The sequence below is a fragment of the Lysinibacillus telephonicus genome (assembly GCF_003966145.1).
Classification (GTDB): domain Bacteria; phylum Bacillota; class Bacilli; order Bacillales_A; family Planococcaceae; genus Ureibacillus; species Ureibacillus telephonicus.
This window is the reverse complement of the sequence record NZ_RXNR01000009.1, coordinates 1-57671: the sequence shown is the minus strand read 5'-3', so window position 1 is coordinate 57671 and position 57671 is coordinate 1. Positions and strand designations below refer to the sequence as shown.

Below are 57671 nucleotides of genomic sequence, written 5' to 3'. Positions count from 1 at the left end.
GGGTCGCAATCTCGGTAATCCCCCATTCGCTACACGAGAATCTTTGCCGGAAATTCGCCGCAAAGAATTACAAGCCGCGTGTGAGTTTATGGGTATTGAAGATTTACGAATGATGGGACTGCGCGATAAAACAGTTGAATTTGAAGATGATGAAAAAATGGTCAAACTGGTAAAAGACTTAATTGATGAGTTAAATCCATCATTAATAATTACCTTCCTGCCGGGATATGCTGTCCACCCAGATCATGAAGCAACTGCACGCGCAGTAGTTGAAGCTGTACGACGCATGCCAAAAACGATTCGCCCTACAGTTTACGCTGTCGGCTTTGCAAACAATACATTAGCAGACAAAGGTGCTCCCCCTGTTGAAATTGATGTAAGCAGCGTAAAACAAGATAAATTAAAAGCCCTCCAAGCACACGCTTCCCAAACTGCTTGGATGATTGAAGAAAACACAAAACGTGTTGATGAAGGTCAGCCAATGAGTGATAGTTGGCTGCATTATGAAAGATTTTACATTGTAGATTTTGAAGATTAACCATTATACTTCATAACATTGGTATTTTTTCTAATTATTGAAGTCGTCTCAGTTAATATGAGGCGGCTTCTTTTTTATTAATTTTGGGCATAAATATACATATATAATCAGCAATTTTTTGTAAATTAAGACGTTTTCCAATCCTTCAAATACCATTTTATTCATTTTCCATACAAATGAAAGTTTCTGAATACTTTTTCTTTATCAAAACATATTTACATTTGCATATACTCCCTTTATATTGTATAAATATTCAACGAATAATTTTAGAAGAGGTTATGACAATGAAAAAGTTCACTTCATATACATGGGTCCTCTTTATCCTACTTTCAGTAATTGGTGTCTTCCTATTTATTACACCAATTGGTACTGATGATGGTTTAAAGGTCCCGATAACAATTTTGGCTAACTTATTGGCAGGTAAAGTTGTTTCATTTATTCATTGGTTCGCATACATCATATTTATTGTTGCTGCGGTAGGGTCTGTCATGTTTCAATTCATTCCAGAAAAAAATGAACGTACTTTAGCTGACTCTTTATTCCGAGTAAACTGGTTTTGGACGGTAATGCGCATTTTAGCCGTAGTTTTCGCTACTATGTATTTGTTCCAAGTAGGTCCAGAAAGCTTCACTAGTGAAAATACAGCAGGCTTGTTATTAGCACCAGATGGCGGATTAGTTACAATGATGTTTACGTTATTCTTATTTGCTGGTCTATTACTTCCATTATTAACTGATTTCGGATTACTAGAGTTTTTCGGGTCTATGATGGTAAAAATAATGCGTCCTGTTTTTAAAATTCCTGGTCGTGCGGCAATTGACTGTTTGGCTTCTTGGGTTGGAGATGGAACAATCGGTGTTCTTCTTACGAATAAGCAATATGAAGACGGAAACTATACTGCTCGTGAAGCTGCTACAATTGCAACAACATTCTCAGTTGTATCAATTACGTTCTGTTTAGTTGTTGTAGAAACAATCGGCATTCAAGACTATTTCTTCGAGTTTTATGGAACTGTTATTGTTGTAGGGTTAATTTTAGCATTTATCATGCCTCGTATCTTCCCGCTAAAACATAAACCAGATGTATTATTTGATGGCTCAAAGCCTAATGAAAAGCAGGAAGATATTCCAGAGAACTTTAATGCAATTACATTCGGCTTGCACAACGCGTTAACAAAAGCGGAAAGCAATAAAAACTTAGGCCAAGTTTTGCTATCAGGGTTTAAAAATGTGCTGGAAATGTGGTTTGCCGTAACACCTATTATTATGGCGTTCGGTACGATTGCACTTGTGCTCGCCGAGTTTACAAGCTTCTTTGAAATTTTAGGTATGCCATTTGAGCCTATTTTAGCACTGCTGCAAATTCCAGAAGCAGGGCAAGCTGCACAAACGATGATTGTTGGCTTCGCTGATATGTTATTGCCTTCTATTTTAGGAGCCGATATCGAATCAGAATTAACTCGTTTCTTTATTGCAACAATTTCCGTTACACAATTGATTTACATGTCTGAAGTTGGTGGATTAATTTTAGGTACGAAACTCCCATTAAAACTTTGGGATTTATTTATGATTTTCTTAGTCCGTACATTAATTTCAATTCCACTAATTGCATTGATTGCACATATTTTATTCTAATTTCTCAAGGGACTGGCAGCTGTCAGTCCCTTTTTTATTCCACCATTATGTAATGTTAAAAGAGTTTTCACAATAAAACGTTTTCATTTTATAAATTTTTTGAATTCAATAAAAATTTGTGAAAAAGCGCGATTTTTTATGTTAAAATGAATAAATGTTTTAAATAACGGAGGTTACCAAACGATGGAAGTTGCAGACACTAGATCCCTTGCAGTGGAAAATATTTTAATTGCACATCATCTATTGAAAGATGTCGTTTTACATACACCACTTCAAAAGAATGACTATTTATCTGAAAAATACGGTGCGAACATTTATATTAAACGTGAAGATTTACAACATGTTCGTTCATTCAAATTGCGTGGTGCATATTATAAAATCAAAAAAATTGAGGATGCTGCTCGTACTAGCGGCGTTGTCTGTGCAAGTGCTGGCAACCACGCTCAAGGTGTTGCTTTTGCTTGCGCTCATTTAAATATTAAAGGTGCTATTTTCATGCCTTTAACAACTCCAAAACAAAAAGTCGACCAAGTTCGTATGTTTGGTCGAAACAATATTGAAATTATTTTAGCCGGGGATACTTTTGATGATTCTGCCGCTGCTGCAATGGAATATTGCGAAGAGCATAACATGATTTTCATCCACCCGTTTAATGATATAGACATTATCGCAGGTCAAGGTACTGTTGCTGTCGAAGTATTAAACGACATCGAAGAGCCGCTTGACTTCATTTTTGCAGGAATTGGCGGCGGTGGTCTCATGGCCGGCATTTCAGCTTACGTAAAACATATCTCACCCAATAGTAAGGTTATCGGTGTTGAGCCAGCAGGTGCTGCTAGTATGAAAGCTGCATTCGAAAATGAAGGTCCAATAACTTTGGATAAAATCGATAAATTTTGTGATGGCACAGCCGTACAATGTGTTGGATCTACAACTTATGAAATATGCAGAAATTATTTGGATGACATCGTGCTTGTTCCTGAGGGCAAAGTAAGTACAACGATTCTAGATTTATATAATAAGCATGCCATCGTTGCTGAGCCATCTGGAGCGCTTCCAGTTGCAGCACTCGATTTATACGCTGATCAAATTAAAGGAAAAAGTGTTGTCGTTGTCATTACTGGTGGAAATAATGACATCAGTCGTATGCAGGAAATTAGAGAGAAGTCTTTACTATATGAAGGCTTGCTTTATTACTTCATCGTAAGCTTCCCACAACGTGCTGGAGCATTACGTCAATTCCTAACAGTTGTGCTCGGTCCAAACGACGACATTACTACATTCGAGTATACAAAGAAAAATAACAAAGAAAGCGGCCCTGCACTAGTAGGAATCGAAGTAAGCAAACCAGAAGACTACCAAGCCCTAGTCGATCGCATGAGAATCAATGGCTTCGAGTTTAAAGAAGTAAATAAGGATAGCACATTATTCGGATTGCTAGTGTAAAATGAATTTAGTTACGCACTCGATTTTTGGATCGGGTGCGTGTTTTTGTTTTGGCATTAGGTTTATGTGCGAGTTCCTGGACTTTATGTGCGAATTCTCGAACTTTATGTGCGATTTTTCGAGATTTATGAGCGGTTTTAGAGAATTTATGTGCGGTTCCTCATTATTTATGTGCGTTTTTCTATAAACGTTAGAATATTGTCCGGTATCCGGTACTTTCGGTCTTTTCTTATACCTTCATATTCTAGATTTAAATTAGAAACTAAACGCTTAACAGCAAATCGCGATCCAATATTTAAGTAATTTCTAAGATCATAATTCGTTATCCATTCACTATGTAGATGCCTGTAGTCATATAACGCCTCATATAATGCGTCTTTATTTTTCGCTTTACACATAGGGCAAATAAAATTGCCGTGCTCAAATCTCATAACTGATTTATAATTACAAGCTTTACATAAAACTCCCTTGCGCAGCTTATTTTTATCAATCTTCGGGTCCCATATTTTCCGCTTTCTAATTGCCAGCAAATGGTTTTTTAATATCTCCAATTTATGTGGCGAGATTTGATTCTTTTGATACTTTGCAAATAAATTATATACATACGTTTGCAATCCACTCACATGAAATATAGCTGCATTATTAGGGGTATCTCCTATAACCGTAGAAGGCTGTGTTAGAATAATTGCGTACTCAATTGGTAATGCTATTTCCCATTTCATGAAAATACGTTTGAAAAATCTAACATGACGCTCGATTTGATCAACCGGATTCGAATACCCATCTTTTGTACCATCTAACCGAGTTCTCATAAACTGATGCTTTTTTTGATCAAAATCAATTCTTCCACCAATATTTTTTATTTCCAATAATAAAATAAAATTCTGACTAGCAAAGATCGTATCAATTTGATGTGAATGTTTCACTTCATTCTCAGTTTCAAAATTATGGAACAAATAATATTTTGATGGGATTATAATTTCTTCCCATTCGCGGTCTACATGCATCTCACCTTCATAGCCATACTTTATGGTTTTATACTGATTTCTGAAATATTCATAATCCATATCCTCTTCATCCAACCGACGCATTAATATTTCTAACATAATCATTTTATTGGAACTCTCTCGCTCTAAAACTATCATCTATCCCCCTCCTTGCCCCCCTATTTTATTACCCTAAAACTATTTGAGACAAATCTCATAAATATTAATTTCACCTTCATTTACTAAGATGAAAATTAAATTTTCAACAACTTCAAATTATCTTCTTTCTTATAAAAAACAAGTAAGAACACAATTTACTTGCAGTTCCTACTTGTTTATGAAAATCAAATTTCATAACCTACAAAAAAAATTGACCCCAATTGTTAAATTGGAGTCAATTTTATATTTGTTTACTTTTATTATCCCAACAACGCTCTATCAGAGTTCATTTTTTCTCCGCGGATTTTTTCGAATTCTGACATTAAGTCTGGGATAGTTAGGTTTGGTTTTTTGTCTTCATCAATCGATAAAATGATTTGGCCTTTATCCATCATGATAAGGCGGTTTCCTAAGTCAATTGCTTGTTGCATGTTATGGGTAACCATCAATGTCGTTAAGTTCCCCTCTTCAACAAGCTGCTTCGTTAAATTCGTAATGAGTTCTGCTCGAGATGGGTCAAGTGCTGCTGTATGTTCATCCAACAGCAATATTGCGGGTTTTGTAAATGTTGCCATTAGTAACGACAACGCTTGTCGTTCCCCACCTGAGAGCATCCCTACTTTTGCATTTAAACGATTTTCTAAGTTTAAATGTAGCTTTTCCAATGACGTTCTGAAAAAGTCACGGCGTTCGCGATTCACTCCACCACGGAAGCGGCGCTTTGCATTTCTTGAGTAAGCTATCGCCAAATTTTCCTCAATCGTCATAGATGGTGCCGTTCCTGCCATTGGATCCTGGAACACACGACCAATAAATTGAGAACGCTTATACTCTGGTAGCTTTGTCACTTCTTTGTCATCAATTGTTACTGCACCGAAGTCAGGAGTAAGTGCTCCTGAAATCATGTTCATCATTGTAGACTTACCGGCACCGTTACTTCCGATAATTGTAACGAAATCACCAGGTGCCAAGTGAAGATTAATATTATCTAAGGCAATTTTTTCATCTGGTGTACCTTCATTAAAAATTTTGTTAATGCCTTCTAATCTAAGCAAGGTGATTCCCCCCTTGCGCTACGTTTTGTTGACTAAGACGTTCAGCACGCCGTTTTTCTTTACGCTTTTTCTCGCGGCGTTTTTCAATCATTTGTGGAATAACTAAAGCTAAAATAACAATAACTGCCGTAATTAACTTCATATCAGAAGTATCCAACCATTCGATACGAAGCGCAACCGCATATATGATACGATAAATAATTGCACCTGCTACTACAGCAATTGTTGTACGGAAGATTGTCTTTGTTCCAAAAATCGCTTCCCCGATAATAACAGAAGCAAGACCAATCACAATCATCCCAATCCCCATATTTACATCTGCAAATTTCGAATATTGAGCGATTAAAGCTCCAGAAAATGCAACTAAGGCGTTTGAAAGCCCAAGTCCTAATACAATTAAAGAATCCGTGTTTGCTGAGAAGCTTCGAATCATTCGTTTATTATCACCTGTTGCACGGATCGCAAGCCCAACTTCTGTTTTTAAGAACCAATCGGCAATTAATTTAATAATTAGAGTGATAATTAATACTACTAATGCTATTCCCCATGTAGATGGAGCTGATTGGAAGCCTAATGTATTTTTCACGAAGTTTGTCATTACGTCATCAATGCCTAAAGTACTCCAAAAAGCATTGAATTGCGAAAAGATTGTCTCTGAATTCATAAGTGGAATATTTGGGCGAACAATTGCATTTTCTGCAGATAACCCCATGATTCGAAGATTGATTGAATACAATGCAATCATCATTAAAATCCCTGAAAGAAGTGGATTTATTTTTCCTTTTGTGTGTAATAGTCCTGTCATACATCCTGCAATAAATCCAGCAACAATTGCTAATAACGTAGCTAGTATTGGGTTGTAGCCAAGTGCAATCATTGTTGCCGCAGTAGCTGCCCCTGTTACAAAGCTGCCGTCAACCGTTAAATCCGGAAAATCTAACACTCGGAATGTTAAATACACTCCGAGCGCCATAATTGCATAGATGATTCCTTGCTCGACCGAACCGAACAATGCTGCAAACATAATGAATCATCTCCTAACTAACTTCAATATTATTCGTAAACTTCTGCATTCCAAGTATCTTTAATTTCAAGACCTAGGTTATCTGCAGCTGATTTATTAATAAGTAATTTTAAGTTTGCTGGGTAAGCTGCTGGAATTTCTGCAGGTGTTGCTTCACCATTTAAAATTTTCACAGCCATTTGTCCCGCTTCATAACCGATATCATAATATTCAAAACCGTAAGCACCTAATCCACCGCGTTTTACTGAATCAAGTTCTCCAACCATTAAAGGAAGTTGGTTTGCATTTGCAACGTCAATTACTGACTCTAATGCAGATACTACCGTGTTATCCGTAATGATATATAAAGAATCTACTTGACCAATTAAAGATTCAGTCGCTTGTTTTACTTCTGCTGAAGTTGAAACTGGTGCTTCAACTAGTTCTAGGCCAGATTCTTCTAATAAGGCTTTTACTTGTTCAATTTGTGCAACAGAGTTTTGCTCACCAGTGTTGTAAACAGTACCAACTTTTTTCGCGCCTAATTCATCTTTAAGGAATGCTACAGTATTTGCAATTGTATCAGGATGTAAGTCTACAGTCCCTGTTACGTTGCCTCCAGGAGCTTCCATTGATTCTACTAATTCTGCTCCTACAGCATCTGTTACAGATGTGAAAATGATTGGAATATCAGATGTTGCACCTTTAACTGCTTGAGCGGATGGAGTTGAGTTAGCAAAAATTAAATCAACACCTTGATTTACTAAGTCTTGTGCAATTGTCGTATTCATACTTTGATCATTTTGAGCGTTTTTATCAACGAACTCTATGTTTAAACCAGATTCTTCAAGAGCTGCTTTAAAACCTTCTGTTGCAGCATCTAACGATGGATGCTCAACAATTTGTGTAATCCCGACTTTAAATGACTTTGCATCAGTTGGCTGTTCTGTATCTGTGTTTGTACCTGAGTTGCCTTCTGTTGATTCAGTAGATGTTTCATTACCGCCGCCACATGCAGCTAGTAAAAGTACTAAACCAAATAGTAAGAACGAAAGCTTTGCCATACTATTTTTCATGTAAACTTCCCCCTTATTTCTCTCAAATAAGATTTATAGACTCGTTTTTGAATAAATTTCTTTACCTATTTAATAATTCAAAAAAGTTTGAGTTTATCGATATATTACATTGCTGCAACATGATAGTCAACAACATTAAGAATGTTCTGAATATAGTAAATTCAAATTACTACATTAAAAATATTAATTTGGCGCTTTAAACCGTTAAAACATTGAATTCCTGTAAAGAAATTATTATGTTAATAAAATTTTAAAATTTTGTCTATTTTTCGACATTTTTCGCATCTTTGTAAAACTTCTAGCCTATACCTCTTACCTTTTAATAACAATTTGACATAGTAAAAGAATTATTATAGTATATTATTTTGTGTTCAGTCACCGTGGTTCGAAACCATCCCACGAAAAAAAACTAAGGAGAAATGAATATGAAAGTGAAGTTTTTAGCGACTACCGGGATTATTGCTGCGCTTTATATAGCGGTTACCCTTTTAGTTGCACCATTTGGTTTTACAGAGATCCAATTTCGGGTTTCGGAGATGTTTAATCACTTAGTGGCATTTAATCCACGCTTTATGCTAGGCATTGTTATTGGTGTATTTATTTCAAATTTATTTTCACCATTGGGCGTATACGATTTAGTGTTTGGTGTTAGCCACTCTATTATCACTCTTACAATCTTTATTTTGATTTGTAAGTTTGTGAAAAACACATTATTGCGCATGATCATTAATACGTTTTTATTTACTGTTACAATGTTCATCATTGCCTTCGAATTAAACTTAGCACTAGAATTGCCATTCTTATTGACATGGTTTACATGTGCAGTAGGCGAATTCGTTGTATTAGCTGTTGGGGTGCCAATTATGCATCTTTTAAATAAACGTTTAAACTTCAAAGATTTAGTTTAATTTGTATTTTGCCGGGAGCTTTATGTTCTCGGCTTTTTATTTTAGAGCTTTATAAGACGTTGAAACCAAATCCCACTACAATTTTTCAGAAAACATTGACAACAAGAAAAATTAAGTCTACAATTCTAGTTAACAAAAATTGTTCGTATACGGTAGCAGGTTGCGGGAGCGCGACCACCGTTTGAGCAAAGCAGAGTTTAGAAATTAGATGAGTATAGCTGAGAAAAATTGATGAATAAGAATAGTAGCAATATAGTGTTCTTAAGAGAGCTAGTGGTTGGTGTGAACTAGTGCACACATATTGTGAATGGGCCTTATGAGAGCAACTAGCGGCAGTTAGTTGACGTCTTTCCTACGTTATAAGGAAGTGTTTTTCGTTTACTTAAATTCGGGTGTTAATTCACCTATTCGTAAAGAAAAACACACCAAGGTGGAAGTAAACAATGCTTCAACAGAGGTGGCAACGCGGTCTATTATCGTCCTCTACAAAAGGGATTTCCTTTTGTAGAGGACTTTTTTATTTTCCGCAAAAGCCCCCCTCACCTAAAGTTTCATTTATCTAACCTGCTAATTTATGATTTTGGGAGGATGAGTTTAGATGAGTATTCAATTATTTACAAAAACTGTGAAGCAAAATGAAAGTTTATCGTATGATGACATGATTCAAGCTGCCGAGCTCGTATTTAATGAGGAAACACCACAAGAAGATATTGCAGCTTTTTTAGTTGCCTTAAGTGAAAAAGGCGAAACAACTGAGGAGATTGCAGCCCTTGCAACTGTTATGAAAGCTAATGCCACTTCAGTACCCGTCCCTAATGGTGCTTATATTGACAATTGCGGAACTGGCGGCGACGGACTAAAAAGCTTCAACATTAGTACAACAGCAGCATTCGTTCTTGCTGCAAATAATGTTTCCGTTGCAAAACATGGCAACCGCAAAATTTCAAGTGCTTCAGGCAGTGCAGACGTGTTGCAAGCATTGGGCATCCATACAAACTTTACTATTAATGATTCTGTTGATTTGTTAAAACAAGAAGGTATTACCTTCCTGTATGCTCTAAATGTTCATCCGAAATTAAAACGCATCGGTGAAGTTCGCAGGGCGATTGGAAAACCAACTATTTTTAATATGGTTGGTCCTCTTACAAATCCAGTTAATTTAACAACTCAGCTTGTCGGCATTAATCGCCCTGAGTTTGTCAGCGAATATGCCGAAGTTCTTCGTATTTTAGGTCGTGAACGTGCAGTTGTTGTTTCTGGCACACAAGGTATGGATGAAGCATCACTCGATGGCGAAAACAAGCTTGCTCTCCTTGAAAATGGAGAGATTAAAGCTTTCACCTTAAATGCTGAGGACTACGGATTATCTGCTGTCTCTGTTAGCGCACTTATTGGTGGAACTCCAGAAGAAAATGCTGTTATCTTGCGTGATTTACTAAAAGGAAAACAAAGTCCTTACTTTGATGCTGTTTTATTAAATGCTGCAATTGGTTTCTTTGCCTACGGTTCAGCTGCATCTATCAATGAAGGTATTGATATGGCCCGTGACAGCATTATGTCTGGCCGTGCATTATCAAAACTAGACGCAGTGGTGGAATACAGCCAATCCATTTTAAAGGAGCGCATACGATAATGACCATTTTACAAACGATTTTAGATCATAAGGAAACTCTACTCCCTACTTTAATGGCAAATGAACCTATGTTTAACGTTATACAAAAGTCACGTCCATCCCTATATGATGTGCTGCGAAAATCCGATACGCTGCAAATTATTTCAGAAATGAAACGGGCTTCCCCTTCTAAAGGCTTGATTGCAGAAGGCGCCAACCCTGTAGAGCAAGCAAGGAAGTATGCAGATGCAGGTGCTGCCTGCATTTCTGTTTTAACGGAAGAAAAATTTTTCAAAGGATCTTTTCAAGATTTAGTGGATATTGGAAACTATGTTGAAATTCCAATTTTAAATAAAGATTTCATCATTCATGAGGTGCAAATAGATTACGCAAAAGCCGCTGGTGCATCTGTCATCTTACTTATTGTTGCTGCACTTTCAGACAAAAAATTAAAAACTTTTTATGATTATGCGAATAATTTAGGGCTTGATGTTTTAGTAGAAGTTCATAACGAAGAGGAGCTGGATCGCGCATTAGCTATTCATCCTAAAATTATTGGTGTAAACAATCGCGACTTAAAAACATTTAATGTTGATTTAGCTCAAACCGAAAAATTAGCACAAAAAATTACCGCTTATGAAGATATAGCATTCATTAGTGAAAGTGGCATTTGGAATGTAGAGGATGCAAAGAGAGTTGTCAATGTCGGGGCACGTGGTGTACTAGTTGGTGAATCACTAATGCGCAGTGGGGATGTAGAAAAAGCTTTAAAATCATTGCAAATTCCCTTACCTGTAAATGTGAAGGACGTGTAGTAATGGTAAAAGTAAAAATATGTGGACTTATGGAAGAAGAACATGTTCAAGCTGCTGTTGATGCTGGTGCCACTTGGATTGGCTTTATGTTTGCTCCTAGTAAACGCAAAATTTCCATTGAACGTGCTGCACAACTTGCAAAGTTAGTCCCTTCCCATATCAAAAAAGTTGGTGTTTTCGTTAACCCAACTGAACTACAAGTTCGAGAAGCGGTAGAAGAAGTTGGTCTTGATTATGTCCAATACCATGGCACGGAAGATGCTCAGTTTATAAAATACTTAGGCTACCCTTCTATTAAGGCGTTCTCTGTTAGAAGCTATGAAGATGTTGAAAGAGCAAGTAAATATGACGTTGACTACTATCTATTTGATGCACCAGGCACAGACTTTTCTGGTGGCAGCGGCCATGTTTTTGATTGGTCATTGCTTGATCAGCTTTCTATCCCGAAAGACCGCCTCATTCTAGCTGGTGGACTTAAGTCTGATAACGTTGAACGGGCCATCGCTCAAGTAGAGCCCTTTGGTGTCGATGTATCAAGCGGTGTTGAACGAAATGGCTCTAAAGATAGCGAGTTAATAAAACAATTTATCGAATTGGCAACAAATGTTCAGCTGTTGCCTTAAACATAACCAATGAAATCTACGACAATCTACACGAAAGTCGTAAAGGAGTGAATGAAAATGACAACAAATAATTACACCGACCAAAGCTCAGTAGAAATAAAAGGCAGGTTTGGACGTTTTGGTGGACAATTCGTACCGGAAACATTAATGACCGCGCTGCAAGAACTAGATGAAGTGTATGACAAAGTTAAAAATGATGAATCGTTCCAGAAAGAGCTTCGTTACTATTTAAAAAATTATGTTGGGCGCGAAACTCCCCTTTATTTCGCAGAACGTTTAACTAATACTATCGGCGGCGCAAAGATTTATTTAAAGCGTGAGGATTTAAACCATACAGGGGCTCACAAAATTAATAATGCTCTTGGGCAAGCACTTCTTGCAAAACGCATGGGTAAGAAAAAAATTGTTGCCGAAACAGGTGCAGGTCAGCATGGAGTAGCAACGGCTACCGCATGTGCGTTACTTAACCTTGAATGTATCGTTTACATGGGAGCGGAAGATGTAAAACGCCAAGCATTAAACGTATTCCGTATGGAGCTGCTTGGAACAAAGGTTGTTGCAGTAGATAAAGGCTCTGCAACGTTAAAGGATGCAGTGAATGAAGCATTGCGCCACTGGGTAACAAATATTGAAGATACACATTATATTTTAGGTTCTGCAATGGGGCCCCATCCATTCCCTACAATTGTTCGAGATTTCCAACGCGTCATTGGAGATGAAACGAGATCCCAAATATTAGAGATTGAAAATCGTCTGCCAAATGCAGTAGTTGCATGTGTTGGAGGAGGAAGCAACTCCATTGGAATGTTCTATCCATTCATAAAAGATAAAGAGGTTGCACTATACGGTGTAGAAGCAGCTGGTAAAGGAATCGAAACTGGTCAGCATGCCGCAGCTATTCAAGGAGGGCAAACTGGTGTTTTACACGGTGCATTTATGTACCTATTACAGGATGAAAACGGCTTTGTTCAAGAAGCACATTCGATATCAGCTGGCCTTGATTATCCAGGTGTAGGTCCAGAGCATTGCCTCCTTCATGAAAGTGGCCGTGCAACCTATGGCACTGTCACAGATGATGAAGCGTTGGAAGGTGTAAAATTACTTAGTCGTACAGAGGGTATTCTTCCTGCCCTCGAAAGTGCACATGCCATCCATTTCGCGGCAAACCTTGCCAAAACAATGGCGTCTGATGATATTCTAGTAATTTGTTTATCTGGACGTGGGGATAAAGACGTGCATACAATTTCAGCTGCACTTGGAGGTGACCTAGCATGAGTCAATTAAAACAAGCCATTTTATCAGTTACTGCTGCTGGTGATAAAGCGTTCGTTCCTTATATCATGGCCGGTGATGGCGGCTTAGACAAATTACAGCCTACAATTTTAAAGCTTCAAGAACTCGGCGTAACGGCCATTGAAGTCGGCATCCCATTTACTGATCCTGTTGCAGATGGCCCAACGATTGAAAGAGCTGGAGAGCGAGCATTAGCAAATGGTACGACTTTACGTAAAGTGCTTGAAACATTAACCGGTTTTGCTGATCAAATTACCATTCCACTTGTTGCAATGACATATCTAAATCCAATTTTAGCTTATGGTGTGGAGAAATTTGCTCATGATGCAAAGCAGGCAGGCATTCGCGGTGTCATCATTCCTGATATGCCGCTTGAAGAAAGTGGCATCGTCCACCCAGCCTTAAAGAATGCCGAAATCGCCTTGATACAGCTCGTTTCATTAACAAGTACTCCCGAGCGAATTGAACGTTTGACTAAAGCTAGTGAAGGTTTTATTTATGCAGTTACTGTTAACGGTATTACAGGTGCTCGTTCTAGTTTTGCAGGCTCGCTTGATGACCATTTTAAACGAATTCAAACTTATACAGACACACCTGTTCTAGCTGGGTTCGGAATTTCTGCACCAGAGCATGTTAAAAATTTCGGCTCGTTCTGCAGCGGCGTTATTGTTGGCAGTAAAATCGTCGATAGCTTAGCAAATGGTGATTGGGATATCATTGAGGAGCTCGTGAAGGCTTCAAAGGCTTCTGCTGTAAAGTAAGTTGAATAGTTGAATTGTTTCCGGAACATCGTTAAATTTCTTATCGATGTTCCCTTTTTATTGTGGAACCCCTTTAATAATGGAAATTTCAAAAAAGGAGCTCTAATACTTCTGGAGCTCCTTCACTGCTATTATGAAATTGACTTTCTCTCTAATTTTCTTCTTAATTTATTTAACATATCCACTGTCATTTTCTCTAAATCATATTGCGCCTTAAATCCCCATTGCTCTGCTGCTTCAGACGAATCAATGGAATTTGGCCAGCTATCCGCAATCGCTTGGCGCACTGGGTCTACATTGTAATTTATTTTAAATGATGGAATATGCTTTTTAATTTCAGCCGCGACTTGTGACGGCTCAAAACTCATTGCAGAAATATTAAAGGCATTACGGTGTTTTAATTTTGAACCGTCCGCCTCCATTAAATCAACAATCGCTTGCAGTGCATCTGGCATATACATCATATCCATATACGTACCTTCTGCAATATATGAAGTATAATGACCCTGTTCTATCGCTTTGTAATATATATCCACTGCATAATCAGTTGTACCCCCACCAGGAGGCGTTGCATACGAAATTAAACCCGGGAATCGAACACCGCGCGTATCTACCCCAAATCTTGTGAAATAATAATCACATAAAAGTTCCCCCGCTACTTTATTTACTCCATACATCGTTGTAGGTCTCTGCAACGTATCTTGAGGTGTATTGTCCTTGGGTGTAGATGGACCAAAGGCACCGATTGAACTTGGGGTAAAAAATTGCATCTTTAATTCTTTTGCAACCTCAAGTGCATTCATTAAGCCCCCCATATTTAAATTCCAGGCAAACAGTGGATTCTTCTCAGCTGTTGCAGAAAGCAAGGCAGCCATATGAATCATCGTATCTGCACCAAATTGATTGGCAAGCTCATACATGCGCTTCCCATCTGTTACATCGAGCACTTCAAATGGTCCATAGGAATATTCTTCTCTAATATCTGTAGCTAACACATTGTCTTCTCCATATATATCTCGTAATTTTCCGACTAATTCCGAACCAATTTGGCCTAACGCACCCGTTACAAGTATCCTTTTCATTTTGCTCCCTCCTCTGATGAAAAACAAATGTACATCTGAAAAGTACATTAAAACATTATCAAATCAACGTTTCAAGTGGATTTCATTATAACTCGTTCACCATAAAAAGACAATATAAAATTCACTTTGCCTGTTCCTCTTACTATCATATGCAATCTGTTTTTTGAGGTAAAAAGGGTTCCTTAACAAAATAAAACAGATGGAGAAAACGGAATCGTTTCTCTCACCTGTTTTGTTTTAGTCAGTTTATTCAATTAGTGACACACCAAAGATGGACTGAAAAGGAAACTTCCGACCATCTTCCAAATAAAGTGTTTCATTGTTTATATTTAATTTTGCGATTTTTCCGGTGGCTTTGAAAAGTCGTTTTTCCTCCCAAATGTTTAATTCTACTTCTAGTTTATTCGTAAAGGCCCTTTGCAATTGCTCGCTAAGTTCCTGTAATGTCCATTCATCCAACTGCGGCTTTGCAACATATTGATCTTTTTCATGCCATTCACGCAGCAGCTTCACGTGCTCTGGAAGCATCATCGTGTTCCATTTAATATTTCCACGGTCTCGAATCATATTCATCACCTCTTCTCCAAAAATGGAGTACCGTCTTTTCAATGGAGTTTACCTTTTCGCTCAAAGATGGTCTTAATCCATTTAAAAAGTAGTTTGGCTCATTTATATGGTAGAAGCTACTTTTTATGTCCCCCTACTAGCTGAGCTCGAGCAATTGCCGTCCCTGCCTCTGTATAGGAAACAGCGCGCAAAATAGCAGTAGAACCATGCTTTGAGCGCAAATAATCCATCGTCGCACCAAGCTTTCGCCTTTTCCATTTTTTACAATCGAATAAACTGAGTTGTATGGAGCGTTCTGATTCTAACTTTGAAAGACTGATTGTAATCTTTCTTACAGGGCGCTCTGCATAGTATTGGTCTAGTAATTGCTCGCACACTTTGTAAACTTTCATTGTGTCATTAGTCGGTTCATCGATTGTGTGAGTTCGTTGAAAACCACCTCCAAATGCGTCTTTACTGTAGCTGACACCAAGTGAAATCGTCCTTCCAACTTGATAGGCCTCTCTTGCTCTTCTTGCAACGTCTTCACACATTTCAAGTATCACCGTGAGAATCTCACTGCGATTTCGATAATCTCGCATAAGCATTTGACCTTTGCCAAAACTAATTTGTCCTTCTGCAAGCGGTGCTCCAAGCGGCGACAAATCGATTCCCCATGCATGATAATAAAGTTGATTACCCATAATACCAAAGTGATCTTCCAGCATACTTAGGTCGGCATGTGCTAAATCGCCAATTTTAAAAATCCCCATATTGTTTAACGTGCGCTCTGTTCGACGTCCAATTCCCCACATTTCAGAAAGTGTCGATACAGGCCAAAGTTTTTCCGGGATATCAGCATAGGTCCATTTTGCGAATTCAGTCTTTTTCGCCTCTAAATCAAGTGCGAGCTTTGCCATAAGCATGTTTGGCCCCATTCCTACTGCACTTGGAATTTGAAATTGACTATAAATGCTTTGTTGAATATATTTTGCCGTTTCTTCTGGCGGTCCCCAAAGCTTCTCAGTACCCGTTAAGTCTACAAAGCTTTCATCAACACTATAGACATGAATTGCTTCTTTTGGGACAAATTGATTGATCAAATTCGTAATTTCCATCGACATTTGAACGAAAAATTCCATTTTTGGTTCGTATAATTTAATGTCAGGATGTTTCGGAATCTCATAAAGTCTTGAGCCTGTTTTGATACCAAATCGTTTCTTCATTGGCGGTGATGCAGCAAGCACTACACTGCCCTTTTGCTTGAAGTTTCCAACAACTGCAATAGGCACCTTAAAAGGATTAAGGTTTTCAATCATAGCCATACAGCTCGCATAAAAACATCGCATATCAATGCACATAATCGATCGATTTGGCGCGTGGGTATATACTTCAAATAAATTTGCTGAATCTGCCTCACTGTATTTTAATGCATGCATCACTACACCTCCAATTTCACATTTAGTATATGCGAACGCTTGTTCCTTCATTCATTTTAACAATGAGACAATTGAGACGGCAAGTGGTAATAGTTGGGGGTTCTAATGAGTAATTGGAACATGCACCCCACTAATTTTTTATCTATCGCATAAAAATCTAGAAACAACTGAATAATGACACTGATAAATAATTTTCAAGAGACTTGAAGGAGTGTTGATATTGAGCAGATTTGACAATAAAGTAATCATTATCACCGGGGCAAGTGGAGGAATCGGGTCAGCTACAGCAAAAAAACTATATAGTGAAGGTGCTTCATTAGTTTTAGTTGATTTAAAACAAGAGGGGCTGGATAAGTTAATTGCAGAAAATCAATTTTCAAGAGAGCGCATCCTCTCATTGACAGGCGATGTTTCGAAAAAGGAAGACGTCAGAGCCTATGTTCAAGCGACAGTGGACCGATTCGGTAAAATTGACGGATTTTTCAATAATGCAGGTGTCGAAGGTCCTTCTAAACCTTTTGAAGAGTATACAAAAGAGGACTTTGATTTTGTATTTGGCATAAACGTATATGGCGTGCTTTATGGCATGCAAGAAGTTTATAAAGTAATGAAGAAACAGGGCTATGGCTCAGTCGTCAACACAAGCAGCTTAGCCGGTTTAATGGGTTCACCAGGTACGACTGTTTACAACACTTCGAAGCATGCCGTATTAGGGCTAACTAGATGTGCTGCCCTCGAAGCTGCTGAAATTGGCGTCCGTTTCAACTCTGTACACCCTGGCGTTATTGCAACGGGAATGATGACGCGTATTGAAGAGAATGTGGCACCAGGCAATGCAGAACAAATGCATGAAGCATATACAGCTTCCGTCCCAATGAAACGCTTCGGACAACCTGAAGAAGTAGCAAATGTTGCGGCATTCCTGCTATCTGATGAATCATCATACGTAACAGGCTCAATTTATACAGTTGATGGCGGTATGATTAATCAATAAAATTTGTTTAGGGATGCCCCAAAATATCGAAGGCATCCCTTTTCTAATTAAATAACTTCCGTAAAGAAACATGTTTTCATATGTTGGATAAAGGTGTCACCTAAATCGGTAAATGTGGCCACACCTTTTTGGTGAATCGCTGTTTTAAATCCTTCCGCATCAGCTCCTGCAACTGTTAGAAAATCACATATATCTGTACATACACCTACAACATGAACCTTTTCTACATTGAGAGCTCTTAATTTTTCTGCTAAATCCGTTTTAAAAAACGCATTGTAATTAGTTTTAGGCTGCATAATGACATTCGGATTTGATTCATTTTCTTTAAACCAAACCGCTAAATCACCGTAAAGCTGCTGTCCTTTAGTACCAATTACATTATGTACTGACCATAAATCAAAATGTGGATCATTTTCTTGATGAGCATCCATTGCAACGACTACAATCTGGTCACCATTTAAAAACTCGTTTGCTTTCTCAATAATATATGGCACAATTTCTTGTGCTGCTTTACCAGCCGTTAAACTTCCATCATCTGCAACAAAATCGTTGCTCATATCGACAATAATTAAAGCTTCTTTTGCCATAATTGAATATCCTCCTTCTAGTAATTCTATAGTATTTTAATTTCGACACACCTACTATAAATTCCTATATATTAAATACGATCCAAAGAGGTTGAGGATTTTAAATAGTACGAACATTCAAGTTGTCTAATTGCTTTTGATTGCTATATGCAATCGTTCTTAAAAATAGATAGTATTAATGAACATGTAAACATTCGGAAATATGGAAAAGACCCCCCAAAGCTGATAGCCCCAAGGAGTCTTATTTTTAGTCTATGTGAAATATTGAATTTGTTGCTGTAAGAAAAGTTAAAAATTTGTAAATTTAATATAGAGTTGAAGATTGGCGTAAGAAATACCGAAATCCCCGGCTTACAAAAACGTGACCATTCTCTATTAAGACTTATATAAGGTAATATTATTCCTCCACTACCCCAGCATAAAGTCCTGGACGACGGTCATCGTATACTGGAATTCGGCCGCGCACTTCTTCTACTTTTGAAAAGTCAACGTCGACAATTGCGAGTTCCTCATCTTCTCCACCTGTCCATAGCACTTCACCCCATGGTTCGATTACCATTGATTGGCCATTAAAGTTTTCGACTTTACGGGAGATGCGGTTTACTGCAATAACGAAGCATTGATTTTCAATAGCACGGGCTTGTAGCAATGTTTTCCAATGATCGATGCGAGGAGTTGGCCATTGTGCAGAAACGAATAACACATTTGCGCCAGCTAATGCATGTGCACGCAGCCACTCTGGGAAGCGAATGTCGTAGCAAATGACACCACCGGCCTCAATGTCTCCTAACGTAAAACGATTCATTTCGTTGCCAGCTTCTAAATATTTTTCTTCGTTCATTAAGCGGAATAAATGTACTTTACTATACTCGCTAACCAACTCGCCATCACGGTTATAAACATACATTGTGTTATAAAATTTGCCATCACGTTCTGTTGCAACTGAGCCGCCTACAATATGTAGCGAAAGCTCCTCTGCCAAGCCCTTTAAAAATGCCTTAGTTCGTGCCCCTTCTGAATCAGCTAGTTCTTCTAATTTCTCAAGTGCATAGCCAGTATTCCACATTTCAGGTAAGACAACAATTTCTGCTCCCTTGCCTGCCGCCTCTCGAATTAAATGCTCTGCACGCTCAAAATTCTCATCGACTTTCCCAAATCCTACATTCATTTGAATACACCCGATTTTCATTCAATAACCCCCTAGAATTAAAAATTCTATTATTCTTAACTATCAAACTACTAAGTAAACCATATCAAAAAACATTTGAACATGCCATATATAGCAATGTTTTCAACAACCCTCACTACTATGACAACTTTAATGAACGATCTTTAAAAAGGAAAAAATGAAACTTAGTAACGTTAGTAATCGTAAAAACGAACGAGGAGAGTGTTTAAAATGAGCATATCGAATGAAGTCAGCAATTTTGAAAAGAGATTTACAGACGATGTAATCGAAATAGCAGCAGTTACAGGTGCATCAGGTGTTGGCGCAGGGAGAGCAGCAGGAAATACATTATGGCAAGCATCCATCCCTTTAATTGGGTGGAAAAAGTTAAATAGCAATGATCCTGTCATCAAGGAAAATTTGCGTTTGCAATGGCTCGCTAATGATAAGGAATTTGAGGAATCAAGAGATTTATTGGACATGAACTCCATCGTAAGGTTACAAATTCGAAAGGGAGAAGGTTCTATGATGCTTGTTAAGGTTTTAGAAACTTCCTATCAAGACGATGATTTGGAAGTGGTACTTCAAGAATCTTTAAAACCTGTTTTTTACAATGATGAAATACTAGGTCAGTTTGAATTGATTAAAAGCGTTAATACTTTTGAAAAAAAGATAATATGGGCAAATGATGAAGGGCTGTTGTCTTTTGATTGGTTTGAAGACAATGATAAGATGAAATCAGCATTGAAAACCGCCTATGTACTTTTCGAGCAACAGGATGAATGGAGCCAGAGAGTAAAAGAATATGCTGCAGAAGAACTAACTGAGTTGGCAAATGATTGGCTACAGGATGATGAGGAAACAGAAATCCAAGAAATCACTAAGGAAATGTTTATGGGGTTAATGAAATTAAGCACGATATGCGTTTATCCAGAAGGTGATTTTGAAATCTTCTATTCTGATGGAGATATGTTCTGGGGACATTCCATCATTGTATGCGGAAATATAGATGGAAAATTTGATTCAGCAGAAATAGCCGGTTAAACAGGTTAAAGTATCTTTGTATCTATAATTAAGAAAGAAGTTAGTCTGATTTTGGATCCACGAATTTTTCATCCCCCTTAGAAGATTCATATTCGAAATGAATATCTACATCAATGAAATAAGAAACTTTATTTGTATCCATGTCTACAGCATAATCAATCATTTCAACTGGTTTCGTTCCAGTTGGTCTCCAACCATTACGAAGGGAGATTCTAATTTCTTTCTCTTGATCTAGTTCTTGTAGTGCTTGAATTAGGTTTTTTACTAACATGTACAACACTCCTTTTCAAATGGGGTAACTAATATTTCACCATAGTATCTTCCCCAATATTAAAATGGGAAGATACGTGGAATTTACAAAGTGCAAAGATTAGGTAGATACCCCATTTAAATACAATTAAATTATATTCCGTAAACAACTGGAATTTATTTCAAGAGTGGTTTATGACACAATAGAAATTAACTAGGAATAAATATGATCATTTCAAGCTCTGCTTGAGGTGAGTTCCCGTTAAATTCTAATTGATATGTCCCTATATCTGTTACTATTTCACTCGAATAAAAAGTACCACTATCATCAATCATATTTTCTGTCTCAATAATATCTATTGATTGATTAAAGAACCTAGATAAATCCTCCACAGTTACCATATTAGTAGGTGTAATATAATAAGCATAAATTAAACCTTGATGATCAGAATTACAAATAAAGAACGAGGAATAAAATGAACAAAGCCCACCTTCATAGTAGGTTTCCTGTTCTAACGGCTCCGTAATTTTCTCTTGTGCCGTGTAATACGAGTCGCCATATGTAATAAAATAATTATTAATAGTCGTACCTATTAATTTCGCTAATTCATCATCGATAATTAAGCCAATTCGTTTACCTTCATCATCTACTAATTCACCATTTTTAAAATTATATTTTAATGTATCACTTTCTCCTATAACATTAAATTTATTATTACCCAAACTTAAATTTAAAGTATCAGTAGATTGTAATTTGATATTGGCTAGTTCTTCAAAGGCTGCAGTTTCGTTATTGTAGTTTAGGATGACTACACTTGAACTCATCGTATTGGCATATGCTTCTACAGTTTCAAAGGCAAATGCCTCTTTTACCGAATCATCGTATGTGAATTTCACATTTTGTTCCAGCCGAATCGCTAAACTAGTATCGTATGTAAAACTTGAAGCCTTTTCCCAAACTTCATTTTGTAATTTGAAAATCAAAACTTCTGATTGTATTACATCACTATTAACACCTAATACGATCTCAGGAAGTTCATCACCCTCAAAATCTACTACCTCGTTAAATGCTATATCTTCACTTTTAATTTCTTGATATTCAGTAGTTTTCTTAAATTCTTCTAAATACTCCTCTGGCGTTTTCTTTTCTATTTGTTGCACTTCTTTTTGTGATTCTTGCGTATTTTTATTTGCTACTTCACCACTACCGTTTTTTGTGTTGGCATCCTCATTTGAACACCCAACCATTAGAATTATTAAAGTAAGTAAATATAAAAACTTCTTCATCTTTCAATCTCCATTCAAGCAGGTGCCCAAAACGCACCTTATTTACCATTTATTATATAATTATATCAAACTACTTTTAATAATTGTCTAAGGATTCTATTATTTTTCCATACCTCTATAATGCTTCTAAACACTAACAGGAAAAGAAACGATAGCTGCAACAGTTAAATCGAAAAAGATTTTTATAGTAATTACTATATTAATAAATTGATTTTCCACTTGAAATCCATGGTTTACGAAGCACTCAAACAATTATATTATTAAAGAAAGAATTTCCGGAATTTATTTTCCGAATATTTCGGTTATAACTATTTGATTTTTCATAGGTTTGGAATTTCCCGTATACCTATGCAAATAAATTTATTGAAAAAGAGGAACTGACATGGAATTTTCAAATAAACTTCAAAAGCTCCCAACGCAGTTTTTTGCTGCGCTTGTGCAAAAAGTAAATGCAGCGATTGCAGAAGGACGAGATGTCATTAATCTCGGCCAAGGGAACCCCGATAGACCAACGCCTGCTCATATTATAAAAGCTCTTCAGCAAGCGTCGGAAAACCCACAAACACATAAATATTCCCCGTTTCGTGGTATTCAGGAGTTAAAAGAAGCAGCAGCAAACTTTTATAAAAGAGAATATAATGTGGACATTGATCCAAATACGGAAGTGGCGATTCTAGGCGGTTCAAAAATTGGCTTAGTTGAGCTGCCAATGGCCATTTTAAATCCTGGTGATTATATGCTTTTGCCTGATCCGGGTTATCCTGATTACTTATCAGGTGTAGCGCTTGGCGATGTTCACTTTGATACGATGCCTCTACGTGAAGAAAATGAATTTTTGCCAGATTACAATGCATTATCAGATGAAGTTAAGCAACGAGCTAAATTAATGTATTTAAACTATCCAAACAACCCAACTGGTGGTACAGCGGATCTTGAATTCTTCAATAAAACAGTTGAATTTTCTAAGGAAAGTGAAATAGCAGTTGTACATGATTTCGCTTACGGTGCAATCGGGTTCGATGGGCAGCGTCCTGTAAGCTTCCTTCAAGCTGATGGAGCAAAAGAAGTCGGTGTGGAACTTTATACGTTATCTAAAACGTACAATATGGCGGGATGGCGTGTTGGCTTCGCAGTTGGAAATGCAGATATTATTGAGGCTATCAACTTGATTCAAGACCATCTGTTTTGCAGCATCTTCCCTGGAATCCAATATGCCGCAATAGCAGCACTTGATGGAGAACAAGATTGTGTAGACGAACAATGCGTAATTTATGAAAATCGACGAAATGCACTCATAAGAGAAGCAAAACGAATTGGCTGGGATGTAAAAGCTCCAAAAGGTTCATTCTTTGCATGGCTCCCCGTCCCTGATGGATATACAAGCGAACAATTTGCTGATTTATTATTAGACAAAGCAGATGTTGCGGTTGCAGCAGGAAACGGCTTTGGGGAGTACGGTGAAGGTTATATTCGAGTTGGCCTATTGGTAAGTGAGGATCGTTTGACAGAAGCAATTAGCAGAATTGAAAAGTTAAATATTTTTAAAGTGAAAAACGTTTTAATATCAAATTAACTCGAATCTTTCATTGAAAATGGACGTCCCCAAAAATTAATGGGCGTCCATTTTTACTTTATTCTTCAAAATTCAGTTTTTCCTTTGCTGTATAAAAAAGCTAACAATTAATAATAAAATCCACAAACGAGACTCCATGTATTGGTTTGGTTTGGATATTCTTTTACAGCAACCCATATAAAAAATGCGGACAAAGGAAAATGGTAAATGGCATACGGTAACGTCTTCTGTCTCTACTTTATTATCTTCACTTACTTCATCACTTCAGTATTCTTAAATATCGCCATGAAGATACTCTACAGCCCTACAAATTGCCTCTAAAGTAGAACATCAGAAGTTTATTAGTTATCTAAATAAAAAAGACCCTTTTAGAAAGTCCTTCATTAAAGGGATGTCCTTATATTAACCTATCAAGTATTTATCAGAAAATGTTTTTAGAAAAAACTTACAAATAAGTTACGCAATATTCAGAATCCTTATTGTTTTATTGTGCATTAAAGATTATTATAATTTTATAAATTTTAAGGAGGATCACAAATGTTCGATTTTCATTTAATTGATTATTCGCTCTTACCTGCATTTATTCTAGCTGCATTTATTATATGTGTGGCACCTGGACCAGATATGGCGTTTGTAATAAGTCGAAGTATTTCTCAAGGAAGAAAGCATGGAATTGCAACAGCCATTGGCATCCAGATAGGGACAATCATTCATATTTTATTAGCTGTATTAGGTTTATCTGCAATCCTAATGACATCTGTGTGGGCCTTTCTTATATTAAAATATATAGGTGCAGCATATTTAATATATTTAGGAATACAAACACTCAAAAATAGAAATAGTTTTAGCATTTCAACAGATAAGAAGAAAGTTAGCATTCGTAAAGCGTTTTGGGAAGGTGCACTTACAGATATATTCAATCCAAAAGTAGCTTTATTCTTCTTAACATTTATTCCTCAATTTATTGACCCTAGTTTATCGAATACAGCGATTCAATTTATAATTTTAGGTTTAATTTTAGGTATATTAGGTTTAATTGTTGATATTACAGTAGCTTTAATAGCAAGTTTATTTGGTAATTTCCTAGCAAAAAGTAAAATAGCACTTTGGTGGCAACAGACTATAAGTGGAGTAACATTGCTCGGTCTTGGTGCCTGGTTGGCGTTGGAAGGAAAAGCAAAAAATTAAACCAAAGTATTGTTCTCCATAGTAAAGGCCTCGAATAGAGCACTTTTTAAGTGTTCATTATTCGGGGTTTAGTTTTTATCCTGATCGAAATACTCTCTTTCTTAGAAATATTTATGATCAATCAGCTTAATGTACTATAGCATTTATTTAATTCGTGCTTCAGTTTTTAAACATTTCATAATCCAAGATACCGTTTCTTCAGGAGACATTGTTTAGGAATCAATCCACAATCCGATTTTAGGATTTTCATTGATTAGTACTTCATAAAGAGGTTCAACTTGCCAAGTAGTATACCCTGTCTTATTTCGTTTTTGCTCTCTATTAATTATTGATTCAACACTCGGATTTAACGTAATAAAGTAAACTGGCTTAGATTCGAATTCATTTAGAAAAGAAATTACTTCTTTTCCTAAATACGTATCTTGTATAACTACAGAAAACCCTGCATTGTAATACATTTCAGCCACCTTTGCAGCCATCTTATAACGTAGTTTCAATTGCTCGACGGCACTTTGAGAATAATCTGGAGTCATATCAATATTCCCTTTTACGATCATTTTTCGGAAAATATCTCCACGCACGTGAACACCTTTTTCAAATTGCTCTGCTAACATTTGTGCAATTGTAGATTTACCGGAGGCCATTATCCCCGTTATAATATAAATTCCTCTTTCAAAAGTCATAGTTTATTTCCTCCTGGAATATCATTGGCTATCCTTATTCCGAAATGGAATTGTCGAATAAATATCAAATAAATCACTGATAGTTTATTTAATAACTTCATCGCTACCTGTTCCATTTATTGCTGTATCGAGCCTTGCATACATTATTAGCAAAAGACTTTTGGCTTCTAATTCTTCTAGCTGTTGTATTCTTTCCTTTACTTTATCAATCTCTAACAATATATTTTCCTCCTTAATTTTTAGGATTCAATTAAGTCCAGCCTGATCTCTCTTCCTCTGATAATTCATTACAACCAACTAGCATAAAAAAGGGATAGAACTCCCAATAATATTTCTCTCCCCTAGCAGCTAAGTTCCCACCCATATTAGCATAAATATCTACTTCACTTTAAATTATTTTCCATAATAAAAGTACCTAAGTTCGAAGGTGAAATTTATTACTAGCACGAGGCATCTTGTATTACCTGTAACTTTCAAGTCGTGGATATCTTCCTCAAAGTCATATAAAAAACCAAATAAAAAGCTTAAGGTATTCGCTATTAACAAACACCTTAAGCTCTTTTTACTAAAGTTATTAAATTAACGATTTGTCATCCATTCCGGTTTACCGAAACCTTGGAATTCAGCGTCAATTACTTCTTCAAATTTAGCTGATTCTACGATTTCAATAATGTCTTTTGCAAGTTGGCTATCTTTATTTTTAGCTTTTACTGCTACAACATTGCGGTATTTGTCTGGCATGTTTTCTAAGAACATTGCATCCATTAGATCTAAGCCAGCTGCTAAAGCGAAGTTACCTGGCACTGCTGCGATGTCAACGCTTTGGATTTGGCGTGGTAGTGAAGCAGCTTCAACTGGCTGGAACACTAAGTTTTTATCGTTTTTCACAACATCTTTTTCTGATGCAGTTAAAGTATCAACGTTAGGGTCGATTTCAATTAAACCTTGTTCTTGTAAAGATGAAAGCGCACGTGCTGCATTTGATGGGTCGTTTGGAAGTGCAACTGTTGCACCGTCAGCAATTTCTTCTACAGAAGTAAATTTATCTGAGAAAAAGCCCATTGGAGCAGTTGGTACGATAATTAACGGCTCTAAATCCATATTGTTTTGCTGTTCGAAAGTTTCTAAATAAATTGTATGTTGGAACAAGTTTGCATCAATGTCGCCATTGTTTAATGCAATGTTGGGTTGAATGTAGTCACCAAATTCTTTAAGTTCTACTGTATACCCTTTTTCCTCTAATTGAGGGATGATTGCTTTCTTTAACATATCACTATATGGGCCTGCAGTAGCTCCTAAAATAATCTCTTTGTCTTCAGTAGTGTCAGCTGTGCTGTTGCTGCCATTAGTTGTTGTAGCAGCTTCATCCTTACCGCCACATGCCGCTAAAACTACAGCTAATGCAAGTGTAAGGAATACTAGTAAATACTTCTTCATTTTTTATTCTCCTTTTATCTTTTATCGATTGATTTTGCAACTAGTTCTCCAGTTAATTGAATTAGTTGTACTAAAATAACTAAGATAGCTACTGTTGCGATCATAATTGTATCGTCATAACGATAATAGCCGAATCGTATCGCTAAATCCCCGATACCTCCGCCGCCTACTACCCCTGCCATCGCAGAGTAAGCAACCAAACTAATAATCGTTAATGTGACCCCTCGAATAATACTTGATCTTGCTTCTGGAATTAGGACATCCTTTATAATCATCCATGGTGTAGCGCCAACAGCAATTGTAGCTTCAACAACACCTTTATCAATTTCTCTCATCGATGATTCTACGAGTCTTGCAAAATATGGGATAGCTGCCACAGAAAGAGAAACACTTGCTGCAACTGGTCCAATCGTTGAACCAATGAGTAAATTCGTTAGCGGGAATAATGCAACTAACAAAATAATGTAAGGGATGGAACGTACTAAGTTCACCGCAAATCCAAATACATTTTTAATAAATCGATTTTCCCAAAACATTCCTTTATCTGATACGAATAATAAAATACCTAGCGGCAACCCAATAACTAGTGAGATTGAAACCGAAATCGCAATCATAATGATTGTTTCTTTGAAGGCTTTCCAAATATCTGGCAGCATACTTATAAAATACGGAAAATCGAACACCTAGACCACCTCCACTATTGCGCCACGTTGTTCCATATAATGCTTGGCCTCATTTACTGCGGCAATTTCACCTTGTAATTCCATGATGAAAATCCCAAGTGGACGTTCTTGTATGTATTCAATCGTGCCATGTAGAAAGTTTCCTTTTACATTAAAGCGTTGCATTGTATCAGAAATAACACCTTCGCCTGCCACTTCGCCTTTAAATAAAATTTTAATAATTTGTCCTTTTACATCCTTTAAAATTTCATTTGGAATATCAAAAGATACGACACTTTTAATAAACTCTTGTGTTAGAGGCTCTTTCGGCTCAGCGAATATATCATAAACTTCGCCCGTTTCAACTACACGGCCATCTTGCATAATCGCCATTCGATTACAAATTTCTTTTACAACATCCATTTCATGTGTAATTAGAACAATTGTAATTCCTAGCTTTTCATTAATTTCTTTCAATAATCTCAAGATGGAAAGTGTTGTTTTTGGATCGAGTGCTGATGTTGCTTCGTCACAAAGTAGAATAGAAGGATTGTTTGCTAGTGCTCTTGCAATCCCAACACGTTGTTTTTGCCCGCCACTGAGCTGTCCAGGATAAACATCCCGCTTATCGGTTAGACCTACCATTTCAAGCAGTTCATTAACACGTTGTTCAATTCTGTTTTTTGGTGTTTTTGCAGCCCGTAATGCAAAGGCAATATTTTCACCAACTGTCTTTTGGCTAATAAGATAAAAATGCTGGAATATCATCCCGATTTTTAAACGAGCGATACGCAATTCACTACTAGAAAGTTGTGTTAAATCTACACCATCAACAAGAACTTTCCCACTTGTCGGCCTTTCTAGTAAATTTACACAACGAAGTAATGAACTTTTCCCTGCACCAGAGTAGCCAACGATTCCAAAAATGTCGCCTTTGTTAATCGTTAGAGAGACGTTATCTACACCGACTATTTGTTTCTTTTTAGATTCATAGATTTTCGTAATATTTTGAAACTCTAGCATGTACTTCTCCTCACTGGTCAGTATTAGTTAATACCAACTAAACATCTATATTTTATCAAAATACATTGAAATCTCTGTTATGTCAATAAATACAGAGAAATTGTTTGACTAATAAAATAATAAACTATTTTTATAATTTTAACTCAAAATAAAAAAATTGCTACCCATATAGTAAAAAAGCAGCAAAGTGGTTATTCTAAAAGGAATTTTGAATTTCTTTTCTTGCGATGAAGTTGCGTAGTACTGCAGGAGTAAAAAAAAAAGGAGGCTGGGCCGTCCAGTAACTTTTATTTTTTGGACGCCCCTGCTTTAGATATCATTAATCCCCATATTATTTAAGTAGAAAACAAATTACTTTCTTATATAAATAATCCCTCTGTCCGTTTATCAAATTCTTCTGAATTGACTGCTTGATCTATTATTTCGCGTACCTTTCTCTCTTCCTGAGCATACAAATTGGCATTGATTGTCGCATCATAAATAGCAGATTTATATTCTGCAACAATCTTTTGTATATTGCTCTCTTCAACCTTTGTTGGATGGCAATGCTGAGCAATGTCAAAGATTTCATCTCCAGCTCGACTTTCATCCGGGAAGTAAACATGTGGTTCAGTGCTGTCAAAAATACAAAACTTTAGCTCTGGTAAAATAACCATATCTACTGAATTTGAATCAAGACCACACCATACCATTTGCACATCATATCCTCTTGAAGCAGCTTCGTCGGCAAGTTTTTTCATCATAGATGACTTTCCAGTGCCTGGGTAACCTTTTATAAACAGCCTTCTTTCAAGATTTTCTGTGATGCTTTTAACCGTATCCCGCGCCCCTTTTGGAGTTAATGTTCCAAGCAGACGGTGTGTTCTTTTTGCAATTTTAGCTAGTTTTGCGTCCCCAAAAAGATCGCTCTTTAGTTCATCAAATTGTTCATCTAGTCCTTGCCAGTTCATATATCTTCTTGTTTCAACTTCCCAATCATCATGAATTTTAATCGCATTAGCTAAAGCAGAAAAGCAATTTTGATAGTATTCTGCTTTTGTTTCATATAATTGTTCAAGTTGCTCACCATGTAAAGTAAGCTTTTGCTCATCTAGACAATCATATAATGAAATGACTTTATCTCTTTTTCCTAATACGATAGGTTCAACAGATGGATTGGTAGCTTGGAGGTAAAGAATGTTGTAAGGATTTTTTACGAATATAGCTTCGAGGGTATTTTCAAAAAGCGGGTCAAGGAAGTATTCAACGTCTACTCCTTTATTGCTGTAGTGATTTGCAAGTTTTCCAAGCAGATCAGATATTTTAAAACTATGTGCTCCTTTTAAAAGATATACTGTGTTTGCTTCCGTGCTCATTAATTCTTTATATAAATGTTTCATGCCTTGCCCAGTCATTGCTTGCCCGAAAAAGTATGTTATTGTCCCAGTCAAAATTTCATCCTTCCATAGATTCGTTAACTTATTTTTATGTCAACAGCCTAAAAAAGGTACCTAGTTTTAGTTCACTAGGTACCTCATCTTTAGATTACTCCTAATTCACGACCTACTTTTTCATAGATTGCAAGAGCGTTATCGAGCATTTCTTTTGTGTGGGCTGCTGTTGGCATATTGCGCACACGCCCTGTTCCTTTTGGTACTGTAGGGAAGACGATCGCTTTTGCGTAAACCCCTTCTTCTACAAGGCGTTTAGAAAACTGTTGCGTTAGCTTTTCATCCCCAATTATACATGGAGTGATTGGCGTTTCTGACGCACCAATGTTAAATCCTAACTTTTTCAAACCTGCTTTTAAGTAGTCGCCATTTTCCCAAAGTTTGTCGTGCAATTCGGTTGAGTCCATAATCAATTGTACTGCACGTGTAATGGCAGCAACATCTCCCGGAGTTACAGCTGTTGAGAATAAAAATGGACGAGAGCGAACTTTTAACCAATCGATTAAATTTTTCTTCCCTGCCACATAACCACCTACTACCCCAATCGCTTTCGATAGGGTACCGATTTGGAAGTCGATTTCTTTTTCTAGTCCAAAATGTTTTACAGTTCCTTTTCCTTTACCTGTTACACCTGAACCATGAGCATCATCTACATAAGTGATTAAGTCAAACTCTTTTGCAATTCCCACAATTTCAGGAAGCTTTGCAATATCGCCATCCATCGAGAAAACTCCGTCTGTAATAACCATAATTTTATTGTATAAGCCTGACTCTTTTGCTTCTTTTGCTTTTGCACGTAAATCTTCCATATCAGAATGATTGTATGCAATAATTTTAGCCTTTGATAAACGACAGCCGTCAATAATAGAAGCATGGTTTAATTGATCTGACAGAATCGCATCATTTTTATCCATGACTGCAGAGATGGCAGCCATATTACAGTTAAAGCCAGATTGATAAGAAATCGCCGCTTCTGTACCTTTAAATTCTGCAAGCTTTTCCTCTAATTTCACATGAAGGTCTAGTGTTCCATTAATTGTACGGACTGCCCCTGAACCAACACCATACTTATCAATTGCTTCCTTGGCAACTTGCTTTAGTTCCCCATTGGTTGCCAATCCTAAATAGTTGTTTGAAGATAGGTTAATTAGTTGCTTTCCGTTCACTTGAATAATCGGACCATTAGCGCCTTCTACAGCATCGATTTCATTGTATAAACCTTGATCTCGCAGAATCTGTAAGTTTTCATTTAAAAATGTATCTAAAATTTTAGCCATACCTTCAACATCTCCCATTCAAAAAATTCTATGTTCATTTTAGCATAACAACTATCAAAGAATCCCCTCTATTTCATACACTCACTATGTGAAAACAATAATTGGCAAAATTATTTTATTTAGTTTGTACTTTTATAGCTTAAAGGAAAATTTAAAACACTCGCAAAAGCTATGATTCTTTTGCGAGTGTTTTAGATTGATGTTTGGAAACAAGTTTTTCGGCCTCTGGTTCTGAAATTTGCTTCTCCAGCAGCTTTCTAAAAAATGACAAGGCCGGTTGAATGATGGAACCTGTAGATAACACGATAATAATCGTTCCAATTCCAACAGGTCCTCCAAGCAGCCATCCTAAAACTACTGCCGATAACTCCATTATGAAACGTGCTCTACGGATTGAACCACCAAATTTCTCCACAATTAAAATCATAAGTGTATCACGCGGCCCTGCGCCTAAATTAGGCGAAATATACATAGCACATCCTAAACACATAACGACTAGACCAAAAATAAAATATAGGACTTCAAAAATAAAAATATCCGTATTAGGTAGCAGCCAGCTAAAACCATCAATGAATACACCACAAAGAATCATATTCAACCATGTTGCTACTTTCGGCCATTGTTTTAAATAGATAGATGCGCCTGTAACAATAACTAAACCGGTAATAATCGACCATGAACCGATTGAAAAGCCGATTTGCTTAAATAAACCGATATGCAGCACATCCCACGGGCTCACTCCTAACACTTTCCCCTTAATTATCATCGAAATGCCAAGTGACATAATAGCAATTCCCCCAAAAAAGAATAGCCATTTCCACTTTAACTCTCTTCGCATTATAAAGCCTTCTTTCTCTTTATAGAAAAGCGTAAGCTCCCTTTAACTGCTGGATGTGGGTAGCCCTAATTCGATAAGCCTACCCACTCTCAATCAAGGGCAGACAGCGACCTAAAGGAATCGGATAGCTTACGCTAGACATTCTTTTAAACTTTCTTTAGAAGTTGACACCCACAACTATATTGTTAAACTTGCAAACTTCCCTTGGGTTACTTTAATTAAATCACTGGGATTTAATTGAATTTGCATCCCAATCTTACCCGCACTTACTAGAATATACTCAAGATTTTTAGCTGATTCGTCAATAAAGGTTGGAAACAGCTTCTTCATTCCTACTGGCGAACATCCACCACGGATATACCCTGTAGTAGCCAATAAATCTTTTACATGGAGCATTTCAATTTTCTTTTCACCAGCTGCTTTTGCACATGCCTTCAAATTTAATTCCTCTGCTACAGGAATAACAAAAACAAAAAATTTACCTGCACCTGCTGTTGTCACTAGTGTTTTAAATACATGAGAAGCCGGATGCCCCACCTTTTGTGCAACTGTCACCCCATCAAGTCGATTGTCCTCAATTGTATACTCCATTAAGTTGTAGGCGATTTTTTTTTGATCTAATAAACGAACCGCATTTGTCTTTGCCAGTTTTTGTTTTGCCATCTATAACACTACTCCTATATATAGAAAAATTCCATACCTAAATCATATCAAATTTGTAAAGATTTCATTGATATTTTGTTTTATTATAAAAAAACAAAAATGCCCATTTTAGCTTTCGAAGCTTGAAATAGACATTTTTTAATCATTATAGAACTTTTTGTAAATGTCGAACCAATTGATCATAATGCCCTACAACATGTTGAACAATTAAGTGATCAATTAAGAAGGACAATGGCTTACCGTCAAAGTTTGGATTATAACTTGGAGCAGTTTTTGTCAGATCCTCTTCTTTTACCTTTCCGAATGTTTTTTCTACTCTTGGAACAACTGTCATTATGTTTGCCAAGTCTTTAAGTATTCTTTATTGTTTTATGCAGTTAAAAAATATTGTGGTTGATCAATGTTATATCCGTTCTGTGCTAGTTGCATATGATAAGTGTATGTTGAAACAGCCTTGTTGTAAGTTCTTTCAAATATTATATTTTCTAACTGCTTTCCTCCCACTTGCTCAAAATTTCGATTGAAGCTTTGCATAAAACGTTCAGGGATTACGAATTCGAATTGCTCGTCTGAAAATGATTCAAAGCCATCATCTCCACTACTGGCAATCTCATTTTTGACAGGTGATAAATAATTTTCAATTGTATCTTCTTGGACACTTTCCAAATCTTTATTTAAAGTAACATTATCATTTTCGAAGAGTTCTTTTTCGGTTTTACCGGTAATTAGATTCTCAAGAATTTCTAGCATTGTGCTAGTATTCTTTTGAGTGTAACTGGCATTCTTTTTATAGGCATCATTCATTTCTTTGCGCTGCATTAAACGTTTGCGCTCATCCATATTAATGTTGCCTTCATTTAAAAGACTCGCAATTCTCATCCGCATCACCTTTTTTTAACATAAATTTTCATATATTTTACATAATATAGTAATTTTCTTAAACTAAATTTACAAATATTTTGATTTAAATAACGAAAAAAGCAACACATTATTTATACGGAAAATTAAAAAGCTGTGCAAAGAAATAATCTTCGCACAGCCTTTAATTAAATTGCTCCAAACGGATGATTTTCTTCTAATATTGTCTCAGCAATATTTACTGCATGATCACCGATACGCTCTAAGTTACTTATAATATCAGCGTAAATAATGCCTGCTGAGCCTGAACATTCTCCATTATTTAAGCGATAAATATGGCGTTTGCGCAATACACGTTCCAATTCATCAATTCGATCTTCCTTGCTAATAACTTCTCTTGCAAATTCTTTGCTTTGTTTATCTAAAGCAAGGACTGATAGGCTTACTGTATCTAAAACGAATTCGTACATTTCCTTTAGCTCTTCATAAGCTTCTTCGCTGAATTTAACACGATTCATTTCTTTAGATTGAATTAATTCGACAAGGTTTTCGAAATGATCCCCTACCCGCTCAATATCACGAATATTTTGGAATAGCGAGTGATGCAATTTAGAATCTGTTTCAGAAAGTGATTCTTTTGATAGCTCTACTAAATAATCTGTCGTTACTCGATCTAAATTATTAATCGCATCCTCTAATTGTACTGTCATTGTTACATGTTTCTTGTCACCAGTAAATAAGAAATCCATCGATTCTTGAAGACCTTTTACTGCAAATTCACCCATTCTTACTACTTCCTGTTTTGCTTGTCCCAATGCAATTGATGGGGATTGCTCAATTAGCGATAAGTCTAAGTGCTTCGGTGCATACTCAATCGATTCGTCCTCACCAGGGACAATTTTAGTCACAATATATGCTAAAACACCTACGAACGGTAGCTGAATGATTGTATTAACTACATTAAACGTACCATGAGCAAAAGCAATTTGCATTTTCTCTTCAAGATTTAGTGCACCAGAAATCCACTCAACATAATTAGTGAATAATGGTAGTATTAATAAGAATATAATTGATCCAATGATGTTAAATAATACGTGTGAAGCCGCTGCACGACGAGCTGTAATAGAAGCACCTAAAGAAGCTAGTACAGCTGTAATCGTTGTTCCTATATTGTCACCAAATAGAACTGGTAGAGCTCCACCTAAAGGAATTAGCCCTTCCGAATATAGTCCTTGTAAAATACCTACTGTTGCAGAGGATGATTGTACAACTACTGTAAACAATGTTCCTGCAATAACCCCTAAGATAGGATGGTCACTAAAGTTAACTGTTAAATCAATAAATGCATCCCAGTCTCGCAGGGGCTTCATGCCATCCCCCATCATTTCTAACCCGATAAATAAACCTGCAAAACCGAATAAAATTTGTCCGATATTCTGAATTGTATTCTTTTTAAAGAAGAATAAAAGGACAGCACCAAGTGCCATAATTGGGTATGAATAAGCCCCGACATCAAAACCGATAATAAATGCCGTAACCGTCGTACCAATATTGGCACCCATAATAACGCCAATTGCCTGACGCAATGTCATAAATCCTGCACTAACAAGTCCAACAGTAATAACCGTTGTCCCTGAACTAGACTGAATTAATACGGTAACAACAATCCCGACTAAAACGCCCATTAAAGGATTTGTTGTAAATCTATCTAATATTTCTCGAAGCCGATCTCCTGCTGCTTTTTGCAGACCGTCTCCCATAAACTTAATTGCAAATAAAAATAAACCTAAACCGCCCAGGAACTGGAAAATCATCGTCTGCCAATCCATTTTTTTATATTTTCACCCTTTCGATTGTTTCGACACCTATTATTTATAATTTACGCAGCAATGTAAATGTTTTTACAAATTTGAAATATAACATTTACAATCCCTTTACAATTGGTTAATAAAATGTTCATAATTTTGATGTTTACATAATAATTCACCTTTATAATAGAAGGTTATGGAAATTTTTCATTTATATTTTCTTTTAAAAAGTATTCCCGAATCAGCTTAAATAACTCAAATTGAATTTTTAAAACCTTTTTTCTATATGAATAATTTCCTCCCTAACTGAAACTGCAAGGAGCATATGCTATAATCGTATGGAAATTAGAAAGGATGTTTATCATGGCAAAAAGCTTAGTGCTAGCTGAAAAACCATCTGTAGCGCGTGATATCGCTAGAGTATTAAAATGCAGTAAAAAAGGCAACGGTTATCTTGAAGGTGATCAATATATTGTTACTTGGGCTTTGGGGCATTTAGTTACATTAGCCGATCCCGAAAGCTACGATGTGAAATATAAAACGTGGAATTTAGAGGATTTGCCGATGCTGCCAGACCGTTTAAAATTAACGGTTATTAAGCAATCCGGCAAACAATTTAATGCAGTAAAATCACAATTATTACGCAACGACGTATCGGATATTATTATTGCAACGGATGCTGGTCGTGAGGGTGAATTAGTTGCCCGTTGGATCATTGAAAAAGCAAAAGTAAAGAAACCGATTAAACGTTTATGGATTTCATCTGTTACCGACAAAGCGATTAAAGATGGCTTCAAAAATTTAAAACCAGGGAAAGCATATGAAAACTTATATGCTTCCGCTGTTGCTCGATCAGAAGCAGATTGGTATATCGGTTTAAATGCAACCCGCGCACTCACTACCCGTTTTAATGCGCAACTGAACTGTGGCCGCGTGCAAACTCCTACTGTCGCAATTATTGCCCAGCGTGAAGAGGAAATTAAAAACTTTAAGCCGCAAACCTATTATGGAATTGAAGCTCAAACAACAGACGATTTAAAACTAACGTGGCAAGATAAAAACGGAAATATCCGTAGCTTTGATAAAGAAAAAATAGATGGGCTGGTTAAAAAGCTTGGCCGTCAAAATGCAGTTGTGTCAGACATTGAAAGCAAATCGAAAAAATCATTTGCACCTGGTCTTTATGATTTAACAGAGCTTCAACGTGATGCCAACAAAATTTTTGGATATTCAGCAAAAGAAACATTAAATATTATGCAGAAATTGTATGAGCAGCATAAGGTGTTGACATACCCCCGAACTGATTCACGCTATTTATCAAGTGACATAGTGGCGACACTTCCTGAAAGATTAAAAGCATGTGGTGTTGGAGAATATCGTCAACTGACAAATAAGGTGCTTTCTAAACCTATAAAATCAAATAAATCCTTTGTCGATGACAGTAAAGTAAGTGACCACCATGCAATCATTCCGACTGAAGGATACGTTAACTTCTCTGCATTTAATGATAAAGAGCGAAAAATTTATGATTTAGTCGTAAAGCGTTTCTTGGCAGTATTATTCCCTGCATTTGAATATGAACAGCTGACTCTTCGTGCAAAAATTGGGGATGAAAGTTTTATTGCTCATGGAAAAACGATTCTTTCGAGTGGTTGGAAAGAGGTATATGAGAATCGTTTCGATGATGAAGAAAATACCGATGATGTAAAAGAACAAATTTTGCCTCGCATTGAAAAAGGTCAAACCTTAAATGTGAAATTGATTGCCCAGACTTCTGGCCAGACAAAGCCACCAGCGCGTTTTACCGAGGCAACCTTACTTTCAGCAATGGAAAACCCAGTGAAATATATGGGTACTCAAAATAAACAATTAGCTGAAACATTGAAGTCAACTGGTGGTCTCGGAACAGTTGCGACACGTGCTGATATTATTGATAAATTATTTAATTCATTTTTAATTGAAAAACGCGGCGGCAAAGAAATTTACATTACTTCTAAAGGTCGTCAATTACTTGATTTAGTTCCGGAAGAATTAAAATCCCCTGCCCTTACCGCAGAATGGGAAATGAAACTTGAGCAAATTGCAAATGGAAAATTGAAAAAAGAAGTATTTATTTCTGAAATGAAAAATTATACAAAAGAAATCGTTTCGGAAATAAAGGCATGCGATAAAAAATATAAACATGATAACATTTCCACAAAATCTTGCCCTGACTGTGGAAAACCGATGCTTGAAGTAAACGGTAAAAAAGGCAAAATGCTTGTTTGCCAGGATCGAGAGTGTGGACATCGCAAAAATGTATCCCGCGTTACAAACGCTCGTTGTCCACAATGTCATAAAAAGCTGGAGTTGCGTGGTGAAGGCGAAGGACAAATTTTTGTGTGTAAATGTGGATATCGCGAAAAGTTATCCACTTTCCAACAACGCCGCAACAAAGAATCGAAAGGAAAAGTAGATAAACGCACTGTACAAAAGTATTTAAAACAGCAAAATCAAGAAGAGCCTGTGAATAACGCATTAGCAGAAGCATTAAAAGGTCTGAAATTAGATTAAGCTAAATTATTTTTCTGTATAGAAAATTTGTACCTGTCGCTTCGCTTTCGGTACAGAAAAGTGGCCCTCTCATCCTTTTATGAGAGGGCCACTTTTTGCTTGCTATTTTCTTATAAATCCTTTATCTATAAAATTCGGGATTTCCTTAAAAGGTATCGGCTTACTGAAAAGATAACCTTGAATATTATAACAGCCAAGTTTTTCTAGATATAATAACTGATATTCTTCCTCTACTCCTTCAGCAATTATCCCTTTATCTAAACTATTTGCCATTGAAATAATAGTATGTACAATCGCTTCCTGACCTGAAGCATTTATATTTTGTATAAATGATCGGTCAATTTTGAGTGTATTAATAGGAAGCAACCCTAAATAATTTAGTGATGAATAGCCTGTACCAAAGTCATCAAGAAAGACTTCAATCCCCAGTTCCTTCAATTGATGAAGCTTTGCAATAGTTCTCTCTATATTCTTCATCATAATACTTTCAGTTAATTCTATTTTGAGTAATTTTGGGTCAAAGTTAGTCTCATTTAATATTTTTATAAGTTTACTAAGAAACAGTTCATCTTCAAATTGCTTTGTTGATACATTCACTGATAAATAAGCCGAAACATCACAGTTCCTATATAATTCATTAAACTCTATACAAGCCTTATGAAAAACCCACTCACCTAATGGGATGATAAGCCCCGATTCCTCTGCTATTGGAATAAACTCAGATGGGGAAATCATTCCTAATGTTGGATCATTCCATCTTAAAAGAGCTTCAAACCCTACAATACTTTTATCTCTAATATCTATAATAGGTTGATAGTGTAATGTCATGGAATCTTTGTATAAAGCTTGACGCAAAGCTTGTAATACATCTAATTTCCTACATAATTCTTCTGAAAAGTCAGCTTTATAGAATTTATATGTGTTTTTACTATCTCTTTTAGCTGCATTTAGCGCTTGATCTGCGTAAATAATGAGCCGTTCCGTCACAGTGGTATGATCTGGAAAAATGCTAATTCCAATACTCGCTGTAAGGACATAACACCTTTCTCCTAAATAGATTGGATTTAGTATCGCATCAATAAGCTTTCGAGCTTCTGTTTCAACTTCTTTAATATCGTCTATATTTTGCAATAAGATAATAAACTCATCTCCACCTAGCCTTGAAACAATATCTCCCTTTTTTAAAATATCTTTTAAACGTTTTGCCACAATCGTCAATACTTTGTCTCCTACAGTATGGCCAAGTGTGTCGTTTATCCACTTGAATTCGTCAAGATCAAAGAAAAGAATAGCAATTTTTTTGTTTTCCTTCTTTGCATTTAAAATTGCTTTATCTAAAAGCTGTTCAAATAGTCTGCGATTTGGTAAATCGGTTAGTTCATCATGAAACGCCATAAATTCTAATTTTTCTTCTGCCAATCGTCGTTGATGAATGTCTACAACAACCCCATTAAGTTTAACTAAATCTCCTGATTCATTAAATATTGGTGTTGTATAATTAGATACCCATTTTATATTTTGATTAGCATCAATAATTCGATATTCCAACTTTAATGTCTGCCTGTCAGCTGCTAATTTAGGCTGCATGTTTTCAACGTAAGCAACATCATCAGGATGGATAACCTCTTTCCATAAATTAGGATTTTCCGTAAACTCTTCTTGAGAATATCCATAAATTTTCTTACAAGCAGAAGAAATTTGATAAACCACTTCATGTTCAAAATCTGTTGACCACACACATACGTCGATATTATTAAAAATACTTTCTAAGTCTATTTTTGTCCTTTCAAGCTCACCTTGCATAAAGTTTTTTTCTGTTATATCTTTAACAATACCCGCAACACCTAAAACCTGATTCCCCACAATTATAGGTACTGAAGTTCCGTATAATTCGATAACAGTACCTGTTTTATGTTTAATTGAAACTTCGAAGCTTTTTACTTTTTCATTTGTTAGTACATCTATAAATAACTCGTTCATAGACTCTTTGAATTCATCAACTATTAAATCAAGAAAAGAAAGTTTAGAAAACTCCTCCTTCGAATACCCCGTCAAGTCCTTTGCCATTTGATTAATTAGAATAAATTTTCCGTTTCTGTCTATTGCGTAACATGGATCTGGATTAAATTTGAAAAGGGATTTATAAATTGCGAATAAGGTATTTGGATCATCAAAAATAGAGTTCATCTATGCTGCCTCACTTTAATTTAATAGTATTAAATCAGTATTTCAAACCATACAAAAAATCATATAAAGGTAGGTCTTTTGATACAAATTGTATTTTATATTATCTTAAAATTCAATAAGTTTTTACTATTAATAAGGTAATTATTTTAAATATTTTATAAATCAATCAATAATCTGATAATATTTTAAAGGAGAAGTTAAATAATAAAATTTCCACCCCTACCCAACCGCCATAAAAATCGCTTTCCCCTTCCCTCGGTCTAATAAAATATCATATTGAAACTAATAGCATACTTTAAAACTATTAAATACAGTATGGAATCAAAGAATAAACAACTTAATGTAAAAATTTACTTGTTCTTACACTACTAGGTTGACTCTCTATAAATTCATGTTATCCTTGTTACTAAATTAGCATCCCCTCTATGAGGATTAAAGGAAGCTTATCTATGTATTTCTTAAACATATAATTTTAATTGAGGGGTAAAATCATGAACAAAAAAATTAGATTAGAGCTTTTAATGATTATAGTAGGCTCTTTTATTTTTTCGGTAGCTATCAATATATTTGTAATTCCAAATAATTTCGGAGAAGGAGGAATAACGGGCACTACCATTATTTTGTACTACTTATACGAATGGTCCCCTGGTCTAGTTAGTTTCATTTTAAATGGACTATTAATAGCGGTTGGATATAAGTTTTTAGATAAAAAAACAACTATTTATACAATTATTGCAGTTATAGCAATATCTTTATTTTTGCATTTCACTGAGAACTGGACAATTCAATCAAACCAAGATATACTTAACGCTTTATTTGGTGGAGTTATTGTAGGAGTTGGACTTGGTCTTATTTTACGTTCAGGAGGAACTATTGCGGGTTCAACGATACTGGCAAAAATTACTCAAAAATATTTAGGATGGAGTGTAAGTTACGGACTTTTATTTTTTGATTTAGTTGTGGTGTTTTGTTCTTATTTTATTATTGGAATGGAAAAGTTAATGTTCACCATTTTAATGTTATACATAGCTACGAAAGTTATGGACTTTATCATCGAAGGTTTAAATACAAAAAAGGCCGTAACTATCATTACTAAAAATCCAGACGAAATAGCAAAACAAGTCAATGAACAAATAAACAGAGGCGTTACTGTATTTAATGGATATGGTTTTTACACAAAAAATTCAAAAGAAATTCTTTATGTTATTATCAACAAACAACAATTAGTGGAACTGAAGAATATTATAAAATCAATTGACCAAACGGCATTTGTCACTATACATGATGTTAGAGATGTATTTGGTAAAGGGTTCGTAGATATTAACAAAAATTAATATAGAAATCCCATACCTATTTAAGACTAAAAATATTGAAATTCAAATTAAGCCATGCCTACAAAATACTGTAAGCATGGCTTTCGTCTCAAATGTATATCTTGGTTTGATGCAGTTTTAATTATTTACCTTTTCCATTACTGCAAAGTAATTATCTTCAGTATCTGCAAAATTAAATACTCTTCCGGAAGGCATATTTACAATTTCTCCAACTGTTACATTTTTATTTGATAGATTACTGTATAGCAGCTCCAGGTTTTCCGTGAAAAACATTAAAGAAGGTGTACCAAGATTTAATTCAGGCTCCATTTTTGCAACAAGTTCCTTATTATGCAGGATAATGCTTGTTTCTGCATCCCTTGCTGGAGCAATTTCAATCCATCTCATACCTTGTCCATTATCTTCTTCAGAGATGACTAAAAACCCCACCTTTTCCGTCCAAAAACTTACTGCCTCATCCTGGTTATTAACGTACAACATAATTTGACCGACCTTACTAATCATAAACTTCCCCACCCCTTATATTAGTATTAATGCCAAACCTTCCCCTTTATCAAAGTTGTTCATATCTTATGTCAATTACTTGATAAAAGAATGTTTTGGGTAACAGATAATTCCCCGCATCAATATAGGATTTTTCACTGTTTTATTAATTATTCTTTAAGGGGGTGAGAAATTCCTTTACAACACTTTAATTACACTATTTGCAAATCATAAATTCTCTCTTCTTTTTTGAATAAAGAGATTCATTTCTTCTATATCACGTTTTTGAAGAAGTAAAGCAATCCCCCAACTAATAATGTAAATAACAACAATTGAAATCAAAAGACTTATGATAGTGGCAATACTCGTAACGTCATACCATTCCCCAATATTCCCAGCAGCAAACACACAAATGGTTACGACAATAAAGTGAATAAATAGTTGTAATGTAAAACTAAAGCGTTCTGTTTTAAAAATGAGTGAAATCAAACCGATGACAATACCAAGAATGGCAGCAATAATAACTTGTTCAAACAATTCTTTCCCTGTTATCGGAGCGTTTGAATCAGCTAAAAGATTAAATGTCACTATTGTGTATGATGAACTTAATCCAATTAACAATCCAATTATGGCAAACCGTATAATCTTTATCATTTTAATCTCTCCCTATACCTAATCGTTTTTTCAAGCCTTTAAAATATTTGCGGCTTACATGAACTGATGATTCATCATCTAAAATTATTTCCGTCGAACCAATGCGACCCATTTGAATTGAGGCGATTTTATCCATATTGACGAGCATAGATTTGCTTACTCGAACAAAATCATGTGACAGCATCGTTTCCAGCTCGTAAAGCTTTCTCTTCGATTCAAATTCATGCCCTATCGTTTGCAAATAAACCTTCGCTCCTTCTGCATAGATAAAATAAATGTCTTTGACTTTGAGCATATGAATTTCTTGCTGTAAATAGCCATCAATGACCTTCGTTGTCTGTACTTCTTGTAATTGTTTCATCAGTTCCTCGATTTGTTCATTATATTGTTTTGCACATATATGAACTTCAGTTTCTTGATATTTCTCGTCAATCATTAATTGAATTTTCATAACTGCCTCCTTCCTTCATTGTTACTGTAACATATGATTTTGTAAGTTTTTCTCTTTGCTTAATAAGTGGTAAAAAAGTGGATATAAGCGGTTTAGTTTATCAAATCAAAATAAAATATGTACGGAGATTTTAGCATTCGTGAAATATAGGTGGACTTAAAGAAAGAGGAACCTGTGAATAACATCTCAAATGCTTGAGGTTATTGTATGTGCATTTTCATCCATAAGCTCCCTATTCTTTATAATTACTATTACAACAAAAAATCCCTGCTCACCTCTAAGTTTAAAGCAGGGGTATTTCTATGCATTCAATTATAAGGACTTAATGAAATCAATACATTAATAGGAGTTTTAAATTGTCCCTTTTTCTAGATTCATGTTGCAGAAGTTCGGCTTTTAATACTATACATTGCTTGGTTAAGTCTTGTTATACCTTCTTCTATTTCTCCATTTGTCAGATGGCCAAACCCTAAAATAATCCGATTCTTATGTTTCCCTTTTTCTATAGCATGGTCTTCTACCGGATATATTTTAACGCCAAACACTTCAATTTCATCGAGTAAGTCTTTTGAAAAATGACATTCTTTCCATTCAACTATTAGATGCAAACCAGTTGAATAACCGCAAATTTTTATATTATTAGAAAAGGTCGTTTTTAAACAATGAATTAGGAAGTCTCTTCTTTTTTTATAAATCTTCTTCATTTTCATAATATGTCTTTCCAAATGCCCTTCTTCAATAAAACGAGCAAGGATAAGCTGATCCATAGAGGGTGTATGTAAATCTGAAAACCATTTTAATTTACGGCACTTTTCAATAAGATGTGATGGAAGAATTACATACCCCATTCTAAGAGCTGGTGATAGGATTTTACTAAAAGAACCGATATATAACACACGTTCTGGATCCAACCCCTGCAACGAACTTACAGGTGGGCCTTCGTATCGAAACTCACTGTCATAATCATCTTCAACAAGATAGCAACTCGTTTTTCGTGAATAGTTTATCAACTGGATACGTCGTTGAATCGGTAATACTCCGCCCAAAGGATACTGATGGGAAGGGGTAACAAAGACTAATTTCGGACTAATATGTGATGGAAGCAGCGACGTCTTTATCCCATATTCATCAACCGGTATTGGATAAAGGCTAGAACCTAAAGCTTTAAAAATTGTTTGTATATCACTTGTTATAGGATCCTCAATAATTACTGAATCCTCTGTGGATAAAAGTAATTTCGAAACAAGTGTTAAGGCTTGCGTTGCGCCAGAAGTAACGACAATTTGTTCTGGATGACAAACAACCCCTCGTGTTTTTAGTAAATAACGGGATAAAACTTGCCTCAGTTCATAACGCCCTTCCGGAACATCATATCCAAATGTTGAAGGTGCTGCTTCATTCCATATGGCTAGTGACAACCTTGCCCAAATCTTACGTGGAAATAAGTCCAATGCTGGTATTCCAGAGCGAAAGTTGATCATGTTATGACCTTTATTTTTGTCTTCACCCCAATCTGTAGAATGAAATGAAGGAATTCCACCATGTTCCTTTAAAAAAGCTCCATCAGCGACAAATGTTCCTGAACCCATTTGTGAAACTAAGAAACCTTCAGCCAATAATTGATCATAAGCTTCTAAAATTACATTCCTTGATACTTTTAACTCTGAAGCTAGCTCCCGTGTTGAAGGTAGTTTTTCCCCTGATTGTAGGTCCCCATTTAAAATTAGCACTCGTATTTGCTCATAAACTTGTCTAATTAAAGGTATATCCAATGACCGATCAATAGTTATCCATAGCATATGTATATCCCCCCTTCACAAAATTGGCACCATCAAAAGATATAAAAAGTGGCACTAATATAAACCATTTTACCATGATAAGGTAAATACAAATAGAAAGGAGTAAACCTATTGAACGAAAATTTAGTCCCAAGTTTGAAAATTATGTTAGCAATGATTATTGTAGGAAGTTCAGTAATAGTAGGAAAATTGATTGTGCAGAGTTTCCCAGTATTCTTAGGAGCTGAATTAAGATTCCTTATCGCAACGATTATTTTAGTCCCTTTAATGATAATACTTGAAGGATTCCCTTCTATTAGTAAACAGGATTTATTGATTCTATTTTTACAAGCATTTTTTGGTGTATTTTTATTTAATATCTTTATGTTATATGGACTGACAATAACTACGGCAATGGAGGGTGGAATTATTACAAGTACAGCTCCTGCAATCACAGGGGCAATTGCCTTCCTTTTCCTAAAGGAAAAATTGGGCAAAAATGTAATATTAGCAATTTCACTTGCCATTTTCGGCACATTAATAATTAATTTTACCGAATCTATTTCAACGGTTGGAAATTCCTCATTAATAGGAAACTTACTTATTTTCTGCTCGGTTATATGTGAATCTTTGTTTATTATATTTGGGAAGTTTGTTGCAGAGCGAGTTAGCCCCCTTGCTATTTCTACAATCGTGAGTATTTTTGGGGCTGTCTTATTTTTACCATTTTCCCTCTATGAAGGCAGTCAGTTTAACTTTGGAGAAGTATCCGTTTTAGAATGGGGATTAGTATTCTATTCAGGTATCGTTGTAACCGTCATTGCCTTTATTCTTATGTACCAGGGGGTTTCAAAAATTCCTGCAAGTACTGTAGGCGTATTAACATGTGTTTTACCAATAAGCAGTGTCATACTTTCAATAGTTATTTTAGGGGAAAAAATGACTTTTACCCACCTGATAGGAATATGTTTAATATTAATAGCCATTTACTTGATTGCAAGACCCGAGAAACAAAATAATTTAAGAAATTAGGATTTTCAATTAAATTGCTACATTAACAATAAAGTATTTAAAACGTCCATTAGTCCTATTCAGCAAGAGAACCGATTGTTTAATAGGCATTAAAAAGAACACAATAGCTCTCATCTTATTTTAAATAGCTGAGAACATTTTGTGTTCTTATTTGATTAAGAATATAAGGGCTCTTTTTACAATTAATCCTATAAAAACACCCGGGAGGACCAATACCATTGGTAAAAAAACTGGCCCAAACAAAACCCCAAAAATTGTAATTTTTGCAGAATAAATTATACCAATAGTTACTAAATACGCTGCAAATACAAATGGAAGAAAAGAAAATGGGCTTTTTCCTCCGCCAGCATCTTTAAAGGCATCCCACATCGAAAAAAAGTATAAGCATGGATAAAACATTAGCCACTGATAGTTGGTTTCTTTAATGGAAGAAAAAATATCCCCTTGGAAACTTAAAAGGATTGCTATGTTTAAGTTAGCCTGTATATTTATCAAAAGTTCTAATAAGATTAAGGTTATACCTTTTATATATTTTTGATTCAAAAGTTGTCCAAACCCTGGTAAGGCTATAGACCAGAGTAATGTTTCAATCGAATTTTTACTCATACTATTAACCTACTCCCTAATTCTTAAAAACACTATCCCCTTGCTAATCCTTTATGATTTGGAACCTGTGGAGGCTGTTCCATCCATTCGTGTTTAATCATAAGATTCAAACCATCTTTCGCATATTGAGCACTTTCTGCTGTTAAACGAACATATGATGTCGATATGTCATTTCGTAAACTTGCTGCTGAAGCTGTTGAGTAGTTAGAAATGCTTGATTGTATTAACAATGATGCATGAAACATTATTAATTTATCCGAAAAGGGTGAGATAGTCGACTCTGTTACTTCTAGATCCCAAGGCATTGGAGCAGGAAGGGAATTATTCGTTAACAGTGATGCAAAAACTTGAATATGTTTTTTTGCTATCTCTGAACCTCTGAGACAATATTCACGAACCTTCTTTGACTTTGCTACTTGAGAAAGACCTGCTATAAGTATTTCCCCCACTGTATTTGTTTCAATATTTATTTGAATATGTGTAATCTCTATGACATTTAAAGGTCTATTATTTATATTTAATACTCCACCTAAATAACTTTTTTTGTCGATAAAATCAATCTCATTTGAGGCTGAAACATAAGGTGGTTTTACAAATAACCCCTTTGATAACAAAACATCAGTTACTTTATTATAAAGGTCTGTGGAAGTTTGTATAGCTTGACTTAAAAAATTACGGACATCGGACTGTGCGGCAGTCGCCAAAGCCACACCATAAACCGATAAACCAACCTTAGCCATATTTTTAAGATAATATAGATAAAACGCATCAGAATATAGACGAGGAGCTGTTGGATTTACATCTTCATTAGTAAAAGCAACTGGAATTTGCCGGTGGTCTTTTTCTAGAATTGATTTGCTTATATTTAAGTTATTTTGTGATATATCGAGTGCGAATTCTAAAACGTACTTAACATCATCATCGTCAACATTTGCTAGGAAATATTGCAGAACACATATTGACAAACTGTTGTTCTGACAACTACTCCAAATTACCGAAATTTCGGAAGATGTTAATCTTGAATTTAAATCTCCCTGCATATAATCCCCCCAAAAATCAGATAATTTTATTATTAGATAATAAGTGAAATATATTCAGAATAAAAAATGAAATTTATTATGGAAGATTCCATAAGTAATTCCTATTTAAAAAGTATTCCCTCCGAAGTATGGTAATAAGCTACTTCCATTTTCAGATACTAAAATATTTCTAAAAGATGGAACCCAAGCTTATTATTCAACATCGTGAATTTAACCCTGTATCGAATTCAGCAAACGATCGGTACTCATGAAATGTTTTTTATGATAAACTAAACACCTTAAATTTACCTCGTCCTAAAATCGGGACGAGGTTATGCGTGTTTAATATAAAATATCTATCGTCTTCTATATCATTCACTTGTTAAGCCACTACATCCGACTTTCTCAGCCGGTAAATGGCTGCCATACTAATTATGGCAATGAAAAACAGATTCATAATGAAAAACAATAGATGGTTGCTTATGGATAAAATGCCTGTTTGACTGAGTACTCCCATTCCAATAGTTAGTAAGGAATGGGGAAAAAACATACCCAAATCAATAACGTACATGCCCAGGCCAATAATAGCTGCGCAAAAGCCGATGCCAATAGGAACGGCAAAGCTGCGAATACACATGGACAGTGCTAATTGCAGTACACTAATCGATAAAGCTGATATCCAGCCTCTAACAAGCCATCCAAGTAGTTCCTGAGGCAACTCAGAGGGTAATCCTATTAGTCTCCCTCCTAAGAAATACAATAGAAAAAATAATACTTGAACGAACATTAGCAGTACACCAACTACAATCAGTTTAGAGAAAAAAATACTGGCTGCAGATACAGGTGCGGTCATGATCATATTCCAGTTCTTATTAAAATGTTCTAGTCTCCACAAGTATGCACAGCAAATAGCAATAAGAATAGGAAAGAAAAATTCACCATAAAACAAAGATACTTGAGACCATAAACTATACCATTCTTTTTTTAATACACCTTGATTCATAGTAAAGTTGAAGCTTCCTATTAATACACTTATAATCGGTAAAATTATTATGATCATCCACATACGGGAATGGCGTAGTTTAATCCATTCAGCAGAAACACAACGTTTTAACATTATTCACCCTCCTTATACCTCTTTCCTTGATAAATGGAAGTTTCCAACTAGATATAAAATACTACCAGCAACAATCACAATAAGCATCATAGGAAGTAATGCATGTATATCTCGAACTATAAAATCTAGTTTCTCGCTTTCATAGCTTTGTGCAACTGGGCTTAGTTTTGAAAAGTAGGACCATATAAACATCCCGCGTATTCCAGTAGGCATTAGATCAGCTGTCATGCCAATAAAGCCACCAATCATACCAAGAGATATTGCAAATGCTTGGTTTTTCCACATCATTGATATCCATAGCTGCAGTGCTATTACTGCCATACTTGTCAAATATATTCCTGCAAAAAACCAAATAAGCAAGGATGTTGGAACCGAATTTTCAAACCCATTTACTATGCCAAACACAGCGATGGCAAGTACTTGTAATGTACAAGCCCATAACATCAAAATACATGCGCAAATATACTTTGCTGCATAAATTTGTCCCGGATTTACAGAAAGGGTCAACAATAATTTCAATGTATTGCCTTTATGTTCCGTATCACAAATCCGAGAAACACAAACTGATACAAGAATGGGGAATATAAGTCCATTCATAGAAGCAAACATTACAATCAGTGCCTCCCAATTCGCATTATGAGGATTTATTGAGATCGACCTACTTATCCCCATGAATAAAAAAGCAACTTCTACCAACAGGAATAATGTCACCATCAAGAACAAGCGTCTATGCCGAAACTTATAGAATTCAAGACTAATCGCTTTCACTATAGGCTCTTCTCCTTTCCAGTTAAATCAAGGAAAATATCCTCTAAGCTTTTCTTATTTTCTTCAATACGTAATACATCGATGTTGGCAGTAACTAAGCTTCTATTCGCCTGTATTATCTCTTCATCCATTAAGTTTTCAAATACTAAACTATCTCCTCGTTGCATCGAATAAAAACCCTTTGAATAAAGAAGCTCCTGAGCAAGCTTATTGTTTCTCGTTTTGATCATAATTGTTGAATGGCTTTTATCTTTCAATTCAGCCATGCTTCCTTGGAACATCATCCTTCCATTGTTGATGATGCCTACTGATGTTGCAATTTGCTCAATTTCTGTAAGTAAGTGGCTAGAAATAAGTACTGTTATTCCATAACGTTCGGGTAAAGATTTAATTAACTCGCGTATTTCGCCAATACCTGCCGGATCAAGACCATTTGTTGGTTCATCCAGTATTAAAAGCTTCGGAAATGACATCAACGCCATGGCAATCCCTAAACGCTGTTTCATCCCAAGGGAATACTGGTTCACCTTTTTATCAATTTGTTTATCCAAACGAACAATTTTCAAGGCTTCCATTACATTTTTTTCAGGAACTTCTCGTAACCTTTGTACAATGCGCATATTCTCAAGTCCTGTAAGATGTCCGTAATAGGATGGTGATTCAATAAGTGAGCCTGTTTGACTTAAAATTAGACGCCTGTTTTTATTAAATTCCTTTCCAAAAACCGATACGATGCCATTATTAGGGCGAGTCAACCCTAAAATCATTTTCAATGTAGTAGACTTCCCTGCCCCATTAGGACCAAGAAATCCATAGATTTCCCCTTCTTCAACAGAGATATTTAAATCTTCCACACAATATTTGCCTTGGTACCTTTTAGAAAGATTGTGGGTTGAAACAATTTGTTTCATATTCGCTTCCTCCAATTTCTCTTTTGTCAAAGATTAACAAGACAACATTTCTATAAACTGACAACAACCTTACGTCAACCTTAAATCAAATAAATAACCAGGATTATCATGTGGAAAAAAGAAAAAGAAATATATAATTATTATTGGTGATGTTATATGGATGATATAAAAAATAAGAAACTACTAATTGTAGACGATGAAAAAGAAATCAGAAACATATTAGATGAATTTTTAAGAAAAGAAGGATTTAATCGTATTTTCCACGCTGCTACTTGTGAAGAAGCATTACAGGTTTGTCAGACGGTAAAACCAGATATTGCAATTTTAGATGTTATGCTGCCTGACGGAGATGGCTTTTCCCTTTTGACTTCTATACGACAAATATCAAATTTTCCGGTTCTTTTTTTATCTGCAAGAGGAGAAGATGAAGATCGTTTATTAGGACTTGGACTCGGTGCTGATGATTATATAGTAAAACCTTTCTTACCCCGTGAGCTATTCCTTCGACTAACAGCAGTTTTGCGAAGGGTATATTCACAGCCTATGAGGGATGAGCCACCTATCTTTAATTTGGGTAACCGCATCATCGATCTTGGAAGCGGCACTGTTCAGTACAAAGAAAATGAATTTTCTTTAACAGCAAAGGAATTTGCATTACTTTTCAAACTTTATGAAAACCGGAACCGTATCGTAACAAGTGATGCACTTTGCCAAGCAGTATGGGGAGATGATTACTACGGTTTTGAAAACACTTTGATGGTCCATATACGCCGAATCCGAGAAAAGATTGAGGCGGATCCTTCCAATCCGGAATTTTTGCTTACCATTCGGGGGTTAGGATACAAGCTAATGGTAAAGGAAGGGTTAACATGAAAGGTACAGTACGTATTTTAAAGCGATTTATTGGTGCAACAATGTTAATCTCTGCTTTTCTAGTAGTTTTCAACTTTATACTTTTAGGCTTTTGGTTAGTTAAAGGTATGACTGGTGTGCAATCTCCTGCTTCTATTGTTCAGGATGTTGCAGAAAATTTAAATCGCCCATCAAATAATACTCCTTATTCATTAGATTCTTCAGTTATAAAATTACTTGATCAGAATCATGCATGGGCAATGCTCATCGACGATAATACCGGTTATATAGCATGGGATTATATGATCCCCAAAGAACTTCCTGACCAATATTCTTTGACAGACATAGCTAAATTTACAAAAAACTATTTAGAAGATTACCCTGTTTTTGTATGGGAACACAATGATGGATTGGTAGTTGTTGGCTATCCTAAAAAAAGCTTGGCAAAATATGAATATATACTTCCAGTAGCTTGGGTTTCTTCTTTACCGTTAAGGATGGCCGTTTTGCTGCTTATAAATATTGTAGTAGCGCTACTTTTATCGCTTCTTATCGGCTATAGACTCGTTCACTCTATCCGACCGTTAACACAAGGTATACAGGCACTTGCTGAAGATAGAGAAACTTTTATAGAACCAAAAGGAATTTTGGCTGATCTTGCACAAAGTGTGAACCGAGCATCTACTTTATTACGGAAAAAGAATGAAAGTTTGAAAAGCAGGGATGAAGCCCGTTCAAACTGGATTGCAGGTATTTCACACGACATCAGAACCCCTCTTTCAATGGTGCTAGGCTATTCCAGTAATCTTGAGGAGAATTGCGATATCCCAGCTCAACAAAGACGCCAGGCGGGAATTATTCGGCAGCAAGGAGAATATTTACGATCTCTTGTCAGTGATTTAAACCTAGTTTCAATGCTTGAATATGAAATGCAGCCGCTTAACAAAAAGCTAATCCGCACCTCAGTTTTAATAAGACAAATTGCAACTGAATTTCTAAATAACGGTTTAGATGAACGCTTTATATTAGAAGTAGACAATTTAGACGAAAATGTTAAAGTCAATGGAGATGAACGACTGCTGACACGTGCTATTAATAACCTAATACAAAACAGCATTAATCATAATCCTGATGGTTGTTTGATACGCCTACAGACAACCTTTGATGAAAGCAATAATTCTTGTAGTTTCATTATTGCTGATAATGGCAAAGGCATTTCCCAAAGTGAAATTCCAAGTTTATTAGATTTACCTTATTCATCTAAAAGAAAACATCCACGTAACAATGGACATGGGTTGGGACTACCAATGGTTGAAAGAATTGCAAAGGCTCATCAAGGACATTTGATTTTATCAAGTGATATAGGAAAAGGTTTTAGAGCAGAGCTTGTACTACCTGTAAATATCAATTGATGCTTAAAATTGTTAACACTATAGCCTTTATATGAAACATTCAAAAAAGCATAATTTTGTTCGAATCATACTTTTTATTAATTTGAGAATACATTAACTAGCTCCTTATAATTCTTAAGTAGATAACTTTCCATTTGATGTTCAAAAGTGAAGCAAAAAAGGGATTAATTTTATACTGTTTTTTGCTTTTTTATTAATCTACTACCAAGTAAAAAGCGTCTCTACATTTTGTAGAAACGCTCTAATTTTTTCGCAAGGTATTTTTTATTATAAGCCGAGTACTTATTATATTTTTTAATTTTGTTTTAACAAGCCACTCATAAAACTATTAAGAGTTTCACTTAGTTGGTTCAGTTCCTCTGTAACTTTAGAAAAAGTTTCAGCGTTTGAGTTTAATTCAGCAGATGACTTCTCAATATCCCGGATACTTTGTGTTACTGCCATTATCTGTTCTTTCATTTCGCCTAAGAAGGCGCTTATTTTTTGCGAAGCTTCTCCTGTATTACTAGATAGCTTTCTTATTTCTGTTGCAACAACTGAAAAAGTCTTACCGTATTCTCCTGCTCTTGCCGCTTCGATTGAAGCATTAAGTCCAAGTAAATTAGATTGTTGAGTAACACTCTCTATAAAGGAAATAACATTACTCATTTCTTCAGTATGATGCATAGTCGTTTCAGAAGATGATGAAATTTCTTCTATCATAGCTGAAAGTTCCTCTGCATGAGCTGTAATATTTTGAGTTTGCTCTCCAATCGTACCTGAAATTTTATTTAAGTTAGTTATAATATCATTAAGTATATATTCCTTTTGTAAACTAATGCCAAAACCAAGCGATCCAATCCAATTATTATTTTCGTCAAATAAAGGATAGCCAATTCCCTTAAACGGTATAGAACCATATCCAGGAGGAGTAAGGAGCTCCACTCTTTTTAATGTTTTTTTTATTTTACCGAATAAATCATCATCTAAAAAAGGCTGGCCATATTCTATCCCGGGATCTAAATTTTTACCTGGTGATGCATAGATGAATTTTTCTGTATCAGTGATTGCTACTATGAAATCTTCATCTTTAAGAATTTTTGTAAGTATTGGTGCAATGGACAAAGCTTGATCTAAGCTATTCATCTCTGACTCTCCTTTATTAGTATAAATATACTACTTTTTTATCGTCCGAAAAGATTAGTATTAAACTTAATTTCCCAACTTTTAAATAAACTTTAACAAGTAAACCTTACATTAGTAGATTCAATCTATTACTACGGATCCATTTATTAAATAATTATTTTCTAATAAAAATGAAGCTGCCCTTATCAAATCGTTTGATTTAGACAGCTTCATTTTCTATTTTACTGAGTATAGCTCTATAACGGTATTTCCGCTTCTATTAGTTGCTTTAATTAAACCAATACCTTTTGCAAAATAATATCTTTCACCTGATGGAAGTCGAAGAATTACAACATTTTTAAAAGAACCAGCTTTAACCTTTATAGTTTTAGTTGTGCTTTCAACAAGAACTTTTGTATATTTTTCTACAGGTCCCTCTGAATTGGCTTCATCATCATAGTAGATATCTTTTATATATCCGCCTTGTTTCATTGGGTATGTGAAATTAAAGAAACTCCAATCCGTATTAGCTAATCCTAAAGTTAACTTGGAGTCTTTTTCGGGGTAACAGAAATTATCACCATCTTCCGAAGTATTTAATAAATAAATGCAATATTCATCTTTTTCAACTATAAATGTCTCTTTTTCATTAGATAAAATTGATGGCGAATACGTAAGTTTTAATCCATCCTTAGGAGCTAATCCCTCGGTAATTGTTGTTGGTGCTGGTTTTTTATTTGATAAAGCACTCGTATAAACGTAGCCTTTTGTTTTACTAGACTGCACATACGACCATCCTTTTGCAGATGATAATACTGTTACGGCAGAATGATTTTTAATAGTTCCTAATCTTTTTGCATCTTTTGATGGTTCTGCGCGCAAAATAATATCATTTTTTGCATTCACATACATTGTTTTATTTGCAGCTTCAACTGAATGATTCTCAGACAATAAAGACGGTAAAAATAGCACAAAAACAAATATAAGTAGTGTTGATAATAACTTTTTCATTAATTGCCCCTACCCTTTTTAAGAATATTATAACATGAACGACCCACAATTTACCTTTTTATTATTTAATCTCAAAGTTAAAACCACCAGTATAATTGGTAGTTCAATGAATTCTTTTATTGTCATTTGATCTTCCGGTATATCCTCTTGTAATTGATTTTTGATATATTACTGAATTGTTTTTTTATTTCTTCCTACTGTATCCACATAAACTGCACCAAAATTTCCTGTTTCCAAATCGATATTTTAGATTGGCGTGTCGATCGAAAATCATTAAACTACTCTTTCCTTTTAAATAACCTACAAATCCTGATACACTTAACTTCGGTGGAATACTTACTAACATATGAATATGATCGGACATGCACTTGCTTCTATGATTTCCACGCCTTTTCTTTCACACAATTGTCGCAGGATTCTTTATCAGCCTTTTATTTGACCATAAATCACTAGTTTTCTTTATTTCGTTGCAAACACGATGTGATACTTAGAATTCCATGTTTGTATGCGCTAAACTTTTCTTATCCATTTTTGGATCCCCTTTCGTACGAAGTCGGTTGACCAGACCTTGTACAACTGGAGTTTTTTATGTCCATAACTATTGCTTTCCGCCCCCCCCCGGATACAGGGGGTTTTCATTTACATATAAAGCAGAAATGCTGTTAAATCAACGTTTCTGCTTCAGTAAGTAAGCTTTATGACAATATTAAACTTATTATTCTTCTATCAAATCATTATATCTAATCATTGAACTGCACTTATAATCGCTACATTCAAAATAATAGGGTTGTTCCGATTCTTTAGTAGTAATTTTCACCTTGTATCGATATGGAAATCCATCACCCTTTGTATACTCTCCTACTTCCACTGAAAGTATATTTTCGCCATCAAGATTTAACGTTTTATATGCACTGGAGGCACCAGTAAGTAACAATTGCTTCTGATGAAAATCCGCATGTTTTTGGCTATTAAAATATACCGCCGAACCTATTACAACAATAAAAAGCAAACAGAGAGATACTATGACGACTGTATATAAATAATGAAAGTTTTTCATAACCATACCCTTTAAAAAGAGAAAAGCAAGGATTGTGAAAATAGCATACATCATAGTAAATAAGATAGTCGTCTTATTGCTAAAACGCTTTTGATAGATAAATATAATAAAAGCATATATGCTAATTAACCCTACCCATATTGGAATAAGCTTCGGATCTTTATCTTTTGCCATATACAATCCTCCCGTAAAACTCTTTCCCTATGAAATGGCATTTAGTTAAAATAAAACTAAATGCCAAAGGATATCTATTGAATATTTAGCTTTACCATAGAAATAATAGACTGATTAGTGACATAATCAAAATTTTTAACTTTACTACTAATGCCTAAAGTTTGTACACTAATTAATTTTTAAGTGGAAGTCCTTCTATTATTCTAATATTAAAGAATAGAGTCCACTACTTTAAAGAATTTTATAAATCTGTTTTGTTTGTATTACTTTTTCTATTAATTTATTCCTAGTGTTCAGTAACAAAAAGTCCATAAAAAGCCTATCACACACTAATCCCCAAACAACCCTTCAGGTGCAGGAATTGCCTTTTCTGCTTTACGGCTAACTTCTTCCCACTGTTCCCAAACAGCAATGCGATTTTTTATCGTTTTGATTGCTATGTCATAGACAAAACTTCCGAGAATCAGACGAAGTGGTGGATTTTCACTATTCACCAACTTTAAAATAGCTTCGGCTGCTAGGCGAGGATCACTATCAACTGAGCCTTCTGAATGTTGTTTCGCCAGTTCTTCTTTCACCGGGTTATAAGCATCTAACGGTTGGCTAGTTTTCATTTTCACATAAAGATTTGTCCAGTATCCCCCTGGTTCAACAATGGTCAGTTTCACTCCAAAGTGAGCAGCTTCTTGCGCTAAAGCCTCACTCATCCCCTCTAAAGCAAATTTACTTGCACTGTATACGCCACTCATTGGCCCTGAAAGTACTCCACCAATACTAGAGATTTGAATAATATGTCCAGAGCGTTGTTTTCGTAAGTAGGGCATAGCCGCCTGACACACCCAAAGAGCACCAAAGAAATTTGTTTCAAGCTGACTTCTAGCCTCCTCCTCACTTTGTTCCTCTATCATCCCTAACACCATGTTTCCTGCATTATTGATTACTATATCAAGCCTCCCGAAATGTTCGAATGCCTTAGTAACTGTATCGAAAACCGCACTTCGATCTGTAACATCCAATTTCAATGGAAGAAGAGCTTCCTGATACTGATTCATCAACTCATTAAGCTTATCAATATTTCTAGCAACTGCTACAACTTGATCACCTGTTTCCAATGCAGCCTTTGTAAACTCATACCCCAGCCCACTACTTGCACCAGTAATAAACCACACACGATTATTTTTAATATTTATCATCATTAAACATCCTCTCATTTAGAATTCTAATCTATGCATTTTTTGTCATTTTATACTTTCTTATTTATAATCCCTTCCATCTAAAACAAAATAAAAAACACAGGCTCTTTGAACTGCCCCGTAAAAGTTAGACACTAATCTAATTTTTACGGGGGTTTTTTTATGGCAAAATTAACAGTTAAACAAAGAATTCAAGCGGTTGAACGATATGTAAATGGACATGAGTCCAT

55 protein-coding genes, 1 pseudogene, 1 riboswitch and 1 other annotated feature (1 of these 58 running past the window's edge) are annotated in these 57671 nt (G+C 35.6%); of the genes and pseudogenes, 18 read left to right on the top strand and 38 right to left on the bottom strand.

Going from position 1 to position 57671, the window contains the following annotated elements; all coding sequences use genetic code 11:
- The 3 genes from bshB2 to ilvA all read left to right on the top strand — a co-directional run.
- A protein-coding gene (gene bshB2 / locus EKG35_RS04640; RefSeq protein WP_126293219.1) for a bacillithiol biosynthesis deacetylase BshB2 crosses the window boundary here: on the top strand, positions 1-538 show its 3' portion. The gene continues 140 nt to the left of window position 1, outside the view; the window shows 538 of its 678 coding nt (coding positions 141-678); its start codon lies off the left edge, out of view; the stop codon is at positions 536-538.
- 284 nt (positions 539-822) lie between these two features.
- A complete protein-coding gene (locus tag EKG35_RS04635; RefSeq protein WP_126293217.1) occupies positions 823-2172 on the top strand; it encodes a YjiH family protein in 1350 nt (449 codons plus the stop codon).
- Positions 2173-2355: 183 nt separating this feature from the next.
- Positions 2356-3618, top strand: a complete 1263-nt coding sequence (gene ilvA / locus EKG35_RS04630) for a threonine ammonia-lyase IlvA (RefSeq protein WP_126293215.1) — start codon at positions 2356-2358, stop codon at positions 3616-3618.
- Positions 3619-3785: 167 nt separating this feature from the next.
- Here ilvA and EKG35_RS04625 read toward each other — a convergent pair whose 3' ends face one another.
- From EKG35_RS04625 to EKG35_RS04610, 4 genes are all read right to left on the bottom strand, one after another.
- A complete protein-coding gene (locus tag EKG35_RS04625; RefSeq protein WP_126293214.1) occupies positions 3786-4763 on the bottom strand; it encodes a nuclease-related domain-containing protein in 978 nt (325 codons plus the stop codon).
- A 260-nt stretch (positions 4764-5023) separates the two neighbouring features.
- Positions 5024-5818 carry an ABC transporter ATP-binding protein gene (locus tag EKG35_RS04620; protein ID WP_126293212.1) on the bottom strand — a complete coding sequence of 265 codons (795 nt, stop codon included), beginning with the start codon at positions 5816-5818 and terminating at the stop codon, positions 5024-5026.
- Positions 5811-6842 carry an ABC transporter permease gene (locus EKG35_RS04615; protein WP_126293211.1) on the bottom strand — a complete coding sequence of 344 codons (1032 nt, stop codon included), beginning with the start codon at positions 6840-6842 and terminating at the stop codon, positions 5811-5813. The genes EKG35_RS04620 and EKG35_RS04615 overlap by 8 nt, the downstream gene beginning before the upstream one ends.
- Before the next feature lie 29 nt (positions 6843-6871).
- Positions 6872-7897, bottom strand: a complete 1026-nt coding sequence (locus tag EKG35_RS04610; protein ID WP_126293209.1) for an ABC transporter substrate-binding protein — start codon at positions 7895-7897, stop codon at positions 6872-6874.
- A 374-nt stretch (positions 7898-8271) separates the two neighbouring features.
- Positions 8272-8316, top strand: a riboswitch (PreQ1 riboswitch).
- A gap of 6 nt (positions 8317-8322) precedes the next feature.
- On the opposite strand from EKG35_RS04610, the gene EKG35_RS04605 reads away from it, so the two are divergent.
- The 6 genes from EKG35_RS04605 to trpA all read left to right on the top strand — a co-directional run bounded on the left by EKG35_RS04605 (position 8323) and on the right by trpA (position 13909).
- Positions 8323-8805 carry a QueT transporter family protein gene (locus EKG35_RS04605; protein WP_126293207.1) on the top strand — a complete coding sequence of 161 codons (483 nt, stop codon included), beginning with the start codon at positions 8323-8325 and terminating at the stop codon, positions 8803-8805.
- A 222-nt stretch (positions 8806-9027) separates the two neighbouring features.
- Positions 9028-9292: a binding site (T-box leader), on the top strand.
- Between the two features lie 111 nt (positions 9293-9403).
- A complete protein-coding gene (trpD, locus tag EKG35_RS04600) occupies positions 9404-10438 on the top strand; it encodes an anthranilate phosphoribosyltransferase (RefSeq protein ID WP_126293206.1) in 1035 nt (344 codons plus the stop codon).
- Complete coding sequence (trpC, locus tag EKG35_RS04595; protein WP_126293204.1) at positions 10438-11232, top strand: indole-3-glycerol phosphate synthase TrpC; 795 nt, start codon at positions 10438-10440, stop codon at positions 11230-11232. Before trpD ends, trpC begins: the two co-directional genes overlap by 1 nt.
- Before the next feature lie 2 nt (positions 11233-11234).
- Positions 11235-11855, top strand: coding sequence for a phosphoribosylanthranilate isomerase (locus EKG35_RS04590; protein ID WP_126293202.1), 621 nt, complete (start codon positions 11235-11237; stop codon positions 11853-11855).
- A 57-nt stretch (positions 11856-11912) separates the two neighbouring features.
- Positions 11913-13130 (top strand): tryptophan synthase subunit beta, encoded by a 1218-nt coding sequence (trpB, locus tag EKG35_RS04585; RefSeq protein ID WP_126293200.1) that lies wholly within the window; start codon positions 11913-11915, stop codon positions 13128-13130.
- Positions 13127-13909: a tryptophan synthase subunit alpha gene (gene trpA / locus EKG35_RS04580; protein WP_126293199.1), complete on the top strand. Its 783-nt coding sequence runs from the start codon at positions 13127-13129 to the stop codon at positions 13907-13909. The genes trpB and trpA overlap by 4 nt, the downstream gene beginning before the upstream one ends.
- A 131-nt stretch (positions 13910-14040) precedes the next feature.
- Here the strand turns inward: trpA and EKG35_RS04575 are convergent, their stop codons facing one another.
- The 3 genes from EKG35_RS04575 to EKG35_RS04565 all read right to left on the bottom strand — a co-directional run bounded on the left by EKG35_RS04575 (position 14041) and on the right by EKG35_RS04565 (position 16976).
- Positions 14041-14991 (bottom strand): L-threonine 3-dehydrogenase, encoded by a 951-nt coding sequence (locus EKG35_RS04575; protein ID WP_126293197.1) that lies wholly within the window; start codon positions 14989-14991, stop codon positions 14041-14043.
- Positions 14992-15237: 246 nt separating this feature from the next.
- Positions 15238-15564, bottom strand: a complete 327-nt coding sequence (locus EKG35_RS04570) for a YolD-like family protein (RefSeq protein ID WP_126293195.1) — start codon at positions 15562-15564, stop codon at positions 15238-15240.
- Positions 15565-15674: 110 nt separating this feature from the next.
- Positions 15675-16976 carry a Y-family DNA polymerase gene (locus tag EKG35_RS04565; protein WP_126293193.1) on the bottom strand — a complete coding sequence of 434 codons (1302 nt, stop codon included), beginning with the start codon at positions 16974-16976 and terminating at the stop codon, positions 15675-15677.
- Between the two features lie 220 nt (positions 16977-17196).
- Here EKG35_RS04565 and EKG35_RS04560 point away from each other — a divergent pair, with 220 nt between their 5' ends.
- Positions 17197-17970 carry an SDR family NAD(P)-dependent oxidoreductase gene (locus tag EKG35_RS04560; RefSeq protein WP_126293191.1) on the top strand — a complete coding sequence of 258 codons (774 nt, stop codon included), beginning with the start codon at positions 17197-17199 and terminating at the stop codon, positions 17968-17970.
- 47 nt (positions 17971-18017) lie between these two features.
- Here the strand turns inward: EKG35_RS04560 and EKG35_RS04555 are convergent, their stop codons facing one another.
- Both EKG35_RS04555 and EKG35_RS04550 read right to left on the bottom strand, forming a co-directional pair.
- Complete coding sequence (locus EKG35_RS04555; RefSeq protein WP_126293190.1) at positions 18018-18557, bottom strand: cysteine hydrolase family protein; 540 nt, start codon at positions 18555-18557, stop codon at positions 18018-18020.
- Positions 18558-18954: 397 nt separating this feature from the next.
- A complete protein-coding gene (locus EKG35_RS04550) occupies positions 18955-19746 on the bottom strand; it encodes a carbon-nitrogen family hydrolase (RefSeq protein WP_126293188.1) in 792 nt (263 codons plus the stop codon).
- A gap of 210 nt (positions 19747-19956) precedes the next feature.
- Between EKG35_RS04550 and EKG35_RS04545 the strand changes: the two genes are divergently transcribed.
- Positions 19957-20769 (top strand): DUF2262 domain-containing protein, encoded by an 813-nt coding sequence (locus EKG35_RS04545; protein WP_126293186.1) that lies wholly within the window; start codon positions 19957-19959, stop codon positions 20767-20769.
- Between the two features lie 40 nt (positions 20770-20809).
- Here the strand turns inward: EKG35_RS04545 and EKG35_RS04540 are convergent, their stop codons facing one another.
- Positions 20810-21040 carry a hypothetical protein gene (locus EKG35_RS04540; RefSeq protein ID WP_126293184.1) on the bottom strand — a complete coding sequence of 77 codons (231 nt, stop codon included), beginning with the start codon at positions 21038-21040 and terminating at the stop codon, positions 20810-20812.
- Positions 21041-21228: 188 nt separating this feature from the next.
- The gene (locus EKG35_RS04535; protein WP_126293183.1) at positions 21229-22305 is read right to left on the bottom strand and encodes a hypothetical protein; all 1077 of its coding nucleotides are present in this window, start codon (positions 22303-22305) and stop codon (positions 21229-21231) included.
- Between the two features lie 382 nt (positions 22306-22687).
- On the opposite strand from EKG35_RS04535, the gene EKG35_RS04530 reads away from it, so the two are divergent.
- Both EKG35_RS04530 and EKG35_RS04525 read left to right on the top strand, forming a co-directional pair.
- Entirely contained in the window at positions 22688-23878 is a 1191-nt protein-coding gene (locus EKG35_RS04530; RefSeq protein WP_126293181.1) for a pyridoxal phosphate-dependent aminotransferase, read from the top strand.
- A gap of 537 nt (positions 23879-24415) precedes the next feature.
- Entirely contained in the window at positions 24416-25066 is a 651-nt protein-coding gene (locus tag EKG35_RS04525) for a LysE family translocator (protein ID WP_126293179.1), read from the top strand.
- A 212-nt stretch (positions 25067-25278) separates the two neighbouring features.
- Here EKG35_RS04525 and EKG35_RS04520 read toward each other — a convergent pair whose 3' ends face one another.
- The 12 genes from EKG35_RS04520 to EKG35_RS04470 all read right to left on the bottom strand — a co-directional run bounded on the left by EKG35_RS04520 (position 25279) and on the right by EKG35_RS04470 (position 35766).
- Complete coding sequence (locus EKG35_RS04520) at positions 25279-25749, bottom strand: AAA family ATPase (RefSeq protein WP_126293177.1); 471 nt, start codon at positions 25747-25749, stop codon at positions 25279-25281.
- Between the two features lie 84 nt (positions 25750-25833).
- Positions 25834-25968 (bottom strand): hypothetical protein, encoded by a 135-nt coding sequence (locus EKG35_RS21400; protein ID WP_281274590.1) that lies wholly within the window; start codon positions 25966-25968, stop codon positions 25834-25836.
- Between the two features lie 360 nt (positions 25969-26328).
- Complete coding sequence (locus tag EKG35_RS04515; protein WP_126293176.1) at positions 26329-27186, bottom strand: MetQ/NlpA family ABC transporter substrate-binding protein; 858 nt, start codon at positions 27184-27186, stop codon at positions 26329-26331.
- Between the two features lie 14 nt (positions 27187-27200).
- Positions 27201-27842: a methionine ABC transporter permease gene (locus tag EKG35_RS04510; RefSeq protein WP_126293277.1), complete on the bottom strand. Its 642-nt coding sequence runs from the start codon at positions 27840-27842 to the stop codon at positions 27201-27203.
- Positions 27843-27869: 27 nt separating this feature from the next.
- Positions 27870-28871: a methionine ABC transporter ATP-binding protein gene (locus tag EKG35_RS04505; RefSeq protein ID WP_126293174.1), complete on the bottom strand. Its 1002-nt coding sequence runs from the start codon at positions 28869-28871 to the stop codon at positions 27870-27872.
- 359 nt (positions 28872-29230) lie between these two features.
- Positions 29231-30301, bottom strand: coding sequence for a nucleotide kinase (locus EKG35_RS04500; protein WP_126293172.1), 1071 nt, complete (start codon positions 30299-30301; stop codon positions 29231-29233).
- 89 nt (positions 30302-30390) lie between these two features.
- Entirely contained in the window at positions 30391-31578 is a 1188-nt protein-coding gene (locus EKG35_RS04495) for a glycine C-acetyltransferase (RefSeq protein ID WP_126293170.1), read from the bottom strand.
- Positions 31579-31747: 169 nt separating this feature from the next.
- Complete coding sequence (locus EKG35_RS04490; protein WP_126293169.1) at positions 31748-32416, bottom strand: YczE/YyaS/YitT family protein; 669 nt, start codon at positions 32414-32416, stop codon at positions 31748-31750.
- Positions 32417-32593: 177 nt separating this feature from the next.
- On the bottom strand, positions 32594-33079 hold the full coding sequence (gene ybaK, locus EKG35_RS04485; RefSeq protein ID WP_126293167.1) for a Cys-tRNA(Pro) deacylase: 486 nt from the start codon (positions 33077-33079) through the stop codon (positions 32594-32596).
- Between the two features lie 145 nt (positions 33080-33224).
- Positions 33225-33413 (bottom strand): hypothetical protein, encoded by a 189-nt coding sequence (locus EKG35_RS04480; protein WP_185807642.1) that lies wholly within the window; start codon positions 33411-33413, stop codon positions 33225-33227.
- 35 nt (positions 33414-33448) lie between these two features.
- Positions 33449-33958, bottom strand: coding sequence for a hypothetical protein (locus EKG35_RS04475; protein ID WP_126293165.1), 510 nt, complete (start codon positions 33956-33958; stop codon positions 33449-33451).
- A 167-nt stretch (positions 33959-34125) separates the two neighbouring features.
- Positions 34126-35766, bottom strand: a complete 1641-nt coding sequence (locus EKG35_RS04470; RefSeq protein WP_246020176.1) for a Na/Pi cotransporter family protein — start codon at positions 35764-35766, stop codon at positions 34126-34128.
- A 342-nt stretch (positions 35767-36108) separates the two neighbouring features.
- On the opposite strand from EKG35_RS04470, the gene EKG35_RS04465 reads away from it, so the two are divergent.
- Positions 36109-38298, top strand: coding sequence for a DNA topoisomerase III (locus tag EKG35_RS04465; RefSeq protein WP_126293163.1), 2190 nt, complete (start codon positions 36109-36111; stop codon positions 38296-38298).
- A 102-nt stretch (positions 38299-38400) separates the two neighbouring features.
- Here the strand turns inward: EKG35_RS04465 and EKG35_RS04460 are convergent, their stop codons facing one another.
- Positions 38401-40485, bottom strand: a complete 2085-nt coding sequence (locus EKG35_RS04460) for a sensor domain-containing protein (RefSeq protein WP_126293161.1) — start codon at positions 40483-40485, stop codon at positions 38401-38403.
- 491 nt (positions 40486-40976) lie between these two features.
- Between EKG35_RS04460 and EKG35_RS04455 the strand changes: the two genes are divergently transcribed.
- A complete protein-coding gene (locus EKG35_RS04455) occupies positions 40977-41819 on the top strand; it encodes a YitT family protein (RefSeq protein WP_126293159.1) in 843 nt (280 codons plus the stop codon).
- Between the two features lie 117 nt (positions 41820-41936).
- On the opposite strand, the gene EKG35_RS04450 is transcribed toward EKG35_RS04455, so the two are convergent.
- The 4 genes from EKG35_RS04450 to pdxR form a co-directional block, all read right to left on the bottom strand.
- Positions 41937-42323, bottom strand: coding sequence for a VOC family protein (locus EKG35_RS04450; RefSeq protein ID WP_126293158.1), 387 nt, complete (start codon positions 42321-42323; stop codon positions 41937-41939).
- A gap of 207 nt (positions 42324-42530) precedes the next feature.
- Positions 42531-42956, bottom strand: coding sequence for a DUF3021 domain-containing protein (locus EKG35_RS04445; protein WP_246020174.1), 426 nt, complete (start codon positions 42954-42956; stop codon positions 42531-42533).
- A gap of 1 nt (position 42957) precedes the next feature.
- Positions 42958-43407 carry a LytTR family DNA-binding domain-containing protein gene (locus tag EKG35_RS04440; RefSeq protein WP_126293156.1) on the bottom strand — a complete coding sequence of 150 codons (450 nt, stop codon included), beginning with the start codon at positions 43405-43407 and terminating at the stop codon, positions 42958-42960.
- Positions 43408-43781: 374 nt separating this feature from the next.
- A complete protein-coding gene (gene pdxR / locus EKG35_RS04435) occupies positions 43782-45206 on the bottom strand; it encodes a MocR-like pyridoxine biosynthesis transcription factor PdxR (RefSeq protein WP_126293155.1) in 1425 nt (474 codons plus the stop codon).
- Positions 45207-45317: 111 nt separating this feature from the next.
- Between pdxR and EKG35_RS04430 the strand changes: the two genes are divergently transcribed.
- A complete protein-coding gene (locus tag EKG35_RS04430; protein WP_126293154.1) occupies positions 45318-46217 on the top strand; it encodes a DMT family transporter in 900 nt (299 codons plus the stop codon).
- A gap of 147 nt (positions 46218-46364) precedes the next feature.
- Here EKG35_RS04430 and EKG35_RS04425 read toward each other — a convergent pair whose 3' ends face one another.
- The 5 genes from EKG35_RS04425 to EKG35_RS04405 all read right to left on the bottom strand — a co-directional run bounded on the left by EKG35_RS04425 (position 46365) and on the right by EKG35_RS04405 (position 50638).
- The gene (locus EKG35_RS04425) at positions 46365-46823 is read right to left on the bottom strand and encodes a hypothetical protein (RefSeq protein WP_126293153.1); all 459 of its coding nucleotides are present in this window, start codon (positions 46821-46823) and stop codon (positions 46365-46367) included.
- Positions 46824-46855: 32 nt separating this feature from the next.
- Complete coding sequence (locus EKG35_RS04420) at positions 46856-47863, bottom strand: DUF3231 family protein (protein ID WP_126293151.1); 1008 nt, start codon at positions 47861-47863, stop codon at positions 46856-46858.
- Between the two features lie 361 nt (positions 47864-48224).
- Positions 48225-48959 (bottom strand): ABC transporter permease, encoded by a 735-nt coding sequence (locus EKG35_RS04415; RefSeq protein WP_126293149.1) that lies wholly within the window; start codon positions 48957-48959, stop codon positions 48225-48227.
- A gap of 12 nt (positions 48960-48971) precedes the next feature.
- On the bottom strand, positions 48972-49727 hold the full coding sequence (locus EKG35_RS04410; RefSeq protein ID WP_126293147.1) for an ABC transporter permease: 756 nt from the start codon (positions 49725-49727) through the stop codon (positions 48972-48974).
- A complete protein-coding gene (locus EKG35_RS04405) occupies positions 49727-50638 on the bottom strand; it encodes an ABC transporter ATP-binding protein (RefSeq protein ID WP_126293145.1) in 912 nt (303 codons plus the stop codon). Before EKG35_RS04405 ends, EKG35_RS04410 begins: the two co-directional genes overlap by 1 nt.
- Before the next feature lie 156 nt (positions 50639-50794).
- On the opposite strand from EKG35_RS04405, the gene EKG35_RS04400 reads away from it, so the two are divergent.
- Both EKG35_RS04400 and EKG35_RS04395 read left to right on the top strand, forming a co-directional pair.
- Positions 50795-51511: a response regulator transcription factor gene (locus tag EKG35_RS04400; RefSeq protein WP_126293143.1), complete on the top strand. Its 717-nt coding sequence runs from the start codon at positions 50795-50797 to the stop codon at positions 51509-51511.
- Entirely contained in the window at positions 51508-52902 is a 1395-nt protein-coding gene (locus EKG35_RS04395) for a sensor histidine kinase (RefSeq protein ID WP_126293141.1), read from the top strand. The genes EKG35_RS04400 and EKG35_RS04395 overlap by 4 nt, the downstream gene beginning before the upstream one ends.
- 294 nt (positions 52903-53196) lie before the next feature.
- Here EKG35_RS04395 and EKG35_RS04390 read toward each other — a convergent pair whose 3' ends face one another.
- The 5 genes and pseudogenes from EKG35_RS04390 to EKG35_RS04370 all read right to left on the bottom strand — a co-directional run bounded on the left by EKG35_RS04390 (position 53197) and on the right by EKG35_RS04370 (position 57444).
- Positions 53197-54027: a methyl-accepting chemotaxis protein gene (locus EKG35_RS04390; protein ID WP_126293139.1), complete on the bottom strand. Its 831-nt coding sequence runs from the start codon at positions 54025-54027 to the stop codon at positions 53197-53199.
- 216 nt (positions 54028-54243) lie between these two features.
- Positions 54244-55017 (bottom strand): SH3 domain-containing protein, encoded by a 774-nt coding sequence (locus EKG35_RS04385; protein WP_126293137.1) that lies wholly within the window; start codon positions 55015-55017, stop codon positions 54244-54246.
- Positions 55018-55044: 27 nt separating this feature from the next.
- A pseudogene (gene tnpA / locus EKG35_RS04380) lies at positions 55045-55546 on the bottom strand (IS200/IS605 family transposase).
- A gap of 186 nt (positions 55547-55732) precedes the next feature.
- On the bottom strand, positions 55733-56248 hold the full coding sequence (locus EKG35_RS04375) for a hypothetical protein (protein ID WP_126293135.1): 516 nt from the start codon (positions 56246-56248) through the stop codon (positions 55733-55735).
- A gap of 329 nt (positions 56249-56577) precedes the next feature.
- Entirely contained in the window at positions 56578-57444 is an 867-nt protein-coding gene (locus EKG35_RS04370) for an SDR family oxidoreductase (protein WP_126293133.1), read from the bottom strand.
- Positions 57445-57671: the final 227 nt, after the last annotated feature.

Bases quoted from the DNA above. Each gene is read 5' to 3' on its own strand.
- EKG35_RS04530 (WP_126293181.1), top strand. From the start codon at position 22,688: ATGGAATTTTCAAATAAACTTCAAAAGCTCCCAACGCAGTTTTTTGCT.
- EKG35_RS04510 (WP_126293277.1), bottom strand. From the start codon at position 27,842: ATGCTGCCAGATATTTGGAAAGCCTTCAAAGAAACAATCATTATGATT.
- EKG35_RS04535 (WP_126293183.1), bottom strand. From the start codon at position 22,305: ATGAAGAAGTTTTTATATTTACTTACTTTAATAATTCTAATGGTTGGG.
- EKG35_RS04605 (WP_126293207.1), top strand. From the start codon at position 8,323: ATGAAAGTGAAGTTTTTAGCGACTACCGGGATTATTGCTGCGCTTTAT.
- EKG35_RS04540 (WP_126293184.1), bottom strand. From the start codon at position 21,040: ATGTTAGTAAAAAACCTAATTCAAGCACTACAAGAACTAGATCAAGAG.
- EKG35_RS04610 (WP_126293209.1), bottom strand. From the start codon at position 7,897: ATGAAAAATAGTATGGCAAAGCTTTCGTTCTTACTATTTGGTTTAGTA.
- EKG35_RS04615 (WP_126293211.1), bottom strand. From the start codon at position 6,842: ATGTTTGCAGCATTGTTCGGTTCGGTCGAGCAAGGAATCATCTATGCA.
- EKG35_RS04565 (WP_126293193.1), bottom strand. From the start codon at position 16,976: ATGCATGCATTAAAATACAGTGAGGCAGATTCAGCAAATTTATTTGAA.
- EKG35_RS04490 (WP_126293169.1), bottom strand. From the start codon at position 32,416: ATGCGAAGAGAGTTAAAGTGGAAATGGCTATTCTTTTTTGGGGGAATT.
- EKG35_RS04635 (WP_126293217.1), top strand. From the start codon at position 823: ATGAAAAAGTTCACTTCATATACATGGGTCCTCTTTATCCTACTTTCA.
- EKG35_RS04520 (WP_126293177.1), bottom strand. From the start codon at position 25,749: ATGACTTTTGAAAGAGGAATTTATATTATAACGGGGATAATGGCCTCC.
- EKG35_RS04420 (WP_126293151.1), bottom strand. From the start codon at position 47,863: ATGCAGGGAGATTTAAATTCAAGATTAACATCTTCCGAAATTTCGGTA.
- EKG35_RS04590 (WP_126293202.1), top strand. From the start codon at position 11,235: ATGGTAAAAGTAAAAATATGTGGACTTATGGAAGAAGAACATGTTCAA.
- EKG35_RS04470 (WP_246020176.1), bottom strand. From the start codon at position 35,766: ATGGATTGGCAGACGATGATTTTCCAGTTCCTGGGCGGTTTAGGTTTA.
- trpA (WP_126293199.1), top strand. From the start codon at position 13,127: ATGAGTCAATTAAAACAAGCCATTTTATCAGTTACTGCTGCTGGTGAT.
- EKG35_RS04385 (WP_126293137.1), bottom strand. From the start codon at position 55,017: ATGAAAAAGTTATTATCAACACTACTTATATTTGTTTTTGTGCTATTT.
- trpC (WP_126293204.1), top strand. From the start codon at position 10,438: ATGACCATTTTACAAACGATTTTAGATCATAAGGAAACTCTACTCCCT.
- EKG35_RS04405 (WP_126293145.1), bottom strand. From the start codon at position 50,638: ATGAAACAAATTGTTTCAACCCACAATCTTTCTAAAAGGTACCAAGGC.
- EKG35_RS04475 (WP_126293165.1), bottom strand. From the start codon at position 33,958: ATGAGAATTGCGAGTCTTTTAAATGAAGGCAACATTAATATGGATGAG.
- EKG35_RS04570 (WP_126293195.1), bottom strand. From the start codon at position 15,564: ATGAATATGATTCGAGACCGTGGAAATATTAAATGGAACACGATGATG.
- EKG35_RS04550 (WP_126293188.1), bottom strand. From the start codon at position 19,746: ATGAAAATCGGGTGTATTCAAATGAATGTAGGATTTGGGAAAGTCGAT.
- EKG35_RS04480 (WP_185807642.1), bottom strand. From the start codon at position 33,413: ATGACAGTTGTTCCAAGAGTAGAAAAAACATTCGGAAAGGTAAAAGAA.
- EKG35_RS04625 (WP_126293214.1), bottom strand. From the start codon at position 4,763: ATGATAGTTTTAGAGCGAGAGAGTTCCAATAAAATGATTATGTTAGAA.
- EKG35_RS04440 (WP_126293156.1), bottom strand. From the start codon at position 43,407: ATGAAAATTCAATTAATGATTGACGAGAAATATCAAGAAACTGAAGTT.
- EKG35_RS04575 (WP_126293197.1), bottom strand. From the start codon at position 14,991: ATGAAAAGGATACTTGTAACGGGTGCGTTAGGCCAAATTGGTTCGGAA.
- EKG35_RS04525 (WP_126293179.1), top strand. From the start codon at position 24,416: ATGTTCGATTTTCATTTAATTGATTATTCGCTCTTACCTGCATTTATT.
- ybaK (WP_126293167.1), bottom strand. From the start codon at position 33,079: ATGGCAAAACAAAAACTGGCAAAGACAAATGCGGTTCGTTTATTAGAT.
- EKG35_RS04505 (WP_126293174.1), bottom strand. From the start codon at position 28,871: ATGCTAGAGTTTCAAAATATTACGAAAATCTATGAATCTAAAAAGAAA.
- EKG35_RS04515 (WP_126293176.1), bottom strand. From the start codon at position 27,186: ATGAAGAAGTATTTACTAGTATTCCTTACACTTGCATTAGCTGTAGTT.
- EKG35_RS04465 (WP_126293163.1), top strand. From the start codon at position 36,109: ATGGCAAAAAGCTTAGTGCTAGCTGAAAAACCATCTGTAGCGCGTGAT.
- EKG35_RS04445 (WP_246020174.1), bottom strand. From the start codon at position 42,956: ATGATAAAGATTATACGGTTTGCCATAATTGGATTGTTAATTGGATTA.
- EKG35_RS04450 (WP_126293158.1), bottom strand. From the start codon at position 42,323: ATGATTAGTAAGGTCGGTCAAATTATGTTGTACGTTAATAACCAGGAT.
- EKG35_RS04415 (WP_126293149.1), bottom strand. From the start codon at position 48,959: ATGTTAAAACGTTGTGTTTCTGCTGAATGGATTAAACTACGCCATTCC.
- EKG35_RS04370 (WP_126293133.1), bottom strand. From the start codon at position 57,444: ATGATGATAAATATTAAAAATAATCGTGTGTGGTTTATTACTGGTGCA.
- EKG35_RS04455 (WP_126293159.1), top strand. From the start codon at position 40,977: ATGAACAAAAAAATTAGATTAGAGCTTTTAATGATTATAGTAGGCTCT.
- EKG35_RS04460 (WP_126293161.1), bottom strand. From the start codon at position 40,485: ATGAACTCTATTTTTGATGATCCAAATACCTTATTCGCAATTTATAAA.
- EKG35_RS04495 (WP_126293170.1), bottom strand. From the start codon at position 31,578: ATGGCTAAAATTTTAGATACATTTTTAAATGAAAACTTACAGATTCTG.
- EKG35_RS04395 (WP_126293141.1), top strand. From the start codon at position 51,508: ATGAAAGGTACAGTACGTATTTTAAAGCGATTTATTGGTGCAACAATG.
- EKG35_RS04390 (WP_126293139.1), bottom strand. From the start codon at position 54,027: ATGAATAGCTTAGATCAAGCTTTGTCCATTGCACCAATACTTACAAAA.
- pdxR (WP_126293155.1), bottom strand. From the start codon at position 45,206: ATGCTATGGATAACTATTGATCGGTCATTGGATATACCTTTAATTAGA.
- EKG35_RS04545 (WP_126293186.1), top strand. From the start codon at position 19,957: ATGAGCATATCGAATGAAGTCAGCAATTTTGAAAAGAGATTTACAGAC.
- trpD (WP_126293206.1), top strand. From the start codon at position 9,404: ATGAGTATTCAATTATTTACAAAAACTGTGAAGCAAAATGAAAGTTTA.
- EKG35_RS04555 (WP_126293190.1), bottom strand. From the start codon at position 18,557: ATGGCAAAAGAAGCTTTAATTATTGTCGATATGAGCAACGATTTTGTT.
- EKG35_RS04400 (WP_126293143.1), top strand. From the start codon at position 50,795: ATGGATGATATAAAAAATAAGAAACTACTAATTGTAGACGATGAAAAA.
- trpB (WP_126293200.1), top strand. From the start codon at position 11,913: ATGACAACAAATAATTACACCGACCAAAGCTCAGTAGAAATAAAAGGC.
- EKG35_RS04375 (WP_126293135.1), bottom strand. From the start codon at position 56,248: ATGGCAAAAGATAAAGATCCGAAGCTTATTCCAATATGGGTAGGGTTA.
- ilvA (WP_126293215.1), top strand. From the start codon at position 2,356: ATGGAAGTTGCAGACACTAGATCCCTTGCAGTGGAAAATATTTTAATT.
- EKG35_RS04425 (WP_126293153.1), bottom strand. From the start codon at position 46,823: ATGAGTAAAAATTCGATTGAAACATTACTCTGGTCTATAGCCTTACCA.